Source organism: Rhodococcus sp. IEGM 1305, from assembly GCF_030058635.1.
GTDB lineage: Bacteria > Actinomycetota > Actinomycetes > Mycobacteriales > Mycobacteriaceae > Rhodococcus_F > Rhodococcus_F opacus_D.
Window position 1 is genome coordinate 1 of the sequence record NZ_JASHKX010000049.1, and the last position, 50,460, is coordinate 50,460.

Below are 50,460 nucleotides of genomic sequence, written 5' to 3' on the forward strand. Positions count from 1 at the left end.
CGTTGTGGTCTCTCAGTGCTCAAGACACTACACCTAGTGGCCGACAGAAACACTTAACCCGAGATGTTGTGAGTCACATTGATGAAATTCCCAGGTCGTCATCCCGCGGACCATAAATTTCGTGCTCGCTCCGGCGTGTCGCACATCACATCTTCGGTGTGACGCGGAACACCCCTCGCATCGCGCTCGTGCACTGGAGGCTCCGGGAGCTTACGTCACCTCCGCAGACACGCCCGCATCCGCGGTGCGGGCCCCGGGAGAGCACCGTACGGACCGGCCGGAGACGACTCCGCCGGACCATGGCAGCCCCCTCCGAGCGCAGCCCTCGCCCCACCCGGAGACGCCGCTCCCCGACCGCCCGCGGCCGGGCACACCGGGGCGTCGCACACGACGTGCTCTCCATGCTTGCCGACCGGTAACTGCCTGCCGGCCCCGGTACCGTGAGCGCATGTCCGACGACTCCCTGGACCACCTCCCCTGGTCGGCATCCGTGGCGCGCACGACGCGGGTGACGCCGAACATGCAGAGGATCACCCTCGCGGGCGGAGATCTCGGTCGATTCGAGTCCAGCGGGCGGCCGGACGAGCGCCTGCTCCTGGCCTTCCCACCCGACGGCGCGGAGAAGCGCAGCTACACCGTCCGCCGCTGGGATCCGGACGCCCTGGAGATGGACATCGATTTCGCCGTCCACGCGGGCGGAACCGCGGCGCACTGGGCCGCTCGCGCGCGCCCCGGTGAGACGCTCGGGTTCTCCACCGCCTCGGGGTGGTACGCGCCGCCCGCCGATTCCGAGTGGCAACTCCTCCTCGCCGACATGACGGCACTGCCCGCCGTCGGCCGGATACTCGAGGAATTGCCCGGCTCGCCGCGGGTGCACGTCATCGCGGAGGTCACGACCCCCGAGGACCGGCAGCAGTTCGCCACCGATGCCGCGCTGACCATGACGTGGCTGGACGGGAGCGGAAACGGCGCCGGCGACAGTCTGCTCGCCGAGGCGGCCCGCGACTGGCCGCGCCCGGATGCACCGGGATACGTGTGGTTCGCGGGCGAGGCGAAGGTGTCGCGGGTGGTGCGGCGCTGGTTACGACATGACCTGGGCTGGCATGCGGACCGCCACGACGTCATCGGTTACTGGCGCGACAACAAGGAGGAGTGGGTCACCCGGTACGAGACGGTGCGCGAACAGATAGAAGCCGCCAGGGACTCTGCCCTGGCGGCCGGTGAAGACTTCGACTCGGTGCGCGACGCCGTCGACGCAGCCCTGGATCGGACCGGGCTGTAGCGACGACGGCGCCGCGCGCGAGCGGATCGTCAGGCGTCGACGAGCTGCTTCGTGGCGTCGACGAGGCTGGCGACGACGTCGGCAACCTGCTGCGCGACCTCGGCGTTCTCGCGCGGGTGCCGGTCACCGAACTTGTCGATGGTGCCGCCGATGGCGAGGGTGACGTCCTCGAGGACCTTGCCGCCTGCGATGCGGACGGCCTTGCGGGTGTCCTCGTGCGCCCACTGTGCACCGTTGCCGCTGGGTGAGGCGCTGATGACGGCGACGGGCTTGTCCTTGACGGCGCCGGTGCCGTACGGCCGGGAGATCCAGTCGATGGCGTTCTTGAGGACGGCGGGGATGGTGCCGTTGTACTCGGGCGTGAGGAGCAGGAGCGCGTCGGCGCGGCCGGCGGCCTCACGCAGCGCCTCGACGGCGGGGATGGAACCGGCGACGTCGATGTCCTCGTTGTAGAAGGGGACGTCTCCGAGGCCGTCGAACACGGTCACCTCGGCACCGTCGGGCGCCACGGCGATCGCGGTCTCGGCGAGCTGACGGTTGACCGAGGCGGCGCGGAGGCTGCCGACGAGAACGAGAACGTTGGTCTGTGACATGTCAATAATCCTTCGATGGTGCGTAGGGCGACTCGTGAACATGTATAGCAACTAAACGGACCGCGGTCCACTTATGTTCCCGTCACGGTAGGATGCGAGGCGTGACCAGTCCCCTGCTGCCCCAGATCGGGGTCGATCCCCCGGAACGCGGAGACGCCGCACGTAATCGGCGTCGTCTGCTCGACGCGGCTGCGCTGCTGGTCGCGGAGCGCGGCGTCGACGCCGTCACGATGGACGCGGTCGCCTGCAAGGCCGGTGTGGGCAAGGGCACAGTGTTCCGCCGGTTCGGCAGCCGGTCGGGCCTCATGCACGCACTCCTCGACCACACCGAACGGGAACTCCAGCAGTCCTTCATGTTCGGTCCACCGCCGCTCGGACCGGGCGCCGACCCGATCGACCGACTGATCGCCTTCGGGCACGCCCGCATCGCGATCGTCGAGGTACAGGGTGAGGTCCAGCGCGCGGCCGAGAATTCCCTCGAGTTCCGTTTCGCCGCACCCGCCCGGGCGGTCTCCGTGCGCCACGTCGTGTCCCTGCTCCGCGCGGCCGGGGTGCAGGGCGACCACGAACTGCTCGCCTGCTCATTGCTCGCACCCCTCGAAGCCACGCTGGTACTGCACGAATTGCGCGACCTCGGGATGTCCGTGGAGCGGCTCGGCGCCGCCTGGGAGGACCTGATCCGGCGCGTCACCCGATGTTGATCCCGGATCCGGACAATTTGTCTAACCTCGGGGAATGCGCACCACCGCGACCGTTCTCGGCCTCCTGACGTTCGCCTCGCTCACCGCCTGCGCCGGGGACGCGCAGCCCGGCCCGCCGGATCCGGCGGGCCGCACCTACGTCTCCACCTCCGTCGAGGGCGACCCCATTCCCGGCGGTGGGCCCCTCGTGCTCGGCTTCACCGACCCCGGACGCCTCTCCGTCGAGGCCGGATGCAATCAGGGCAGCGCCGACGTGGACCTGTCCGGCGGGAAGGTCGTGGCAGGACCGCTCGCGATGACGCTGATGGCGTGTCCGGGCGAGTCCGCCGGCGCGGACGCCTGGGTGGCGGCGCTGCTGGACGCGCAACCGAACTGGACCCTCGGCGGCGACACACTCACCCTTACCACGTCCACCGGTTCGGTGACGCTGACGGACGAGAAGGTCGTCCGGCCGGATCGGCCCGTCGTCGGGACCACCTGGACGGTCACCGCGCTGATCAGTCCGGACGCGGTCACGACGACGGAGGCATTGGAAAGGACGGCACCCCAGTTGCTCATCGCCGGCGACGGTTCGGCGTCCGGCTTCACCGGCTGCAACCGCATGACCGGGACCGCGGACGTGCAGCGGAGTTCGATCTCGTTCGGGCCCTGGGCCACCACCCGGATGGCGTGCCCCCCGGATGTGTCCGAGGTCGAACGTGCCGTTCTCGCCGCGTTGGCCGGGGAGACGGGCTACAGCGTCCATTCGGACTCGCTGCGACTGGTCAACAGCGACGGGATCGGGCTGACACTGCGGGCGAGCTAGAGAGCCGCCAGCCAGCGACCGAGTTCCCGGGCGCTCGCATCGATCCGGGCGGGCCAGTCCAGTGCCGAGTCGTCGGCCGTGTCGCTGACGTGCTTGACCAGTCGGCACCGGGCGCCGCCGCGAGCGCTGGCATAGGCGACGGCGAAACCCTCCATGTCGACGAGGTCGGCCCTGCGGGCGAGCACGTCGCGCACGCCGGCGTCGGACACGAACAGATCGCCGGTCGCGAGCACCGAACCGTCGCCGTCCGGCAGGGCGAGGAGATCGGCCACCCCGTGGCCGAGTGCTCGGATGGCGTCGCCACTGATGTCGTGGTTGAGGACGGTCGACGGCGTGAACAGGCCACTGTGATGCTCGTGCAACGCACCGGCGGTGCCGATGTTGACGACGAGCGGCTTGTCCGTTCGCGGATAGTCGGCGAGTGCGGACGCCACGGCCACGGCGGCGCTCACCTTGCCGATCCCGGTGATCAGGACCTCGAACTCGGACGGGACGTGCACCGCCTCCGCCTTGGTCGCGCTGACCACCAGAACGTCCGATCTACTCATGCGCGGAACCGTACCCTGCGCTCGTCAGGGGCACTCGCTAGAGTTCTGTCATGGCGAATCTACGTGCGCAGATCCTCGAGGAACTCGGTGCCCGGCCCACCATCGATGCGGCCGACGAGATCCGCAAACGTGTTCAGTTCCTGAAGGACTACCTGCTGTCGACCCCGGCCAAAGGATTCGTCCTGGGTATCAGCGGCGGTCAGGACAGCACCCTCACCGGACGCCTCGCGCAACTCGCGGCGAGCGAACTGCGCGACGAGGGCCACGACGCCGAGTTCGTCGCCGTGCGGCTGCCCTACGGCACCCAGGCGGACGAGTCCGACGCGCAGATCTCCCTCGACTTCATCAAGCCCGACCGGTCGGTGGTCGTCAACGTGAAGCCCGGCGCGGACGCCACCGCGAAGGAGTCGTCCGAGGCGCTCCGCGACATCATCGGCGACGGCGGCGAACTCCGCGACTTCGTCCGCGGAAACATCAAGGCCCGCGAACGCATGGTGATCCAGTACTCGATCGCCGGCCAGCTCGGGTATCTCGTCGTCGGCACCGACCATGCCGCGGAGGCGATCACCGGCTTCTTCACCAAGTTCGGCGACGGCGGCGTGGACGTCACCCCGTTGACCGGGTTGTCCAAGCGTCAGGGCGCCGCACTCCTGCGCGAACTCGGCGCACCCGAGAGCACGTGGAAGAAGGTCCCCACCGCCGACCTCGAGGACGATCGCCCCGCCCTCCCGGACGAGGAAGCGCTGGGAGTCACGTACGCCCAGATCGACGACTACCTCGAAGGCAAGGACGTGCCGGACGCCGTCGCGCAGAAGCTGGAGACGATGTTCCTGAACACCCGCCACAAGCGCACGGTCCCGGTGACCCCGCTCGACACGTGGTGGCGGTGACCCGATGGTCCAGGCGCTCGTCGCGGGCGGTACCGGCACTGCGGGCCGGCAGGTGGTCAAGGAGTTTCTCGCGCGCGGTCACTCCGTCCGGGTCCTGACCCGGCACGGCGGTGCGCCGGGCAGCGAGATCGCCCATTTCCACGGTGACCTCGTCACCGGTGAGGGCCTCGCCGAAGCACTCGACGGGGTCGACGTCGTGGTGGACACCACCGACGGCAAGACCCGCGGCACCCGGGCCGTGCTGGAGAAAGGCGCCGAGAACCTCCTCGCCACCGCGGACGGCGCGGGAGTCGGGCGCGCCGTGCTGCTCTCCATCGTCAACGTCGACCGCAGCGAATTCCCCTATTACCAGGCGAAGCGGAAGCAGGAACGGGTCTACGAGAGCGCCGCGATGGAGACGTCGATCGTGCGGGCGACCCAGTTCCACGACTTCATTCCCATGATCGCGAAGCCGGCGAGCCGGGCCGGGTTGATCCCCGCGTTCTCCAAGACGAACTTCCAGACCATCGACACCAGGGATGTCGCGACCGCGCTGGTCGACGCCGCCCTGGCCGCCGAACCGGCGCCGGAGGGGACTATCACGATCGGTGGACCGGAGGTTCGCACCGCCCGCGATCTGACGGCGGCGTGGAAGAAGGCCACCGGGACGCACGGGTTCGTCGTGACCGTGCCTCTTCCGGGCGCGATGGGCCAGTTCTTCCGAGAGGGATCGAACCTGGTGCCCGACAATCGGTTCGGAACGATCACGTTCGACCGGTGGCTGGCCGACTCCGTGAACGCGGCCCGCTAGCCGCCGGCGAACGGCGGCAGCACGTCCACCTGCGTACCGGCGGTGCGGGTCAGGTCGCGCGTCAGCTCGGAGTCCACCAGGAACGCGGAGACCGACAGAACCCGCTGCATCTCGGGTCCGTACTTGGCGAGGAGATGGTCTTTCACCTGGCCGAGGTCGGCGCCGACCGGGAGGTCGAGAGTTTCCTTGGTGCAGCCCGCCGCGTCGGCGGCGGCCGCGAAGTACCGAACGGAAATGCCTGTCACGTCAACCACCGATTGCTCCCATGCTCCGTTGCGGCGGGGCGAAGCCGTCCGCGTTGATTCCGTGGCCTGCCCACTTGTTCCACATCGCGCCGCGCCACAACTGCGCCAGTTCCTCGTCGCCCGCACCCGACCGCAGGGCCGCCCGCAGGTCGATCTCCTGGTCGCTGAACAGGCACGACCGTACCGTTCCCTCGGCCGTGAGACGGGTGCGGTCGCAGTCCGAGCAGAACGAGCGCGTGACGGACGCGATGATCCCGACCGTGGCCGGTCCGCCGTCGACGAGCCACTCCTCGGCGGGCGCCGACGGATCTTCCCTCCCGTGTTCGGTGAGGGTGAACCGCTCGCCGAGGACGGCCAGCAACCGGTCGGCGGCGACCATGTTCTCGCGTGCCCACTCGTGATCGGCGTCGAGCGGCATCTCCTCGATGAACCGCAGCGCGACGCCCTCACTCAGGCACCACTCCAGGAGATCGGCCGCTCCACTGAGCGTTTCGGGCATGAGCACCGCATTGATCTTCAGCGGCGCCAGTCCGGCCCGGGCGGCGGCGCGGATACCGGCGATCACCGACGGCAGCCGGTCGCGCCGCGTCAGTCTCGCGAAGTGCTCACGATCGACCGAATCGAGGGAGACGTTGACCCGCGTCAGTCCGGCGCGGGCGAGCCCGGCCGCGCGGTGCTCGAGACCGACCGCGTTGGTGGTCATCGCCAGCGGGATCCCCGGTGCCCGCTCGGCGCACCCGGCGATCATCTGCTCGAGATCCACCCGCATCAGCGGCTCGCCCCCGGTGAACCGCACCTCGCGCACACCGAGCCGGTGGACGGCGATATCGACGAGCCGGACGATCTCGTTCGCGGTGAGGAGGTTCTCCGCCGGAATGGCGGGCAGGCCTTCCTCGGGCATGCAGTACGTGCAGCGCAGCGAACACTTCTCGGTGATGGACACCCGCAGGTCACGCGCGACCCGGCCGAACCGGTCGACCAGCTGGTCGACGTCGGGTCTCCCGTCGAGCGAGACCGACGACCGGACAGTCGGGATACCCATCGCCACGGCCGTCATCGAGTTGCCTTTCGCTGCATCTGTCCAGTATGCCGCGAGGGGGTGACCGTTGTCCGGCGCGGTGCCCTCGTCGCTCCGTTGGCGGGGTGCCTAGGATTGGTGACCATGGCCGGAGGAACATCGTGACCGCACGCTCTGTGGAGCAGCACGCCCAGCACGTCGCCGAACTCCTCGCGACGCTCCAGGAGCGCCCGGCCGAGGAGATTCCGCTCGGCGAGGCGCTCGGGCGCGCCCTCGCCGCCGACGTCCACTCCCCCGTCGACCTGCCGTTGTTCCGGAATTCGCAGATGGACGGATACGCGGTCGACGCCGCATCCGTCGCGTCGGTCCCGGCTGTGCTGCCGGTGCTGGGCGTGATCGCCGCGGGACCGGCCGGCGCCACCACCCACACACCCGGGACCGCCTACCGGATCATGACCGGTGCGCCGATCCCCGACGGCGCCGACGCCGTCGTCCCGGTGGAGGACACGGAGACCACGGACGGACAGGTCCGCATCGAACGCTCGCGCACCGCGGGCGAATTCGTGCGCGAGCGCGGCAGCGACGTCCAGGAGGGCACGCTCCTGCTGCCCGTCGGCAGTGTTCTCGCCGCCCGGCACATCGCCGTCCTCGCCGCCGTCGGCCTGCAGCGCGTCCCGGTGCGTCCGCGTCCCCGCGTCGCCGTGATCACCACAGGCGCCGAACTGGTGGACGCCGGGACCACACTGCACCCCGGAGAGATCTACGACTCCAACGGAATCGCCCTCGCGTCGAGCGCCAGGGCCAACGGCGCCGAGGTCGTCTCGATCACCCGCAGCGGCGACGACCCGGCCGAGTTCCGGACCCTGCTCGCGGAGGCGACCACCACCGCCGATCTCGTCCTCACCTCCGGCGGGGTGTCGATGGGCGACTTCGAGGTGGTCAAGGAGACGCTCTCGCCGCTCGGCGCACAGTTCGGTCACGTCGCGATGCAACCGGGCGGCCCGCAGGGCACCGCCGTCGTGGACGGTACGCCCGTCCTCAACTTTCCCGGTAACCCGGTGAGCACCCTCGTCTCGTTCGAGGTGTTCGCGCGTCCCGAGATCCGGCGCGCGGCCGGGCTCCCTCCGACCGAACCCGAGGAGCTGCCGCTTGCCGCGGCCGTCACCTCCATTCCCGGCAAGCGGCAATTCCTCCGCGCACGCCGCACCGACGCCGGGGTCGAACTCGTGTCCGGCCCCGGTTCCCATCTCGTCGCCGCGATGGCATGGGCGGACGTCCTCCTCGACGTTCCCGCCGACGTCACCGCGCTCGACGCCGGACAACTCGTGAAGGTGATCCCCCTATGAGCGACCTGACGCACCTCGACAGCGAGGGCCGCGCCCGCATGGTCGATGTGAGCGCGAAAGCGGACACGACCCGAATTGCAGTCGCTGCCGGGCAGTTGGTCACCACACCCGCGGTGATCGAACTGGTGCGGGCCGACGATCTGCCCAAGGCGGACGTTCTCGCGACGGCCAGGATCGCCGGGATCTCGGGGGCGAAGAAAACGTCCGAGCTGATTCCGCTGTGCCATCAGCTCGCGCTGTCGTCGGTGAAGCTGGAGTTCGGGTTCACGGGCGATGCCATCACGATCGAGGCCACCGCGAAGACGAAGGGCCCGACGGGCGTCGAGATGGAGGCCCTCACCGCCGTGGCGGTGGCGGGATTGACGTTGCACGACATGGTGAAAGCCGTCGACCCTGCCGCGACACTGGACGGTGTCCGGTTGCTCACCAAGGACGGCGGCAAACGCGGACACTGGACGCGTGAGCAGCAGAGCACCGGAATCCCCACGGTGACATCGCGATCCGCGGCCGTTCTGGTCGCCTCGACCGGCGGCGCGAAGGGCACTCGGGAAGACACGACCGGCCCGGTGATCGCCGCGTGGCTCGAGGACCGTGGCTTCACCACGCGGGGTCCGCTGGTCTACGCGGACGCCGACATCGCCGCCGGCCTCGCCGACGCACTGTCCGGCAATCCGGCGCTGATCATCAGTACCGGCGGTACCGGCGTCTCCCCCACGGATGCCACCCCGGAGGCCACCCGTGCGGTGCTCGACCGAGAACTCCCCGGTGTGGCCGACGCCATCCGGAACCGCGGGACGGCGGTGACCCCGCACGCCTCGCTGAGCCGCGGACTCGCCGGTGTGGCGAACGGCACAGTGGTGGTGAATCTGCCCGGCTCGCCGGGTGGCGTCAAGGACGGATTGTCCGTCCTCGATCCCATCGTCGACCACCTCCTCGCTCAGGTCGCAGGCGGAGGTGCGCACGATGAGTGACATCCTCGCCCAGATCTCGGATCAGCCCCTCGATCCCGCCGTCGTCGACGCCGCCGTGGCCGGGCCCGAGCACGGCGCCGTCGTGGTGTTCACCGGCGTCGTCCGTAATCACGATGGCGGACAATCCGTTTCGGCTCTCGAGTACCAGTCGCACCCGGACGCCGAGCGCTTCCTCCGTACCGTCTGCGAGGAGGTCGCGGCGTCCACCGGACTACCCGTGGCGGCCGTCCACCGGGTCGGGTCCCTCACCGTCGGCGACCTCGCGGTGGTCGCCGCAGTCGCCGCACCACACCGCGCCGAGGCGTTCGCCGCGTGCGCCGAACTGGTCGAACGGATCAAGCACGAAGTACCCATCTGGAAGCGGCAGAATTTCGCCGACGGGGCCTCGGAATGGGTCGGTTTGTGAGTCCTCGGTCGGACCGTTCGGCTGCCACCGGGTAGAGTGGCGATCACTAGGTGACCACGACGGTCATCGAGCGTCGTAGAACGCATTCAGTTCGGTCACCCGAATCCTGTTGGATGTGCACCACCGCATCCGCTCTTCTTACGGCGAAGAAGCTTGCCGACCGGCAACGCCGCCAACCTGTGCTCGAGCTCCGACGGAGACCTTCCGTATCGGCCCTCCGGGCACTACCCTGTGCCCGAAAGGCCTGACCACTTGTCTGACACACATACTCCCGACACGACGTTCGCTGCGCTCGGCGTCCGCGAACCACTGGTGAAAGCACTCGCCGACAAGGGGATCACCTCCCCGTTCCCCATCCAGGTCGACACCCTCCCCGACACGCTGTCGGGCCGCGACGTGCTCGGCCGGGGCAAGACGGGCAGCGGTAAGACGCTCGCCTTCTCCATCCCGATGGTGTCCCGCCTCGCGGGTGAACTGTCGGGCGGAAAGCGTCGCCCGGGTCGCCCGGTGGGCCTGATCCTGGCCCCCACCCGCGAGCTCGCCACGCAGATCACCGCAGCCCTCGAGCCCCTCGCCGCCGCCTACGACCTGCGGGTCACCACCATCTTCGGTGGTGTCTCCCAGAACCGTCAGGTGAGCGCGCTCAAGGCCGGCGTCGACATCGTCGTCGCGTGCCCCGGACGGCTCGAAGACCTGATGAAGCAGAAGTTCGTGAGCCTCGACGCCGTCGAGATCACCGTGCTCGACGAGGCCGACCACATGGCCGACCTCGGCTTCCTGCCCGTCGTCACCCGCATCCTCACCGCGACCCCCCAGCACGGGCAGCGGCTGCTGTTCTCCGCCACGCTGGACAACGGCGTCGACAAGCTGGTGAAGCGGTTCCTGAAGAACGAGGTCCTGCACTCGGTCGACGAGGCGAACTCGCCCGTCGCCGCCATGACGCACCACGTGTTCGACGTGGACGGCGTCGAATCCAAGCGCAAGCTGGTCGAGCGGCTGGCGTCCGGGACCGGACGCCGGATCCTGTTCATGCGCACCAAGCACCAGGCCCGCAAGCTGGCCCGTCAGCTCACCGAGGCGGGAATCCCCTCGGTCGACCTGCACGGCAACCTGTCGCAGGCGGCCCGTGACCGCAACCTCGCGTCGTTCTCCGCCGGTGAGGCACGCGTGCTGGTGGCCACCGACGTCGCAGCGCGCGGCGTCCACGTCGACGACGTGCAATTGGTCGTCCACGTCGATCCGCCCGCCGAACACAAGGCATACCTGCACCGTTCCGGTCGCACCGCACGCGCGGGCAGCGCCGGCGACGTCGTGACGGTCGTGCTGCCCGAGCAGCGCAAGGACCTCGCCGTCCTGATGCGCAAGGCCGCGATCAAGGTGACCCCCCTCCGCAGCACCGCGGATTCCGCACACGTGCTCGACCTGGTCGGCGACATCGCACCGCACGTCACCCCCGCCCCCAAGGCGGCTGCGCCCGCGTCGAACGGCGGCGGACGCAACCAGCGACCGGGCGGCGCCCAGGGTGGACGCGGCGGCCAGGGCGGTCGCGCACACGGCCAGGGCGGCGGGGCACGTCGCTCCCGCTCCGGCGGTGCCGGACGCCCGCGCGCCGCGTCGTCCACCGGCGGCGGAACCCGCACGGCGTCCGCCGCCGGCTCACGCCGCCGTCAGGGCTAGAACTTCTCGAGGTGGACGGCGTCGGCCAGTGGCCGGCGCCCCCGCCACCCGAAGCGCTCGAGGTCCGGCACCTGCTGGAACTCGGCAACCGTCCCCACGCACAGCCAGGCGATGGGGCGCACCGGCTCGGGGATGCCCAGCAGTTCGGTGAGATACGGCTCGTCGTAGAACGACACCCAGCCGACGCCGACGTTCTCGGCGGCCGCGGCGAGCCACAGATTCTGGATCGCGAGCACCGCGGAGAACAGACCGGTGTCGTCGACCGTGTGCCTGCCGAGGATGTGTTCGCCGCCTCGGCTGCGGTCGTAGGTGACGACGACTCCCATACCGCTCTCGCAGATCCCTTCGATCTTGATGGGATCGAACGTCTTCTTCCGGTCCTCGGGCAGCGAGTCCGCGAAACGCCGCCGGGCGCCGGCCACATGATCGGCGAACGTGGTCAGCGTCTCGGTGTCGCGCACGACAACGAAATCCCACGGCTGCGTGTTGCCCACGCTGGGGGCGCAGTGCGCCGCACCCAGGATGCGGTCGAGCACGTCGGCCGCGATCGGCTCCCCGGTGAACTCGGCCCGCACGTCGCGGCGACGACGGATCGCGTCGTACACGGACAGCGCGGGCTCGGGATTCGTTTCAGGACTACACGCAGACTCGGTCACGCGGTCACGGTATAGCGGTGCACGCCCAGCATCGCGCCGGGGTCCGCCTCGTCCCCCTCCGCCACGACACAGTCCGCGAGCCGGGTCCGCACGTGCTCGGCCTCGATGTCGGCGCCGATGAGCACCAGCTGGGTCGCCCGCTCCTCGCCGGGTTCCCAGCGCGTCGACGTGAATCTGATGTGCGGGCCGACCGTCTGCACCTCGAACTTCCGCGACTGTCCGGGCACCGCGAAGTGCACGAATCCCTTGATCCGGTAGATCCCGACCGGTCGTTTCTCGAGGAACTCCACGAGCCGACGCGGATCGATCGGCTCGTCCGAGGCGAAATCGACTGCCTCGTAGGACGAGTGCAGGTGATCGTGGTCATCGCAGTGGTCGTGCTGGTCCAGCAGGAGTTGGTCGAGGGTCAGCTGCTCCCCCGCCGCCGGTTCACGCCCGGGTTCACGGTCGAACAGCAGGGTGGGCTCGATCCTGCCGTGCGCGGTGGTCAGGACGGGCGCGCGGTCGTTGTAGTCGCGGACCATCGCCTGCACGGCGGCGCGTCGGCCGTCGTCGATGCGGTCCGTCTTGTTCAGGATCACGAGGTCGGCGAGCGTGACGTGCTTGCCGAGGTCCGGGTGCTGCGCCGCCTTGTCCTCGAACTGCTCACCGTCGACCATCACGACGAGGCCGCCGTACACGACGTGCGGGTTGGTGCTGCCGAGAACGAGCCGAATCATGTTGCGCGGCTCGGCAAGTCCGCTCGCCTCGACGATGATCACGTCGATCTGCGACGTGGGATGGGCGAGGCGGTCCAGCATCTCGTCCATGTCGCTGACGTCCACGGCGCAGCACATACAGCCGTTGCTCAGCGACACCATGGAATCGACCTGACCGGCCACCATCATCGAATCGATGTTCACGGCGCCGAAGTCGTTGACGATGACGCCGACCCGGACCCCGCGGTTGTTGCGCAGCACGTGGTTGAGCAGTGTCGTCTTTCCCGAACCGAGGAATCCGGCGACGATGACGACGGGAATCCGCTTCTTCGCCAACGCTGCGACCTCCGTGGGACCTCGACGATCTACCGGGCGCCCATCCTAGCGTCCCGCCCCCGCGGCGAGGATCGCCGCGTCGACGTCGGCTGCGGGCGTCATCGGCAGCGCATGATGTGTGGCGCCGGGAATCGTCGTGACCGTGGCCGACGGGAGCAACCGGCGGACGTTCGCCGCCACCCTCCCCGGATCGTGTGCCCGACTGCCTCCCGCAAGCACCACGGCAGTATGGGCGGTCAGCCTCCCCAGCGCCTCGGCCTTCGGGCGCGGCGGCACCACAAGCGCAGTGCGGCCGAAAGCGGCCGTCCCGAGCGCGCTCACGCCCAGCCACCGCGGGTCGACTCCGGCGCCCGCGGTCTCCCAGCCGATCAGACTCCGCTGCCGCTTCTCCGTCGGCCTGATCAGCACCGGCACCGCGCGGAGCAGGTACCTCGGGCTCATGCCCGCAAAGCAGGACGTCGGGTCGAGCAGCACCAGGCTGTCGACGCGACGGGAACCGTGCAGCGCGTAGGCGAGGGCGATCATGGCGCCGTACGAATGACCGACCACCGCGGACGCGTTCACCCCGAGGTGGTCGAGCACCGCGTCCAGCCACTCGAACAGGTTCAGGGGCGTGCGCAGCGGTGCGCCGTCGTTCACACTGCGCCCCACGTCGCCCATGACGTCCACCGCGAACACCCGGTGACTGCGGGCGAGCGCCGCGACGTTCGCGATCCACACGGTCGACGTCGCCCCGCCCCCGGGGAGCAGGAGAAGCGGCGCCCCCGACCCGGGTCCGCACACGTTGACCCGGGTGCTCCCGAACCGTGTCGGGACGTCGACGGGTGTGACGTCCACCGGCCACTCGTCCAGCAGCGCGTCGTACGCGGCGAAGAAGTCGTCGACTGACGTCATCAACCCTCCTCGGTTATCTCGCCAATCGAGATACTAGACAAACGAAGGAAAAGTCGCAGTAGATTGCAGAGCGTGGACCCGGACGAAGGCGCACAGACCGTGCACCGGCTGCGTGCACTCGCAGTCGAACTGAACCTGCTCGGCGCCGAATTCGCGCAACTGCACGGACTGCACACCACCGATCTCCGTGCCCTGATCTGCATCCTCGACGCCGACCGCACGGGACTCGCCGCCACACCCGGATGGCTCGGAAGTCAGCTCGGCATCAACTCCGCCTCGGTCACCGCCCTGCTCGATCGCATGGAGAAGGCAGGCCTGATCCGGCGCGACCGGGACGCCGACGACCGCCGCAGGTCGTTGCTCGCGGTCACACCCCGCGCCGTCGACCTCGGTCAGACGTTCTTCGGGCCGCTCATCGACCGGACGGCCTCCGTCCTCGACGACTTCGACACCGCCGAAAGGGCCACCATTTCACGGTTTCTCGACGGCGTGAACCGTGCGGTCACCGTCGAACGCCAGGCCGGCGCTCAGCGCACGGACGGCGCGGAGTCGAGGTCGCGGACACGACGCGCGGGCGACCCCGCGTAGAGCCCGTTCGGCTCGCAGTCGCGGGTGACCACCGTGCCCGCCCCGATGACACATCCGTCCCCCACCGTCACTCCGGGAAGAATGATCGCGCCCGCGCCGATCCAGCACCCGTCGCCGACCACGATCGGACGGTCGACCACCCGCCCGCCCCGGCCGTCGCTCGGACCGATCTCGTGAGTACTCGTGATGAACTGCGCGCGGTGCCCGACAGCGACCTGCCTGCCGAGCGTGATGGGCGCAGTGCCGTCGAACAGCACTCCGCGGTTGACGAACGTCCCCAGCCCCATCGTGACGTCTTTGCTGCCGAAATAGCAGCCGGAACAGATGCCGGCTCCCCACACTTTCGCGCCCGCCGCCATCAGCAGGAGAACGCGAAGCCACACGGGGACGAACGCGGAGGCCTGGACGATGGTGACGAACCGCATCCCGTCACCCTATCGCCACGGAGCAGGTTCGATACCGGAAGTTGCTCGCCGTTAACTGCGATACCGCCCGAAGATCCGAGGCGCGGCGTACTATGTGGGCGCCATCGAAGATTCCCGAGGGGGGACAGTGAGACAACTGGATAGCGACGGATTCGCTGCACTGATGGAGTCCATCCCCCACGCGATCAGCGTTCACGACCGGGATCGAAACCTCGTGTTCAGCAACCCCGCCTGCGCGGCCCTGATCGGCTACGACACCGACGAATTCGCAGACCTCGAACACGAGCAACTGTTCCACCCCGACGACGCCGAACTGTGGGGCACCATGCTCGCCCGGGTCCTGGGTACGGAAAGCACCAGCGCGACAGCACATCTGCGCATCCGCCACCGGGAAGGCCACTGGATCTGGGTGCGCGTCGCGGCGTCCACGTTCACCGCAGGCGCCGAGAGGTTGGTCGCCCTCGTGCTCCAGGACGAATCCGACACGATCTGGGGCAACCCCACGGCCGCGAGGCAACCGATCCGATAACCGCCCGCTCACCGCCCGTCGCCGGACGCCGTGCCACTACACGGCGGAGTCCGGACGGTCGCGCCGCAGCGCCGGCAGAAATGGGTGCGGTGCCCACCGTTGTTCGACGTCGCGCACCCACACACCTCCCACCCCACCAGGCACGTGTTGGCGGCCAGCGTGTGCCCGTTCGGACAGCGCCCCGGCGCGGTTTCGGTTCCGGCGGCCACACGCCCAACCTACCTCGCGGTCGAACATATGTGCGAGTTCGACCGGGAACCGCCGTCGCTGCGGTGGGCGGTCACATGTAGTTGCCGGGCGAACCGTCCTCCTGCCCGTCCTCCCGCTCCACCAGGAACCAGCTCCCGGGGGCGTAGATCAGCTCCCGGGCGGCACGGACGATGACGAGCGCCCCGGACTCGTGGATGCTGTAGCTGTCGTCGTCGCCGAAGTCGGTGACGGCGAACTCCGCCAATTGGTCGAATGATCGATGCGTCACAGTGAATGTCATGACGCCAGTGTCCCACCGGGACAAGGGGGATGAATGAGGAAAGCCTCCCACCCGCATTGTCTGCGGATGAGAGGCTTCTCTCGAAAGTGGAGCTAAGGGGACTCGAACCCCTGACCCCCACACTGCCAGTGTGGTGCGCTACCAGCTGCGCCATAGCCCCGTATTCGGTTGTTCTCCACACTCGGAATGACTTCCTCCGTGCTCGAAGAAAGTTACACCATTGCCGACCGGGCCAACAAATCGCCTGGTCAGAGGCGCTTCGCGCCCGTGCGCCTTTCTGGTTGTTCCAGCTACCAAAAAGGCGCACGGGCGGCGGAGCCGCCTACAGCTGCGACACCCAGTTCTCGTTGGAGAGTGCATCGATCACGGTGCCGTCCTTGACCACGGCAGGGGTGCCGGTAGCGCCGCTCGCGGCGAGGGCCTGACGGCCCGCCTCGGCGTGCGCACGGGCCTGCTCGACCTTCGCACCGCTGGTGATGCACTGGACGGCCTCGTCGGACGCTCCGGCGTCGCCGGCGATCTGCGCGAGCTCCTCGTTGGTGTGATCGGAGCTGCCGTTCTCCTTCGGCTGGTTCGACGGGGAGAACAGCGCCGCGTGGAACGCCGAATACGCCACGGCGTCACCGGTTTCTGCGACGCACTCGGACGCCGCGACGGCGCGGGTGGAGTAGTCACCGCTGGCCGAGAGCTGGTCGAGGAAGTTCAGGACGTGGTAGCGGACCGCCACCTTGCCGTCGTCGATGGCCTGCGCGAGTTCCTGGCCGTTCTTGTTCTCGAGCTCGGCGCAGTACGGGCACATGGGATCTTCGAAGAGGTCGACCGTGGTGGCCGCGTCGGGGCGACCGAGAAGTACGACACCGTCGTCCTGCAGCGCCACCTGGACCTCGGAGTTCTGGACCCCGCCGTAACCGTCGTTGCGCGGCTTGCTGCGGTTGCTCTGCCAGATCACACCACCGATGACCAGTACGGCGATGACCAGTACGGCGAGCCCACCGAGAATGTAGGTGGACCGGCTGGATTCCGGCTGCGGGTTGTACTTGTTCTTCGAGCTCACGTGGATGCAGTCCTTCGACGTCGGATCGATTTACCGAATGCTTACTCTGCCACCGTCTGCTGAGGGGTCACTGAGAAAGTGGTGCGGGAGCCGAGCCCCAGTGTGAACGGGGAACGGGGGAACACGATCAGCCACATGGCCAGTGCGAGGAAGCCCACATCCCGGAGTATTTCCTTGGTGTAATCCCAGCCGTTCACGTCGGCCGCACCGCCGCCGCCGAAGCATCCGCAGTCGATGGACAGTCCGCGGGCCCACACGGAGACGATCACGCCGATGAGCCCGAGCAGAAGCACGGCGGACACCGCGGCCGTGGCGCGGACGGCGAGCCCGATCAGCAGAAGCAGTCCGAGGGCGATCTCGAAGAACGGCAGCGTGTTCGCGACCGGCCGGACGAGGTCCTCGGGAAGCAGTTGGTAGGCGCGGACCGCGATGATCGTCTGGGCGGGGTCGGCGACTTTGAGTGCGCCGGAGACCAGCCAGACGGCGGCGAGAGACAGCCGGGCGAGAAGGGAGACGACCTTGATCCACACCCGAACGAGGGTACCGAAGACGCCGGTCAGACCGCCTCGACCGACACCTTGGGCGCCGGCTTGTTCGGCACGAGCAGCCAGCCCACTGCGGCGAGGAGCATGACCCCGCCGGTCACGCCGAATGCGACCGCGTACGACAGGTGCTGGGCGAGCAGACCCGCCCCGACCGGTCCGAGGACTCCGCCGACGTCGGCGACCATCTGGAAGGTGGCCAGCACGGGACCGCCGCGGGACTTCGCACCCACGACGTCGGCGACCGCGGCTTGCTGCGCGGGGCTCATGACTCCGGAACCGATGCCTGCGATGCCGGACAGCACCAGGAACACGAGCAGGTTCTCGCTGAGGCCCATCCCGACGGTGCTGGCGCCGCACACCAGCAGTCCGAGCAGGACGAACAGCTTCCGGCCGTACACGTCGGACAATCGCCCGGACACGATGAGGACGAGCGCATTGCCGACGGCGAAGACGGTGAGGGCGATGCCGGCGAGGGCGGCGTCGCGGTGCAGCGCCTCGACGACGAACAGCGGGACCATCGCCACCCGCACTCCGAAGATCACCCCGCCGAACGCGAAATTCGAGCCGAGGGCGGCGCGGTAGACGGGCTGCCCGAGGGCCTCCCGCAGCGTCATGGTGGCACCGGCGGCGGTGGCGTCGGGCGCCGTCAGGTGCGAACCGCGCAGGCTCACGAAGACGACCGCGGCCGCGATGACGAGGGCGATCGCGTAGATGACGAACGGAACCCGGAGTCCGAATCCGACGAGCAGCCCGCCGACGAGGGGTCCGGAGATCGATCCCATCAGGAAGCTCGTCGCGTACAGCCCGGACACGCGACCGCGGCTGTCCACCGGTGCGATGCGGATCACCAGGCCCATCGCCGACACCGTGAACATCGTCGAGCCGATGCCGCCGAGTGCGCGGAAGACGAGCAACTGCCAGTAGTCCCCCGCGACCGCGCAGGCGGCGGTCGAGGCGGCGACGATCAGGAGTCCGGTGATGTAGACCGGCCGCTCCCCCAGTTTCTGCACGAGCCGGCCGCTGACCGGGGCGAAGACCAGACGCATGAACGCGAAGGACGAGATCACGACGGTGGCCGCCGTCACGCTCACGTCGAAGCTGCGGGCGAACTGCGGGAGGGCGGGTGCGACGATCCCGAATCCGAGTGCGATGACGAAGCTGGCCGAGACCAGCACCCAGATTTCCGAGGGGAGCCGCGGGCTGCGCCCAGCGGGCAGCCCGGGTGCGCGAGTGTTCATAGTTGAATCCGATCGTAGGTGCCCCCGCTTCGGCGGCAGCACCTACCCCGGCTGAACTTCTACTTCAGGACGTCGGCCACCAGTTCCTTGGCCGCCGCCTGCACCTGCGCGAGATGGTCCGGGCCTTTGAACGATTCGGCGTAGATCTTGTAGACGTCCTCGGTGCCCGACGGCCGCGCCGCGAACCACGCCGACTCGGTGGTGACCTTCAGCCCACCGAGGGCCGCCCCGTTACCCGGGGCACTCGTCAGCGTCGCGGTGATCGGCTCCCCGGCCAGTTCGGTGGCCGACACCTGTTCGGGCGACAGTTTCGCCAGCACCGCCTTCTGCTCCCGGGTGGCGGGGGCATCGATGCGCGCGTAGGCGGGGCTGCCGAACTGCTCTGCGAGTTCCCGGTACCGCACCGACGGTGTCTTGCCGGTCACCGCCGTCATCTCCGAGGCGAGCAGGGCCAGGATGATCCCGTCCTTGTCGGTGGTCCACACCCCGCCGTCGTGACGCAGGAACGACGCTCCCGCACTCTCCTCGCCACCGAAGCCGAGCGAGCCCTCGAGAAGACCGGGGACGAACCACTTGAATCCCACCGGCACTTCCAGCAGTTCGCGGCCGAGGCTTCCGACCACCCGGTCGATCATCGACGAACTGACGAGCGTCTTGCCCACCTTCACCGTCGAACCCCACCCCGTGCGGTGCGAGAACAGGTAGTCGATGGCCACCGCGAGGTAATGGTTGGGATTCATCAGTCCCCCATCGGGAGTGACGATCCCGTGCCGGTCCGCGTCGGCGTCGTTTCCGGTGGAGATGTCGAACCGGTCCTTGGCTCCGATCAGCGAGGCCATGGCGTCGGGCGACGAGCAGTCCATGCGGATCTTGCCGTCGGTGTCGAGGGTCATGAACCGCCACGTGGCGTCGACGAGCGGATTGACGACCTCGAGATCGAGCCGATGGGTGTCGGCGATCGCACCCCAGTAGTCGACGCTCGCTCCGCCCAGCGGGTCGGCGCCGATCCGCACTCCGGTGCTCCGGATGGCGTCGAGATCGAGGACGCTCGGCAGGTCGTCGATGTAGAAGCGGAGGAAGTCGTACCGCTCGGCCCGCTGGATCGCCCGGTCCGCGGACACTCTCCGCACACCCGAGAGGTCCCGGCGGAGTAACTCGTTGGCACGGTCGGCGATGATCGTCGTCGCCTCCGAGCCGGCGGGACCACCGTGCGGAGGGTTGTACTTGAAGCCGCCGTCGCGCGGCGGGTTGTGCGACGGCGTCACGACGATGCCGTCGGCCTGCGACTCCGGGCCGCTGCGGTTGTAGCGGAGAATCGCGTGACTGACCGCGGGGGTCGGGGTGTACCGGTTCCGCGAATCGATCAGCACCGTCACGTCGTTCGCGGCCAGCACCTCGAGAGCCGACGTCCACGCCGGCTCCGACAGGGCGTGGGTGTCGCGCCCGACGAACAGAGGACCGTCGATGCCCTGGGACGCCCGGTACTCGACGATGGCCTGGGTGGTGGCCAGGATGTGTGCCTCGTTGAAGGCATTGTCGAGGCTCGACCCCCGGTGGCCCGATGTCCCGAACACCACCTGCTGCAAGGGATTCTCGGGGTCGGGCACGCCGCTGTAGTACGCGGTCACCAGGTGCGCGATGTCTACGAGATCCTCCGGCAGTGCCACCTGACCCGCTCTGTCGTGCGCCACGAGACCTCCTGGAAATTCATCGGGATCGAACTCGACTACCCATCCATCCTGCACCCTCGCACCGGAGTCTGCCCTCAAGACGTCAATCGGAATCCCAGCCAGGCGGCGGCCAGCCCGGCTGCCACACTCGCGACCACGTAGACGACGGACGGGAGCGCCCGCCGGATCCGCAGCAGCCCCACCGATTCCACCGCGAACGTCGAGTACGTGGTCAGTCCGCCGCAGAAGCCCGTGCCCAGCAGGGCGAACGTCTGCTCGGACATCGATGCCCCCGACAGCAGTCCGAGGATCAGGCACCCGGCGACGTTCACCAGGAAGGTGGCCACCGGAAAGCTGCGGTACGAGTCGACGTACCGGCCGGTGAGGTACCGCGTCGCCGCACCGAGCGCGCCGCCGAGGGCCACGAGGAGGACGGTCATGCCGCCGCCTTCCGTGCCAGCCGATGCCGGTGACCGGCGAGCATCCCCAGCCGCGCCGCGAGCAGGGCCGGTATCAGGGTGGCCACCACGTAGAGCGTCGCGGTGACGGCGTCCTCCCGCACCGCGTCGACGGCGAACGTCGAAAACGTGGTGAAACCGCCGAGGACGCCGACGCCCAGGAACAGTCGCCACAACCGGTCCGGTCCGACCGTCTCGGCGAGGTAGCCGAGCAGCAGTGACCCGACCACGTTGATCAGCAGGACGGTCCAGATGCCCGGCCACAGCTCGGCCAACAGGAATCTCGCGGACGCACCGAGCGCACCGCCCAGAGCGACCACGGCCACCGGTTTCGTCAGGGACACGGCACACATCGTGTCACGGCGGCGGGTGGGGGCGTTCGAACTCCGCCGGGCACAAAAAATCCGGGCCGGACACCTGGTGGTGTCCGGCCCGGATCTGGTGGAGCTGCCGGGAATTGAACCCGGGTCCTCCGCAGCAAAGCTAGGGCTTCTCCGTGTGCAGTTTGCTATGTCTCTACTTGGATCTCCCAGTCTCGCAAACAAGCCAGGATGACGATCCCAGTCGCTGTTGGTTGTCCCATTCGACTCCGCGACCGAGTCGAACGGTAAAGCCCTCTAGCTGATGCCAGTACCCGGACCGAGGGCGAACCCGGACTGACAGACACGCAGTCGCTACTTAGGCAGCGAGTGCGTAGTCGCGCTGATTGGAATCGGCGCTTATATGTTTGCAGCGACGCTTACGGTGGTCTCTTGCCTGCACCGACACGCTTCCCCTACCTCAACGTACGCAGTCGAAACCGTTCAGCCCCGTACGTGCCCCACGAGTCTCGCGGGGCCACCTAGTGTAACGCGAACCCGGTCCGGTTTCATCCCGGTTTTCGTCCCGCGTGTCGGTGGCCGTATTTCAGCTGGCCACGGCGATCATTCCGACGGCCGCGAGGGCGAGGAGCATGCCCGCCTGCTGCATTCTGCTCACCCGCTCACCGAGCATCACCATCGCCAGCAGCACGGTGGCGGCGGGGTACAGCGACCCGATCACGCTGACCAGCGACAGCAGCCCACCCTGGAACGCGTACATCATGGCCGCGTTGGCCAGGACGTCGAGGAAACTCACGTACACGGCGAGCTTGAGGGGTTCGCCGTGCGGCAGCACGAAGTGGCCGGCCGACAACGCGACGAGCCACACCACCGCGGTCGCCGCGGCACGGGACACGGCGAGTGCCCACATTCCGCCGTCGTCACCGATCTGGTGCAACGAGACGAAGGAGAGCGCGAACGCGATGCCGGATCCGACAGTCAGCAGCGCGACGGTCCGGGTGAATCGCAGCACCCTGCCCCCGGCCACCTCCCCCGCGGTCTCGTCGGGAGATTCCCGGCTGACGAGGACCACGGCGACGAGGGCCACGGCGATCCCGACGTACGCGACGGGCCCGGGCCGCTCACCGAACGCGAGCCCGATCAGCACCGGAATCCCCGCGACCAGCACGGCCGTCAGCGGCGACACCACCGACATCGGTCCCGACGCCAGCGCGAGGTAGAACCACCAGACCGCCACGCCACCGGCCACTCCCGCCAGGGCTCCCCAGACGAGGGAGGCGGAGGTGAGGGTGCCCCCGGCGAACGGGGCGATCACGAGCACGATCAGCAACGACAGCGGGTACGACACGATGACGACGCGAAGCGCCGCCACCCGGCGGGACGCCACTCCCCCGATGAAATCGCTCACGCCGTAACCGATCGCGGCCACGAGCGCGAGCAGGATCGATGTCAGCGCATGCCCTTGACTCGGCGGCCGAGTTCGCGGGTCACCTCACGCTCGGCGGTCCGCCTGGCCAGATCCTGGCGCTTGTCGTAGTCCTGCTTACCCTTCGCGAGCGCGAGCTCCACCTTGACCTTGCCGTCGGAGAAGTACATCGACAGGGGAACCAGGGTCTGATTTCCCTCCCGCGTCTTGCCGACGAGATGCTCGATCTCCCGCTTGTGCAGCAGCAACTTCCGGGTACGGCGCGGCGCGTGGTTGGTCCACGTGCCCTGCGTGTATTCGGGAATGTGCAGGGAGCGCAGCCAGACCTCGCCGTCGTCGACGGTGGCGAACGCGTCGACCAGGGACGCCTTGCCCTCGCGCAGACTCTTCACCTCGGTACCGACGAGGGCGATCCCGGCCTCGTAGACGTCGAGGATGGTGTAGTTGTGACGCGCCTTGCGATTGGTCGCAATGACCTTGCGGCCCTTTTCCTTCACGTTCCGGGCCTTTCAGTCCGCGATGTCCGAGGTGAACAGTTCGTACCCTCCAGCATAGGAGAAGAGGCAAACCGAATTATTCGCGGACGTACAAGCGCAGGGTCACGTACGCGGTGACCGCCGCCATTCCGACGCCCACGAGCACCAGCACCGGTGAGACGAACAGCACGTCGCTGTTGGAGATCCTGGCCACGATGTTGGCCTCGTACACGTCGGCGAGCACGTCGTCGATGAACATGTTCTTCGCGGTGAACAGGCCGACGATGGCGAGGACGGCACCCACCAGCGCGGCGACCACCGCCTCGAGCAGGAACGGCAACTGCGTGTACCAGCGGGTGGCACCGACCAGCCTCATGATGCCGACCTCGGTGCGCCGGGTGAACGCGGCGATCTGAACCATGTTCGCGATCAGCAGGATTGCCGCGACGGCCTGCACGATCGCGATCGCGAACGCGGCGTTGCGGACACCGTTGAGGACGCTGAAGAGCCGCTCCACCAGCTCGCGCTGGTTGAGGACGCTCTCGACTCCCGGGCGGGTGCCGAACTTCTCGTTGATCACGCCGAACCGCTCGGGGTCGCTGAGCTTGACCTTGAACGAGGCCGGGAAGCTGTCGGGGCTGACGAGTGCGGCGAGCTCGGGCTGATCCTTGAACACCCGCTCCGTCGCGTCCTTCACGGCGTCGTCCCGGTTGAGGTACTCCACCGACACCACTGACGGGGTCTCGTCCAGTTCCGTGCGCAGCGTCTTGCAGATCTCCCCCTCGCAGCCCGGGTCCGACGTGGAGATGTCGTCGGTGAGGAAGATCTGCACCTCGACGCGGTCCAGGAAGATCTGCTGAGTCTTGCCGGCCATCTGCACCACGAGCAACCCGCTGCCGAACAGGCCGAGCGAGATCGCGGTGGTGAGGATCATCGCGATGGTCATGGTGACGTTGCGACGGAGTCCGGTCAGGACCTCACTGAAAATGAAACTGGCACGCATCGGGGAATCAGAGTCCTTCGTAGGAGGCTTGGGGACAGTACTGAGGCTGGAGTGCAGGGAGGGCGGCTAACGCCCCACGCCGTACACACCCCGAGCCTCGTCGCGCACCACTCTGCCGAGGTCCAGCTCCACCACCCGACGGCGCATCGAGTCGACGATGTGGTGGTCGTGGGTGGCCATCACCACCGTCGTTCCGGTGCGGTTGATCCGTTCGAGCAGCAGCATGATGTCCTGGCTCGTCTCCGGGTCGAGGTTTCCGGTGGGCTCGTCGCACAGCAGCACCAGCGGCCGGTTCACGAACGCCCGCGCGATCGCGACGCGCTGCTGCTCACCGCCCGACAGTTCGGTGGGGAGACGGTCCGCCTTCCCGGACAGCCCGACCATCTCGAGCACCTCGGGGACGGTCCGGGAGATCATTGCGCGCGGCTTCCCGATCACCTCGAGCGCAAACGCGACGTTCTCGGACACGGTCTTCTTCTGCAGGAGCCGGAAGTCCTGGAAGACGACGCCCATGCTCTGCCGCAGCTTCGGCACGCGCCGGGCGGAAAGCTTGTTGACGTGGAAGTCCGCGATGTGAATGTCACCCGACGTCGGCGACTCCTCCTTGAGGAGCAGGCGCATGAAAGTCGACTTTCCCGAGCCCGACGGGCCGATGAGGAAGACGAACTCGCCCTTGTCCACCTCGACGCTCACCTTGTCCAGGGCGGGCCTCGTGGAGGTCTTGTACGACTTCGACACATTCTCGACGCTGATCACGAGGAGCCAGTCTAGACGTTATCGAACAGTGACCAAATGAAGCGACGCGCGGACGTCATCGTCCGCTCTGCGGCGTCGCAGACGTCGTCGGGACGGACGACGTGGTCGGCGGTGTGCCCGTCGGCGGAGGCGGGAACGGGTTGGGAATCCCGAACGGCAACGTCGGGGTGGACGTCACCTGGCTGGTCCCGGTGGGCGCCGTCTCCTGCGGGGTCGCCTCGGGTGTCGTCTCGGTGGTCGTGACCGTCTCCGACGTCGACTCGGTCGTCGTCTCGATCTCGGACGTCGGCAGCGTGGTCTCCTGGAGGGGCGCCTGCCGGGTGGGCACGACAGCCGGCGCGACGGGGCCCTGGACCACCTCTTCGGCCGGGTTCAGATACGTGTACAGCGTGTACAGCACGACCCAGAGGATGCACAGCACCAGCGTCGACGTCCGTACCCGTCCGCCGAAGATCTTGGCGGGAAGGAACGACGAGTGCAGAATCCGGTCCAGTCCGCGCCGGGGTTCGTCGGTCATCCCTCGCCCTCCGCTGCCCGGACCGTCTGGAGGTCCGGTTCGACGGTGATCCCCTGCCGTCTCATCGCGGTGGCGATGCGCACGCGCAGCGCGCGACCCACCTGGAACTGCTTACCCGGCAGGGTTCGCGCCACGACGCGAACGCTGACCTCGTCGACCGTCAGACTCTCCACTCCCATCACCGTCGGTTCGTCGAGCAATAGTTTCTTCAGTCCGCGATCCGCGAAGGCCTCGACACCGACCTGGTGCAGCACCTCGTTGACCCGGTTGATGTCCGACGTGGCCGGGACCGGCACGTCGATCACGGCGCGCGCCCAGTCCTTGGACAGGTTGATCGCCTTGACGATCTGGCCGTTGGGAACGGTGATGACCTCACCGTCCGAGTTCCGCATCCGGGTGACCCGGAGCGTGACGTCCTCGATCACGCCCTCGGCGTCTTCCGACGACCCCGTCACCGCGAGTTGCACCGTGTCACCGAAGCCGTACTGGCGTTCGGTGATGATGAAGAAGCCGGCGAGGATGTCCTGCACCACGCGCTGCGCGCCGAAACCGAGTGCCGCACCGAGCACGGTGGCCGGGGCCACCAGGCTGCCGATCGGCAGGCTCAACTGATCCAGCACCTTCATCGTCGCGATGACGTAGATGATGGTGATGATCACCCAGGTGATCACCTGCGCCACCGAGTGCCGGTGTTTGGTCGCCTCGGACCGGACGAGGGCGTCGCCCTGCATGTAGTTGCTGTCGATCCGGTCGGTGACCTTGCTGCCACCCCAATTGACGAATCGCGCCATCAGGATCGCTCCGAGGACGGTGAGCGACACAGCAAGCCCCGTCGACGAGAGCCAGTCGAGCAGGTTCTGGGTGGGAGCGAACATCGCCGCCGTCGCTTCCATAGGTATTAGGACGCCTGATTCTCGCGCATCCGCCACCGGATGCCGGATTCGAGGAAACCGTCGATGTCACCGTCGAGCACCGCCGACGGGTTGTTGACTTCGTACTCGGTGCGCAGATCCTTGACCATCTGGTACGGGTGCAGCACGTAGGACCGCATCTGATTGCCCCAGGAACTGCCGCCGTCGCCCTTGAGCGCGTCCATCTCGGCGCGCTCCTCCTTGCGCTTGACCTCGAGCAGCTTCGCCTGCAGGACGCGCATCGCCGACACCTTGTTCTGCAGCTGCGACTTCTCGTTCTGACAGGTCACGACGATGCCGGTCGGGATGTGTGTCAACCGGACCGCGGAGTCGGTGGTGTTGACGGACTGCCCACCGGGACCCGAGGAGCGGTACACGTCGACGCGGACGTCGTTCTCGTTGACGTCGATGTGGTCGGTGGTCTCGACCACGGGCAGAACCTCGACCTCGGCGAACGACGTCTGCCGGCGACCCTGGTTGTCGAACGGGCTGATCCGGACCAGCCGGTGCGTGCCCATCTCGACGGACAGCGTTCCGTAGCTGTAGGGCGCCTTGACCGCGAACGTCGCGCTCTTGATTCCGGCTTCTTCGGCGTAGGACGTGTCGTAGACCTCGACCCCGTAACCGTGCTTCTCCGCCCAGCGGACGTACATGCGCATCAACATCTCGGCCCAGTCGGCGGCGTCGACGCCACCGGCGCCGGAGCGGATGTTGACCAGCGCGTCACGCTCGTCGTATTCGCCGGAGAGCATCGTCTTGACTTCCATCGCGGCGATGTCCTCGCGCAGGCTGTGCCGCTCGGCGTCCGCGTCCGCGATGGCCTCGGCGCCCTCGTCCTCGGCGAGTTCGTAGAGCACCGGCATGTCGTCGAGCCGCGTCCGCAGTTCCTCGACGCGGCGCAGTTCGGCCTGGGAATGCGAGAGCTGGCTGGTGACCTGCTGGGCGTGCTCCTGGTCGTTCCACAGCTCCGGATCGGCGGCCTGGTGTTCGAGCTCGTCGATGCGGCGGCGCAACTCCTCCACGTCCAGCACCGATTCGACGGTACGGAGGGTGGTGTCGAGCTCGCTGAGGTCTGCGGATACGTCGGGATGCACGGTTCCCAAGGTTACCGGGTGCGCGCCCGGGCCCTCTCACCCCTGCTTCCCAGCCGAAGTCACCCCTTCGGATCACGTCGAATCGAACCCTTGCGCACCCCGGATGCTCCTTGTTGCATGCACGGGTAGGCATATCTTCTTGCCGCCATTCCGGACGGAGTCGAAATGACCGTGACCGACCAGTACCTGAAGAACAACGAGGAGTACGCCGCCGGATTCACCGGGCCACTCCCCCTCCCCCCGAGCAAGCACGTTGCGGTCCTCGCCTGCATGGACGCACGTCTGGACGTCTACCGGATCCTCGGCATCCAGGAGGGGGAATCGCACGTCATCCGCAATGCCGGCGGTGTGGTGACGGACGACGAGATCCGGTCGCTCGCGATCAGCCAGCGACTGCTCGGCACCACCGAGATCATCCTCATCCACCACACGGACTGCGGGATGCTCACGTTCACGGACGACGACTTCAAGAAGTCCATCCAGGACGAGGTCGGTATCAAGCCGGCCTGGTCGGCCGAGGCGTTCTCCGACCTCGACGAGGACGTCCGGCAGTCGCTGCGCCGCATCCAGTCCAGCCCGTTCATCACGGCGACCACGTCCCTCCGCGGGTTCGTCTTCGACGTCGCCACCGGAAAGCTCGCGGAAGTGAAGATCGACTGAGTTCGCGCGGGCGCGGTACGAGTAAGCGGTACGAGTAATCTGGGCGACCGTGACCGACCTCCACGCCGACCTGCAACTCGCCCTCCGAATCGCCGACGAGGCGGACGCGATCACCAGGGCCCGATTCGGGGCGCTCGACCTGTCGGTCGACGACAAACCCGACCTCACGCCGGTCACCGACGCCGACCTGGCCGTGGAACGGGCAGTGCGCGCGACGCTGGACGCCGAGCGACCCGCCGATGCGGTGCTGGGTGAGGAGTTCGGCGGCGACGCGCAGTTCGCGGGACGCCAGTGGGTGGTCGACCCGATCGACGGGACCAAGAACTTCGTCCGCGGCGTCCCGATCTGGGCCACGCTGATCGCGTTGCTCGAGGACGGCGTTCCCACCGTCGGCGTGGTCAGCGCCCCGGCACTCGCGCGCCGGTGGTGGGCCGCGTCGGGCGCGGGCGCCTGGTCGACGTTCGACGGGTCCGAGCCCGCCCGTCTCGCCGTCTCCGCCGTCGACCGACTGGGATCGGCCAGCCTGACGTTCTCGAGCCTGTCGGGATGGAAGGAACTGGGTATCCGCGAACAGTTCCTCTCCCTCACCGACGACGTGTGGCGGGTCCGCGGGTTCGGTGACTTCTTCTCCTACTGCCTGCTCGCCGAGGGCGCCGTCGACATTGCCGCGGAACCCGAGGTGTCGCTGTGGGACCTCGCACCCCTCGACGTTCTGGTGCGCGAGGCCGGCGGCCGCTTCACCAACCTGGCCGGCGCCGACGGCCCGCACGGAGGCAGCGCACTGGCCACCAACACGCTGCTCCACGACGAGGCGCTGTCCCGCCTGCGCTCGAACTGACGCCGGCGATAGCACAGCAAGCAGTTCCTGACAAGACTCCGACGGAGGAGTCCGGCTCCGCCATCCTCGGCCCCGAGGAGGACGGCGCGCCGGTGTCCGTCACGAAGAATTTCTCCTGAGCCAAATTCCCGCCGCGATCCTTGCGGCGACAGGACCCAGGAGAATCGTGACTGCCCTCGCCCGACGTACCTTTCTGATGGGACTGGCGTACGCGCCGTTCGTCCTGTCTGCTGCCTGCGCCTCCGGAGGATCGGACTCCGCTGCCCCCGTCGACGGGAGATTCGCCCGGCGACTCCCGATTCCGCCGTTGGCCGCGTCCACGGTGGACGATGCGGGCGTCCGGCACTTCACGCTCACCGCACGAGCGGGCACGTCCGAGATCCTGCCCGGTCGCGGGACCCCCACCTGGGGTTACGGCGAATCGATGCTCGGCCCGACCCTCCGCGCCCGACGGGGTGAAGCGGTCGCCTTCGCGATCGACAACGAACTACCCGAGTCGACGTCGGTGCACTGGCACGGCATGCACGTCCCGGCCAGGTGTGACGGCGGACCGCACCAGTCGATCGAACCCGGCGCACGGTGGGAGCCGTCGTGGACGGTGAACCAGCCGGCCGCCACTCTCTGGTACCACCCCCACCCGCACGGCTCCACCGAGAAGCACGTCTACCGCGGCCTCGCCGGACTCTTCCTCATCGACGACGACGCGACCGACGCCCTCGATCTACCGAAAACGTATGGTCTGGACGATATTCCGCTGATCATTCAGGACAGGCGGTTCACCGCGGACGGTGCGCTGGACGAATCGGACCCGACGGACGTCGGCCTGCTCGGCGACACGATCGTCACCAACGGAATCGCCGGTGCGCACCTTCCCGTCGCTACCGGGCTGATTCGATTGCGTGTCCTCAACGGCTCGTCGGGCCGCCTCTACAACCTCGGCTTCTCCGACGACCGCGAGTTCCGCCTGGTCGCGACGGACGGGGGTCTCCTCGGCGAACCGGTGCCCCTTCGCCGGATCCAGGTCAGTCCGGGCGAACGGATCGAACTCGTCGTCGCAGCGGGTGACGGGCGCACCGTGATGCTGCGTTCGCATCCGATAGACGGCCGGGGCGGCGTCGACCGCGGCGACGCCGCCGGGTACGGCCTCGAGGACACGTTCGACATCCTCGAACTGCGGCCGGACCGCCGCCCGCTCCCCTCCCGGCCGATTCCGCCCAGGCTGGTGGCCGTCCCGCGACTCGACCCGGCCACCGCTGCCGCGGAACGGAGTTTCGAACTGCGGTGGTTCATGATCAACGGAGCACGAATGGACATGAACCGCATCGACTTCTCCCCCGCCGTCGGCACCACGGAGGTGTGGACGGTGCGCAACGTCGACAACTGGCCACACAACTTCCATGTTCACGACGTGCAATTCCAGATCGTCGACATCGACGGCTCCCCGCCACCACCGGCGCTGGCCGGCTGGAAGGACACCGTCTACACGCCTCCCGGAACCGAGATCCGGCTGGCGATGCGTTTCATCGACTACACCGACGCGACGTATCCGTACATGTTCCACTGTCACCTTCTGCTCCACGAGGACCGCGGAATGATGGGACAGTTCCTCGTCCTGGAGCCCGGTCAGCGGCCGGATCCGATGACGATGGCGATGCCGTCGAACGACCACCACGGTGGCTAGTACCGGGTGTGGGCGAACACGGCCAGCCGAACCCGGTTGTCGCAGCCCGTCTTCTCCATCAGGTTCGCCACGTGCGTCTTCACCGTCGTGACACCGATGTAGAGGCGGGCCGCGATCTCCTGATTGCCCAGCCCTTCTCCGACCAGGGTCAGCACTTCCCGTTCCCGCCCGGTCAGTGCGATCGACGTCGAGGACTGCCCGTCCGGAGGTGCGATGTCCAGCGCCCGGTCGACGAGGCGGCGGAGCAGCGCGGGTGTGAAGATCGTGTCGCCCGCTGCCGTCCGGCGAATCGCGTTCAGGAGTTCGCCGGGATCGGTGTCCTTGACGAGGAATCCGGCTGCCCCCGCGGCCAGTGCCGGATAGAAGTGGTCGTCGTCGTCGAACGTGGTGAGGACCAGAACCTTCACTGCGGGATGTGAGCTCGCGATCTGCCGGGTCGCCGCGATCCCGTCGAGTCCCGGCATGCGCAGGTCCATCAGGATCACATCGGGTGAGCGCTCCGCCACGAGTCGCACCGCCTCCAGCCCGTTCGACGCCTCACCGACCACGTCGATGTCGTCCGTCGCGTCACACAACATCCGCAGTCCCGCGCGGACGAGCCGCTGGTCGTCGACTATCAGTACCCGTATCACTGGCCCACAACCTCATTCGTGCCGGTGTCGTCGCCGACACGACCGGGTAGCCAGGCGTCGACCACCCACCCGTTCACGGTATCCGTCACTCCGAGGGTGCCGCCCGCGAGTTCCACCCGTTCACCCATACCGATGATGCCGTGACCCTCCGAGCGATCCGCGGGGGTGGTGCGGTGCCCGGTGCTGGTCACCCGCAGGGCAGTTCCGCCGGCGTTCGGTTCGAGTGTCACGGACACGGCGCCACCGGGAGCGGAGTGCCTCATCGCATTCGTCAGCGATTCCTGCACCACCCGCAGGAGAGTCAGCCGGCCGATCGCGTCGAGCCGGGCTATGCCCGGGTCGATCCGCGCCGACACCGGGAAGCCCGCAGCCCTCGTGCGGTCGACCGCAGCGGCGATCTCGATCGACAACGCTTCGGGTTCCACGAGCGCCACGTCGCCCATCGCGGGATCGCGCAAAGCGACGAGCAGCCGCCGGATGTCGGCGAGGGCATCGGATGCGGTGCGGTGCACGTCCTCGAGCACCGAACTCGTGCGGCCGTCCACGTCCGTCAGCACGTGCTGCGCCACCCCGATTCGGAGCACGATCGACGCCATGTGGTGTGCAACGAGATCGTGCAGTTCCCGTGCCAGGGCATTGCGCTCGGCGACCACGGCGCGGGACCGGTCCTCCAGCCGGCGTGATTCGGCTTCGGCGGCGCGCAGGCGGTACGTCGCGGCGAGATCGCGCTGCGCGCGCAGATAGAGACCGAGCAGCAACGGCAGTCCGACGTACGCCACGAGGGACACGACGCTGGCCACCTGCCAGAACGTGCGGTAGGAGTCCGCCCAGAGACCCGCCACCACCGCCGCCGTCCAGCACAGCGTGGCGGCGAGGATCGCCGGCGTTCGCCGGGCGCGCATCGCGACGTCGACCAATGCGACGGCGCCGAGGTAGGGAACCAGTTCGGAGAGCCCCCAGGCGTGCGCCGCGAACATCGGAACCGCGAGCACGGACATGACGATCGAGACCGGCAGCGGCCACCGCCCCCCGGCGGCGAACACGACGGCGGCCGTCATCGCGAGCAGCCAGTAACTCGGGGGTACGCGGTACTCGCCGGGGAACGTGCTCGCCAGCAGCAGCAACGGCACGAGCAGCAGGGGCGCGAGACGTATGAGGGGACGGAGCCGACGAATCGCGGGGATCTCGATCACCGCTTCACCGTAGGTGAAGGGTTTCGCCGCCACCTCCTCCCCGAGCAGGATCCGGACGCTTCCGCGGACGGTCGCAGGCACCCGAACTTACTCGATAGTAGACACCCACCTTACTGCTAAGTAAGATAGATCGTGTCCACGCCCGAACACCGAGAAACAGCTGGTGATCATGAGCAAGCAAGACACTGTTGCCCCCAACGACAGCGCGAAGCGGAAGCCCCGCGACACGTCCGCCGTCGGCCTGAATCCGGTCAAGCGCGACGCCATGGGTGCCGCGATGCGAGTGCTGACCAAGATCACCGGTTCCGATCTGGCCGAGAAGTACAACCTGCGCCAGACGATCGACCGGGTGACCTACGAAGGCACGAAGACCGGCTTCAAGACGCTCGGCGCCGCGACCCGCGGGTTCCAGAAGGTGTCCGGAGGCGGTGCGCCGAAGCGCCTCCCCGACAACCCGACCGCCAAGGCCGGCTATTTCGACCTCACCCCGAGCGACGAGCAGCAGATGATCGTCGAGACCGTGCGTGAGTTCGCGGCCGAGATCCTGCGACCCGCGGGCCACGACGCCGACGCCGCCGCCGCGGCCCCGGCGGATCTCGTCAAGCGCGCCGCCGAACTCGGCATCACCCTCATCAACGTTCCCGAGGAACTCGACGGGGCCGCCAGCGAGCGCGGGGCAGTCACCAACTCCCTCGTCGCCGAGGCTCTCGCCCACGGCGACATGGGACTCGCCCTGCCGATCCTCGCGCCGAGCGGCGTTGCCGTCGCCCTCACCCAGTGGGGCACCGACTCCCAGCAGAAGACCTACCTGCCCTCGTTCACCGGCGAGCAGGTTCCGAACGCCGCCGTGGTCGTCAACGAGCCACGCGCACTGTTCGATCCGTTCGCGTTGCAGACCAAGGCGGTTCGCTCCCCCAGCGGCTACAAGCTCAACGGCGTCAAGAGCCTCGTTCCCGCCGCCGCTTCGTCGGAGCTGTTCATCGTGGCAGCCGAACTCGACGGCAAGCCCTCCTTCTTCATCGTCGAGGCCGACACGAAGGGACTCGTCGTCGAGGCGGACCCGAGCATGGGGCTGCGCGCCGCGGGCCTCGGCCGGCTCAACCTCACCGACGTCGCCGTGCCCGAGTCGGGTCTGCTCGGCGACGCCGACGCCGACGTGCGAAAGGCCGAGTACGCCGACGCCATCCGGCTCGCCCGCCTGGGCTGGGCGTCGCTCGCCGTCGGAACCGGACAGGCCGTTCTCGACTACGTGATCCCCTACGTCAACGAGCGGGTCGCGTTCGGCGAACCGATCAGCAACCGTCAGGCGGTCGCGTTCATGGTCGCGAACATCGGCATCGAACTCGACGGCCTGCGTCTGGTGACGTTGCGCGGCGCCTCGCGCGCCGAGCAGGGGCTCTCCTTCGCCCGCGAATCGGCCCTCGCCCGAAAGCTGGCCTCCGAGAAGGGCATGCAGATCGGCCTCGACGGCGTCCAGCTGCTCGGTGGCCACGGTTACACCAAGGAACATCCCGTGGAGCGCTGGTACCGCGATCTGCGCGCCATCGGCGTCGCCGAGGGCATCGTCCTGATCTGAGCGGCCGGATTCGAACTAAGGAAACTGTCATGATCAACCTCGAACTTCCCAAGAAGCTCAAAGCCTCCGCGAATCAGGCGCACCAGGTCGCCGCGGAAATCTTCCGGCCGATCTCCCGCAAGTACGATCTCGCGGAGCACGCCTACCCCAAGGAACTCGACACCATGGCCGCCATGGTCGAGGGACTCAACGACTCCGGTAAGGGTGCGGCAGGCGCCGCCCTCGGACGGGGAGACGAGCCGAAGGTCATCGGGAACGTCAACGGCGGCAACATGTCGTCGCTGATGAATGTCATCGAAACCTGCTGGGGCGATGTCGGTCTCACACTGGCTATCCCGTACCAGGGCCTCGGCAACTCGGCCATCGCCGCCGTCGCCACCGACGAACAGCTCGAGCGTTTCGGCAAGGTGTGGGCCTCGATGGCCATCACCGAACCCGGCTTCGGTTCCGACTCCGCCGCCGTCACCACCACCGCGGTGCTCGACGGCGACGAGTACGTGCTCAACGGCGAGAAGATCTTCGTCACGGCCGGCGAGCGCTCCACGCACATCGTCGTGTGGGCCACCGTCGACAAGACGAAGGGCCGCGCCGCGATCAAGTCGTTCGTCGTCCCCCGCGACGCCCCCGGCCTGAGCGTCGCCCGCCTCGAGCACAAGCTGGGCATCAAGGCGTCCGACACCGCGGTCCTGCTGCTGCAGGACTGCCGGATCCCCAGGGACAACCTGCTCGGCACGCCGGAGGTCAACGTCGAGAAGGGCTTCGCCGGCGTCATGCAGACGTTCGACAACACCCGTCCGATCGTCGCCGGCATGGCGGTCGGCCTCGGCCGCGCCGCGCTCGAGGAACTGCGCAGCATCCTCTCCGACGCCGGCGTGGAGATCTCCTACGACACCCCCGCGTACAACCAGCACGCGGCGGCCGCCGAGTTCCTGCAGCTCGAGGCCGACTGGGAGGCCGCCTACCTGCTCGCTCTGCGCGCAACGTGGATGGCGGACAACAAGAAGCCGAACTCACTCGAAGCATCCATGTCGAAGGCGAAGGCCGGTCGCACCGGAACCGCCATTTCCCTCAAGGCCGTCGAACTCGCCGGGACCTTGGGCTACTCGGAGCGCCCGCTGCTCGAGAAGTGGGCGCGCGATTCCAAGATCCTCGACATCTTCGAGGGAACGCAGCAGGTCCAGCAGCTGATCGTCGCTCGCCGTCTGCTCGGAAAGTCGTCCGCCGAGCTGAAGTAGCAGCTCGAGGGGGACTTTCATCGAGGGGTGTAGCCCCCGCCGCGCTCCCCTGCGGCGGGGGCTTCTTCGTGCGGGACGTCCGGCTTCGCCGGACCGCGTGGCCGGACCGGCCTCTTCATCTACGCTGAACGGGAAATCCGTCACTGCAGCCGGAGGGGTTCTTGATGCCAGCTCAGCACTTCCTCACCAAGATCACGGACACCGTGGGAGCTGTGCGGGTGATGAACCGCGCAGGCCTCGTTCCCTTTCCCCGCGTCGATCAGGGCGTCCGATCGATCCTGGCCGTGCGGAAGTACGGACCGTTCGCCGGGCCCGTCCACGCGAATGCCGAGGCCGGGCTGGATGCGGTGGCCCTGATCGACGAGCGCGGCCCGCTCACCTACACCGACATCGAGGAGCAGTCCAACGCCCTGGTGCGGGCGTGGCAGGCCGACGGCATCACTCCCGGTTCGGTCATGGGATGCATGTGCCGCAATCATCGGGGCCTGGTCCTGACGATGCTCGCCGCCGCCAAGAACGGCACCAAGCTGGTGCTGATGAACACCGGGTTCGCCCGGCCGCAGCTCGTCGACGTCGCCGCCCGCGAGCAGGTTCAGGCGTTCGTGTACGACGACGAGTTCCACGCGGTCGCCGAGGCCCTCCCCGACGAGGTCATCGCCTATCGCTCCTGGGCGGAGGACGATTCGACGTCCCAGGTCCGCACACTCGACGACGTGATGGAGGGCAGAGACCGCAGTTCGCTGCCCGCGCCGTCCACGCAGGGCGGATTCGTCCTCCTCACCAGCGGCACCACGGGCACACCGAAGGGCGCTCCCCGCGGACACACGTCGCCGCTTGCGTCGGCCCAGTTCCTCGACCGGGTTCCGCTGCGACGCGGGCAGACGATGATGATGGCGGCCCCCGCCTTCCACGGAACGGGAGTCTCCCAGTTCGCGCTCGCGCTGGCGCTCGGCCAGACCGTGGTGATGCATCGCAAGTTCGATCCGGAGAACACGATCCGCCTGGTCGAGAAGCACCGCTGCGACACACTGGTCGTCGTTCCCACCATGCTGCAGCGCATCATCGATCTCGGGCCCGAGACGCTGGCGAAGTACGACACGTCGAGCCTGAAGATCATCTTCGCGGCCGGGTCCGCACTCTCCCCCGACCTATGCAAGCGCACCACCGCCGCCTTCGGCGAGGTGCTCCACAACCTGTACGGCTCGACCGAGGTCGCCGTCGCCACCGTCGCGACTCCGGCCGACCTTGCGCTGGCGCCGGGCACCGCGGGACGGGCACCCGTCACCTGCCACGTGGAACTCTATGACGAGTCGGGTCAACGGATCACCGAACCCGAGACCGTCGGACGGATCTTCGTCGCCAGCGGTCTCAGCTTCTCCGGCTACACCGACGGTCGTGACAAGGAGCGCATCAACGGTCTGCTGTCCACCGGCGACGTCGGCCACTTCGACCGCAACGGCCTCCTCTTCGTGGACGGCCGGGACGACGACATGATCGTCTCCGGCGGCGAGAACGTCTACCCCCTCGAGGTCGAGAACCTGCTCGCCGACCGCGAGGACGTGCTCGAGGCTGCTGTGATCGGTGTCGAGGACTCCGAATTCGGCCATCGCCTCAGGGCTTTCGTGGTACCCGGTCCGGGGTCCGCGAAGGACGCCGACGAGTTGAAGGCCCACGTCAAGTCGAACCTGGCGCGGTACAAGGTGCCCCGCGAGATCGTCTTCATCGAGGAACTCCCCCGCAACGCGACTGGCAAGTTGCTGCGTCGCGTCCTGATCGAGATGGACGTCACGGAGAGCTGATCCCGATCGCGGATCGGGGAACCGGTTCGTGTAGATCTGTTCCGCGGTCAGCGAATCCGGGATCGCGGCACCCCCGACGATCGGTGTCAGTTCGTCGACCGTCCCCTGCACTCGCGGCTGCTCTGCCGAATAGTGTTCTCATGCAGTCACTCCTGGACTGGAAGCACCTCCCTCGATGCCCGCGGCTCGCCGTCACTGCCCGACCGTCGACATCAGTCCCTATCTCGCCGAGAGAGCGCGCGCCCACAACAGCGCCGAATCCGCGGGTGTGGCAGCGGAACTCGACACCGCGTGCCGTGAGGTCGGGTTTGTCCAGATCGTCGCACTCGCAGCCCGTGTCCGAGTCCCTCAGCATGAGCCTCCGGGTGGAGTCCGCGAACATGATGAGCGACTCGGTCCGCAAGGGTACTCGACGGACTGGCCCATTTCACGCGACAGCCGCTGAGCGAAGCCCTCGTGCTGGTGGACGGGCAGTCGCACCGGCGAGGTGGTCCGCCCTCGACGGGGGCGAGCGGAGACAAAAAGAACCGGTGCCCTGGATTCCAGGACACCGGTTCTTCAGTGGTAGCGGGGACAGGATTTGAACCTGCGACCTCTGGGTTATGAGCCCAGCGAGCTACCGAGCTGCTCCACCCCGCGTTGCATGAACAAAGTTACACGAGCGAACGAACGGATTGCAAATCGCCCGGAAAGAGTCCGAGTAGCAACCTTTCGGCACCACTCGAGTCACATCCGTTACCTGAATGTTATGACGCTCGTCACATTTTAGTCGAAATCTGTAACGCTGCCGAAACCTGAAACTTCGGGGACGACCTGGGAAAACACCGTCCGTTCATCCCAGTATTTGGACGCCCGTCACAGAAAATCGACCCGTGACCATTCCGTGATCACCGCGTACGTTCGTTGCCAGCCCGAAACTACCGGGCAACGCCGACCCGCCGCAGCTCGACCTGCCCCCGCGGGATTCGGAATCCCGACACCTCGAGGGGCAGGGACGAGGACAGATCGACCACCGGGTCGGCACACCAGCCGTTACCGCACACCACAACCTCGTCAGCAGGCGCGGAGAGGAAACAACCACATGACCAATTCCAGCATCGTCAAGCGGACCATGGGCGCAATCGCACTCACCGGAGCAGTCATCGGAGTGCCGCTCGGCCTGAGCACCGGCACCGCATCGGCCGCTTCCGGAGACTGGGACGCCGTCGCAGCGTGTGAGAGCAGCGGCAACTGGGGCGCCGACACCGGAAACGGCTTCTCAGGCGGTCTGCAGTTCACCGACAGCACCTGGGCAGCGAACGGTGGCAGCGGCTCGCCGGCCAACGCCTCGCGCGAGGAGCAGATCCGCGTCGCCGAGAACGTCCTGGCGACCCAGGGCCCCGGCGCCTGGCCGGTCTGCGGACAGTACCTCTGATCCGCACCACACACTTGCGAGAGTGCCCCGCGCGCAGCACGACTGCGCGCGGGGCACTCCTGCATCGCACGGCCTCGACATACACCACCAGGACCCATGTTCCTGCCATTTCGACGTGAGCCGCTGCACAAAATCGTGGTGATCCCCGACACATAACAGCGGGGTAACGAATAGACTCCGAAACGATATCGAGGCAGGTTGACCTGCGCAGACAGGGGAAACTCGCCTGCGCCGCCGGACAGCTGTCCACCATTTTCGCCAGGTGAACTGCGGCCGAAGCTCCCGTACGGTCGCTCTCGGCCCGAAACAACCGGGCGAAAGCCGGCCCGCCGCTGCTAGCTCTGCCCCGCGGGTTCGGAATCCCCGAAACCTTCGAGGGGCAGGGACGCGGCACAGAATCGCAGCCCGGCGTGACGACGCAGACGTTGTCACCCGCAGGCCGGCCACGCCAGCAAGCGCGGAGAGGATTGACCCCGCATGACCAATCACAGCATCAGCAAGCGTGCCCTCGGCTGGATCGCCGTCACCGGAGCCGTCGTCGCCGTCCCGCTCGGACTGAGCACCGGCACCGCCTCCGCCGCTTCCCACAACTGGGACGGCGTCGCCCAGTGCGAGAGTGGCGGCAACTGGGGAATCAACACCGGAAACGGCTACTACGGCGGTCTGCAGTTCTCGCAGAGCACCTGGGAGGCCAACGGCGGCACCGGCTCGGCATCGAACGCCAGCAAGGCCGAGCAGGTCCGCGTCGCCGAGAACGTTCTCGCGACCCAGGGCCAGGGTGCATGGCCGGTGTGCGGTCAGTACCTGTCCACCGGTGGCGGCGACGTCGCCGAGGCTCCCGCGCCCGCTCCGGAGCCCACCCCGGCTCCCGCCCCCGCGGCTCCGGCTCAGGTCCAGGCACCCGCCCCGGTCGAGCCCGCCGCACAGCAGACGCTCGACGCCGCGCGTCAGGTCGCCGAGCAGAACGGCTACGGACAGCAGTTCCAGCAGCTGGTGGACTCCAACCCGCAGTTGGTCGACGCACTGCGCTGATCTTCCGATCAGATACGACGAGGCCCTGTCATCCGGTTCGGATGACAGGGCCTCGTTCTCTGCGGTTGAAGCGCCTCTACTTCGGGATCGCCTCGTACGCGGCGACCGCCTTCTGGACGCGAGCAAGGGCTGCGCCGTAGGCCGCGAAGTCACCGCTGCGCTGCGCCGACGTCAAGGCGTCGAGCGACGCGTCCAACTCCGCCACGGCCGCCGAGACATCCGTGCCGGACGGCGGTGTCGCCGGGGCGGTCGGCGCCGGTGCCGCACCCTGATCGACCGGCGGCGTGGTGCCGGACTCCGGAGGCGTCCCCTCTTCCGCACTGGGTGCCGTCGCCACCGAGCCTGTGCCGGCACCGAACACCTGGTCGAGCGCCTGCGCCAACGTCGGGGCGTACCCGACGCGCACACTGTTACTCGGCGGCGGCTCGCGGTAGCTCACCAGCACTCGCGACAGCTGCGGGAACGTCGACGTGTTCGGGCCTGTCGAACTTCGCTCCGTATACATCGGTTCGACGTAGAGGATGCCGCCGTCCGCGATCGGCAAGGTCAGCAGGTTGCCGTACTGAATCTTGTTCGATCTCTCGAGCAGGGTTCTCTCCGACGCCACCCGTGGATCCGAGATCATCGAGTTCTGCGTCTGCTGCGGACCCTGGGTCTGCGTGTCCGTCGGCAACTGGAGCACCGTGAACTTGCCGTAATTCTCCGGATCCGATTTCACCGACAGATATGCAGACAAGAACTCGCGACTGTAACCCACCATCGCACTGGTCAGATTGAACGACGGTTTCCCGGTCTCGGGATCACCGACCAGCACGTAGTACGGCGGCTGGTTCGCGCTCGTGTCGATCGTGGGATCGCTCGGCACCGACCAGAACGCGTTGTTGGTGAAGAACTCCTTCGGATCGTCCACGTGGTACTTGGCGAGCATCTCGCGCTGCACCTTGAACAGGTCCTCGGGATAGCGGAAGTGCGCACGCAGTTCATCCGGAATCGAATCCGCCGGCTGGACCGCATCCGGGAACACACCCATCCACGCATCGAGCACCGGATCGTTCTGATCCACCTGGTAGAGCTTCACGGTGCCGTCGTACGCGTCGACGGTGGCCTTCACCGAGTTGCGGATGTAGGACACCTCCTTACGGGGCAGCAGGCGGCCGGTGTTCTGGTCGATGCTGTCCTCGACGAGTCCGTCGAGCGAACTGCGCTGGGCGTACGGGTAGTCCTGCAACGTGGTGTAGGCGTCCACGATCCAGACGACCTTGCCGTCGACGACGGCCGGGTACGAGTCGCCGTCCGCGGTCAGCCACGGGGCGACGTGCGTGACCCGGTCCCGCGGGTCCCGGTTGTAGATGATCTTGGAATCCGACCCGATGGCACCGGAGAACAGGATGTTGCGCTCGGTGTACTTGGCCGCGAACGCCAGCCGGTTGAACCAGTTGCCGATCGGCACACCACCGGAACCGGTGTACGTGTAGCGCGAGGTGTCGGTGTCGTACTCGCGCGGGTCCGAACCCTCGGATCCGCCGACGATCGCGTAGTCGGCGTCCGTGTCGGCGATGACCTCGCCGTAGTAGATGCGCGGCTGCTCGACCGGAATGACCTGATTACCCGCCTCCTGCGAGGCGATATCGCTGACCATGTAGACGGGGTAACCGCTGTTGCTGTTGGCGGCTTCCTCCGCGGACTCGCCGGCAGCGGCGTTCACCCGATTCGCGGGGGCTGCGACCAGTCCGTTGCCGTGCGTGTAGACGGTGTGCTTGTTGATCCAGTCCGTCTGGTTACCCGTCAGGCTCTTGGACGACAACTCGCGGGCCGCGACGATGTAGTCACGCAACTGCCCGTCGATGTCGTACCGGTCGATGTCGAGCGTCGGCGGGAAGCCGTAGAAGTTCTTCAACTGCTGCTGCTGGGTGAACGTCCGCGACAGGATGTTCGGATCGAGCAGTCGCGTGTTCTCGATGGTCATGACGTCGGCGGGCACGTCCCGCGGCGGCTTCGTGCCGTACCCCTGATAGTCCTGGTACTCGACCTTGTCGTCGGTGATGCCGTACGCCTGCCGCGTGGCGGCAATGTTCCGCTCGATGTACGCGCTCTCCTTGTCGGCGGCGTTGGGACGCACCGAGAACTGCTCGACCACGAGCGGCCACACCGCGCCGACCAGGATCGAGGAGAGCACGAGAAGCGCTGTCGCCATTGCGGGAATCCGCAGATCGCGCAGGAAGATCGCGGCGAAGAACGCGCCCGCGCAGATGACCGCGATGGCCAGCAGGATCAGCTTCGCCTGCAGCACCGCATTCATGTCCGTGTAGCTACCACCGGTGAACGTGGGTTCCTTGCGGCTGCTCGACAGCAGCGAGTAACGGTCGAACCAGTACGCGACGGCCTTGAGGAGAATGAACGTTCCCGCGAGGACCGCCAACTGGACTCGCGCCGCATTGGTCAGTGCCCCGCCCCGGCCCGCCAGCTTCAGCCCGCCGAAGATGTAGTGCGTCACCAGGCTCGCGAAGAACGCCAGCAGAACCGCGACGAACAGCCAGTTGAGGACGAAACGGTAGAACGGCAGATCGAAGGTGTAGAAGCCGACGTCGAGGCCGAACTCGGGATCGGCGACGCCGAACGCGCCGCCGTTGACGAACAGCTGCACCGTCACCCAGCTGGACTGGGCGATCAGCCCGGCGAGCAGTCCCACCGCGATCGGAATGGCCAGGCCGAACAGGCGCAGCCGAGTCATCACCGTGGTGCGGTACCGCGCCACGGGATCGTTGGGACCCGACACCGGGACGAACACCGGCCGCGAACGGTAGGCGAGCAGCAGTGCCAGCCAGACGATTCCGCCGACCACGACACCGACTACGAGGAAGAGGAGCAGGCGGGTGATCAGGACCGTGGTGAAGACACCACGGAATCCGACTTCACCGAACCACAACCAGTCCGTGTAGGTACTGATGAGCCGAGGGCCCACCAGCAACAGGGCCGCGACGACAAGCGCCAGCACCAGCAGCACTCGGCTGCGTTTGGACAACGACGGTAAACCTGCGGGGGGCCGCATGCCCACGTGCCACACTCCAAGAATACGGCGACGCTGTCGCGCCGCGATCAACTGCACCGTTCGTTCGTCCACACCCGAACCGCACGGGCGTGACCGTTTCGTCCCACTCTACGTAACAACCGAGAGATGCGGCCGTCGGTCCTGTTCCGGGGGTGCGAAGATGGGTCTCGTGAGTGAAGAGAATGTGAACAGAGAGACGGACGCCCTCGCCCGCTGTGTGCGCGAGGTGGTCGAATTCGTCGATGCCGGAGGGTGGGATCAGCCGCCCCAGATGTTCGCACTCGTCCCGACCGAACTGCTCGCGGCCGCCGAACCGAGCCTGCTCGACCAACTCGCCGACGGCGCGGAATTGACCCCGGTGGAACAGGATCCGTTCCCCGACGACATCGACGGCGGGTCGCGCGCACTCGACGAGTTCCTCGCCACCACCAGCTGGCCGGAGTCCGTGGTGGGGTGCGCCCTCGTTCAGGAGATCGTCGTTCTACCGCCCGAGGCGGAGTCCGACCTCGACGACGCGCTCGTCCCCCTGCTGTCCGATCGAGACGCCGCCGACGACGCGGCGCGGGCCGCGGCCGAGTCGCATCCCGACCGCCGGTCCGCCCGGTTGATCGCCGCCGTGCTGCGCGACGGACCGTCGTTGTGTCTGATGCAGTTGCGCCCCGACGAGGACGCCGACCCGTACGCCGGCATCGAACTGCTCACCTACGAGGATCTGGCACCGAATCTCATCAGCGCGTTGTACGCCACCCTCGACGCGACCGAGGAGGACTGACCGCTCAGCAGTGCGGCGCGTCGGCTCCGGCATCGATCGCCTCGAGCGCGTCGACGGCTCCGCCGAGGTTCTCGACCTTCACCAGCCGGAGCCCGTCGGGCGCACCCTGGCGTGCCTCGTCGCAGTTCTTCGCCGGCACGAGGAACGTCTCGGCGCCCGCCTCCTCCGCGGCGATCAGCTTGTACTTGATGCCGCCGATGGGACCGACGTCGCCGTCGGAGTCGATCGTGCCGGTGCCGGCGACGAACTTGCCGCCGTTGAGTTCGCCCGGGCTGAGTTTGTCGATCACGGCGAGGGTGAACATGAGCCCCGCCGAGGGGCCGCCCACGTCGGCGAGGTTGAAGTCGATCGTGAACGGGACGTCCGGGATCTCCTCGGGAGTGATCCCCAGGTAGCCCTTGGACTCGTCGTCCGGGCGTGCGCCGAGCACTACCCGCACCGTCGTCTCGGCGCCGTCGCGCCGGATCACGATCGGCACCTCCGTCTTCGGGGGCACATCGGCCACCGCCTCCTGCACACCACCGACAGTGGACACCGGCTTTCCGTCGACACTCACCAGCACGTCGCCCTCGCGCAGCAGTCCCTGGGAGGGGCCGTCCTCACCGACCTTGGCGATCCGCAGGTCCACCGGCTTGCCCAGGAAGTGGAGTGCCGCGAGTTCGGCGCTGTCCTCCGACTGCTGGAAGTCGGCGTCGTTCTCCTGTTTGACCTCGTCCTTCGACTTGTCCGGCGGGTACACCTCTTCGCGGGGGACGATGCCCTGACGCCCACTGGCCCACAATCCGAACGCTTCGAACACGTTGAGCCCGTCGCGCACGGCGACCGTCGTCATGTTGAGGTGGCCGGTGGTGTCGTCGACCTCCGTCCCCTCGATGGCGACGACTTCCTCACCACCCACTTCGCCGAGTGTGTTGAACGTGGGTCCCGGCCCGAGGGCCACGTACGGCACCGTGATCACCGTGCCGAGAATTCCGAGTACCACGATCGGGGCCAGCGCAGCCAGAAGCGTCACGATCCGTCGATTCACCTGGACCAGCGTAGAGCGCGAACCCTCGGACACGGCTGTCGGCCGTCCCGCGTGTTCGCCGTCAGCGTGACGAGGTGGACAGCCACGGAACCACGCGCCTTGTACCGTTGAGTCATGAGCAATCCGCCCTTCGGCTTCTCCAAACCCGACGACGATCCCGATCGTGACAAGAACACGGGGGATCAGAACGGGCCCGACCGCGACAAGAACGCGGGCGGTTCCGACGACTTCGGTTTCGGGGCGGGTGGTTTTCCCGCCGGGGGCTTCGACCCGGCCTCCCTCGGCCAGATGCTGACCCAGTTCGGCCAGATGCTGAGCGGGATGGGCACGTCGATGGGCTCCGGTGAGCAGACCGGCCCGGTCAACTACGAGATCGCGAAGAAACTCGCGCGCCAGCAGATGGGGTCCGTCGCTCCCATCACCCAGGGCAACTCCGAGGCGATCGCCGATGCCTCACGGCTCGCGGAACTGTGGCTCGATGCCGCGACGACGCTGCCCGCCGGCGCAACGAAGACCGTCGCGTGGACGCCCAACGACTGGCTCGACAACACCCTCGACACCTGGAAGCGGCTGTGCGACCCCGTCGCGGAGAAGGTGTCCGGCATGTGGGTGCAGGGGCTGCCCGAGGAAGCGCAGCAGATGGCCGGCCCGATGATCGGCATGATGAGCCAGATGGGTGGCCTCGCGTTCGGCTCCCAGCTCGGCCAGGCTCTGGGCCAGTTGTCGAAGGAGGTGCTCACCTCCACCGACATCGGCCTCCCCCTCGGCCCGGCGGGCACGGGCGCACTGCTTCCCGCCGCGGTGGAGCGGTTCAGCAAGGGGCTCGAACAGCCCGACCGCGAGATCCTCGTCTTCCTCGCCGCGCGGGAGGCCGCCTACCAGCGCCTGTACAGCCACGTTCCGTGGCTGCGTCAGCGTCTCCTCGCCACCGTCGAGGAATACGCCCGCGGCATCACGATGGACTTCTCGGCCATCGAGGACATGGCGAAGGGACTCGACCCGTCCGCGCTGACCGATCCGTCGCAGCTCGAGAACATCCTGCAGCAGGGCGCGTTCGAACCGCAGACCACACCCGAGCAGAAGCAGGCCCTCGAGCGACTCGAGACGCTGCTCGCCCTCATCGAGGGCTGGGTCGAGGTCGTCGTCGCGTCGGCGCTGAACGACCGACTCCCCGGCGTCGCGGCCCTCAGCGAGACGCTGCGCCGCAGGCGTGCGACCGGCGGACCCGCCGAGCAGACGTTCGCGACGCTCGTCGGACTCGAACTGCGTCCCCGCAAGGTCCGGGAGGCCGCGCAGTTGTGGACTCGCCTGACGTCCGAGTCGACCGTCGATGCCCGTGACGGTGTGTGGGCCCACCCCGACCTGTTGCCCGACTCGTCCGATCTCGACAGCCCGGATGCGTTCGTCGAACGTGTGCTCGGCGGCGGCGACGGCGGCGACTTCGACAATCCGATGGCGCAGCTGGAGGCAACCGAGGCGCGCGAGCGGGCCGAGGAAGCCGAACGCGACAAGTCCGGCAAGGACGACGAGTCCGAGTCCTGACCTCCTGATCCCACCAATCTTGCGATAGCGGGAAGTCCACAGGTCGAGGCATGTTTCGGCCTGTGGACAACCCGCGTTTTCGGCGCTGACGCCCGGTCGTGGCCTGCGATCCTCAGCGGGTGACCATCCAGCCCACACCCCACGTCGGTGTCACCCTCGATCCCCGGATCGCCGTACTCGTCCGCCCCGACGGGCGGGTGCAGTTCGGCTGGGATCCCGAGCGCGCGCTCGTACTCGCCCCGCCGCCCGGGGTCCGGACCGAGCAACTCCTGGCCGTCGTCCGACTGCTCGACGGCAAGAACTCGCGGCCGCACATCCTGTGGACCGCCGTCGGATACGGCCTGGCGCCCACGGACGTGTCGAAACTGCTCGGCGACCTCGACCGGGCCGGTCTGATCGATGTCGCAGGCACGTCCCCCGCCGCGGACACGATCCCGATTCGCGTGCACGGGCGCGGCCCGCTGTCGGATGCGGTGTCGGCCGGGCTCACGGACGGCGGCATCCGGGTCTCCCGCTCCTTCCGCTATTCCGCCGACAGCGACGTCCGGCGATGGAACGCCCTGTGCGTCGTACTCGCGGACGATCTGGTGGCGGAACCGCGGCTCGTCGCGGATCTGGTCCAGAACGGGATACCGCACCTGCAGGTCCGGCTGCGTGACGGCCGCGGTGTGGTCGGCCCACTGGTGCTCCCGGGCCACACCAGTTGCCTGCGGTGCGCCGACCTCCTCCGCGCCGCGTACGACGAGGACTGGCCGCACCTGTCCGCTCAGCTCCTCGGGACGGTCGGGCACGCGAGCCCCGCCGTGATCATGGCCACGGCAGCAGTCGCCCTCGGCCAGCTCGAGGCCGTCTTGGCTGCTCCGCGAGGCGCGCCGCCCAGCAGCCTCGACGCGACGCTCGAGATCGATCTCGGCGCGCACCGGCTGGTGACCCGGCGCTGGCCACGGCAGGCGAGCTGCAGCTGCACGTATCTGGCACCCGCCGTGGGCGAATCGAACCGGCTTCGGTCATGATGCATGATGGTGGGGTGTCCGACATCCCCCGCAGGAGTTCCGCCCGCACCGCCAAGCTCGCGAGCATCCCGTTGGGGATCGCGGGGCGTGCCGCGATGGGCTTCGGCCGGAAGCTGACCGGCGGTGACAAGGACGAGATCGACGCCCAGCTGAGCGCGAAGGCCGCCGAGCAATTGTTCGCGGTCCTCGGCGAACTCAAGGGCGGTGCCATGAAACTGGGGCAGGCGCTCAGCGTCATGGAGGCGGCGATCCCCGAAGAGTTCGCGGAACCCTACCGTGAATCGCTGAACAAGCTGCAGGCGCAGGCGCCTCCCCTGCCCGCGCGGGCCGTCCACAGAATGCTCGACCAACAGCTCGGCACCAAGTGGCGTGACCGGTTCCAGTCGTTCGACGACACCCCGACCGCATCGGCCAGCATCGGCCAGGTACACCGCGCGGTGTGGGCCGACGGTCGCGACGTGGCCGTCAAGGTTCAGTACCCCGGCGCCGACGAGGCGCTGCGCGCCGACCTGAAGACGCTCGGCCGATTCGCGGGACTGTTCGCCTCGGTCATGCCCGGCGTCGACGTGCGCCCGGTCATCGACGAGTTCACGGCCCGCACCGAGGAAGAACTCGACTACCGGATCGAGGCGAACAATCAGCGCCGCTTCGCCAAGGTATACGACGGGGATCCGCAGTTCGCGATTCCGCACGTGGTCGCCAGTGCCCCCAAGGTCGTGGTCACCGAGTGGATGTCGGCGAAGCCGCTGTCGGCCATCATCGCCGACGGCACCCCCGAGGAACGCAACACCGCGGGTGCACTGCTCGCGGAGTTCCACTTCGCCTCCCCCACCCGCGTCGGCCTGCTCCACTGCGACCCGCATCCGGGTAACTTCATGCTGCACAGCGACGGCCGCCTCGGTGTCATCGATTTCGGTGCCGCGGCACCGTTTCCGCACGGTCTTCCCCCGGTGCTCGGGTCCATGGTCCGGCTGGCGCTCCACGAGCAGTTCGACGAACTGACGGAGTTGCTGCACGCCAACGGATTCGTTCTGCCCGGCCGGACGGTCACCGACAAGGAGATCGCGGACTACCTGCGTCCCGTCACCGACCCGATCCGCACCGAATCATTCCACTTCACCCGCGCCTGGCTGCAGAAGGCCGCGGGTTCCGCGACCGACTTCAACAGTGCACAGTTCCGGACGGCCCGGGCACTGAATCTGCCGGCGGAGTACCTGATGATCTTCCGGGTTCTCGTCGGCTCGGTGGGAATCTGCGCTCAGCTGGACGCGTACGCGCCGTACATGGAGATCCTCACGCGGTGGCTCCCCGGCTTCGCCGAGCCTGCCCCCGAGGACGAAGACACCGTCTGACCCCGAAAACACAGAACGGGCGTTCGCCCGGACCACTCGTGTGAGTGGCCGGGCGAACGCCCGAATTCTCCCGCCCCGTACCGGTTTCTACGCACAGACCAGAGTCTGAGTCTTGCGCGGACGTCCCCGGGGACGCTTGCGGGCGATCACGACACCCTGGTCGAAGATCTCCCCACCCCACACGCCCCACGGCTCACCCCGATCGAGGGCCGCGTCGAGGCAGCGGGAGCGGATCGGGCAGGACGCGCACAGCGCCTTCGCCTGTTCCAGCTCGGTGGGAGAATCCGCAAACCACAGGTCGGGATCATCGACCCGGCAGGGCAGGTCACCACGTGCGGACACTATCTGAACAAATCCGCTTGTGGCGGTTGAGGTTTCGGATACCCCTCGGCATGTCACGGTAGACACGTCCTTCTCCTCTGCTCTCATTGCGACGGTCAATCTCTTCGGTTCGATGAAGTGGGTGCGAACCAGAGCCGAGGCTGCGAGCGGGAAAGGTGCTCGAACTACAAAGGCCACGGTCCGCGATGCGGGTCCGTGGCCTTGGAAAGACGGTGGGAGTTGATCTACCGAGGAATTCCTCGACAACTCCGATACACGGACTCGACTGCTGCTGCGGGACGACGACGGGCTGCCGACCAGACAATCGCCGGTGCCGTTTCCGCCGCGTTCATGCCGAACAGTGCGGAGGCAGCAGCGACTGCCGTCTCATGTGCTTGGAACTTCGTCATTTCACTGCCACCTCCTTTTCTTCTCGATCCGATGTGAACCACACGGGTCTCCCCGCGCACTGAAACCACAGTAGGCAATTCTCCAGAACCGCACAACCTATTTTTGACCTGCAGTGATGCGCGCTACTCCCGCACCGCGTGGGAGTCGTTCAGGGACTACCGCTTCCCTTGATCACACCGAGGACGTCCTCACCGAACTGCTCGAGCTTCTTCGCACCGATCCCGGGGATCGCGACGAGCCCGCGATCGTCCTGCGGCCGCTGCTCGGCGAGAGCCGTCAACGTGTTGTCGCTGAACACCACGTACGCCGGAACCTTCAGCTCCCGCGACTTCTCGAGCCGCCACGACCGCAGCGATTCGAGCAGTTCCACGTCGACATTGGACGGGCACCCCTCGCAGCGACCGAGCATGGTCGCGGTCGTCCCGATCAGCTGTTTTCCGCACAGCCGGCACCGTGGACGCTTCTTGGTGCTCTTGGCGGGCGCCGCGATCCGCGAGGCAGGTGAATCCTCGGGGATGAGGCCGTGCAGGAACCGCGAACGGCGCCGCGACTTGCGGCCGCCCTCGTTCCGGGACAGTGCCCACGACATCTGCAGGTGCTCCCGGGCGCGGGTCACCCCGACGTACAGCAACCGCCGCTCCTCCTCGACGGCCGCCTCGTCCGGTGCCGAGTTGGAGTCGCCGAGCACGTGCTGGATGGGCAGCGTTCCGTCGGTCAGCCCGACGAGGAACACGGCGTCCCATTCGAGCCCCTTGGCGGCGTGCAGGGACGCGAGTGTCACACCCTGCACGACGGGTGGGTGCCGTGCCTCGGCGCGCAGGCTCAGTTCGCGCAACAGCGCCTCCAGGCTCAACTCCGGGTCCTGGGTCAGCTGCTCCTCGGTGAGCGCGACCAGCGCCGACAGCGACGACCACCGTTCGCGAGCCTGCGCACCCGCCGGTTCCGCGTCGGTCAGCCCCAGCGGAGCGAGGACCGCGCGGACGAGCGTGACCAGGTCGGCGCCGACCGCATCCGGCAGGTCGTCGCGGCCCGCGGCCTGCCGTAGTGCCGCCACGGCCTGACGGACCTCGGTGCGCGTGAAGAAGCCCTCACCGCCCCGGACCTGGTACGGGATGTCGAGTTTCGTCAGCGCCTGCTCGTGCACCTCGGACTGGGCGTTGATCCGGTACAGGACCGCGATCTCCGCGGCCGGAGTGCCGGACGCGATGAGCCGCTTGATCGTGCGCGCCACCCCGGCGGCCTCGGCCGGCTCGTCGTCGAACTCGACGAAACTCGGCTCCGGTCCGGAGTCGCGTTGGCCGATCAGCTGCAGACGGGTGCCCGCGATCCTGCCGCGCGCCGCTCCGATCACCCGGTTCGCCATCGACACGACCTCGGGGGTCGAACGGTAGTCGCGCTCGAGGCGCACGACGGTGGCCTCGGGGAACCGGCGCGAGAAGTCGAGCAGGTAATTGGGTGTGGCGCCGGTGAACGAGTAGATGGTCTGGTTGGCGTCACCGACGACGGTGAGGTCGTCCCGCTCCCCGAGCCAGGCGTCGAGGACACGCTGCTGTAGCG

General features: G+C 67.8%; 50 protein-coding genes, 2 tRNA genes, 1 other RNA gene and 1 pseudogene. 23 read left to right on the forward strand and 31 right to left on the reverse strand.

The features are described from left to right. Positions 1 to 448 precede the first annotated feature (448 nt). Complete coding sequence (locus QM693_RS34110; protein WP_283354533.1) at positions 449 to 1,282, forward strand: siderophore-interacting protein; 834 nt, start codon at positions 449 to 451, stop codon at positions 1,280 to 1,282. 29 nt (positions 1,283 to 1,311) lie between these two features. Here QM693_RS34110 and QM693_RS34115 read toward each other — a convergent pair whose 3' ends face one another. Next, a complete protein-coding gene (locus QM693_RS34115; protein ID WP_280781694.1) occupies positions 1,312 to 1,875 on the reverse strand; it encodes an NAD(P)H-dependent oxidoreductase in 564 nt (187 codons plus the stop codon). 101 nt (positions 1,876 to 1,976) lie between these two features. On the opposite strand from QM693_RS34115, the gene QM693_RS34120 reads away from it, so the two are divergent. Together QM693_RS34120 and QM693_RS34125 are read left to right on the forward strand one after the other, a co-directional pair. After that, the gene (locus QM693_RS34120) at positions 1,977 to 2,576 is read left to right on the forward strand and encodes a TetR/AcrR family transcriptional regulator (protein WP_280781693.1); all 600 of its coding nucleotides are present in this window, start codon (positions 1,977 to 1,979) and stop codon (positions 2,574 to 2,576) included. A gap of 34 nt (positions 2,577 to 2,610) precedes the next feature. Further along, positions 2,611 to 3,381 carry an META domain-containing protein gene (locus QM693_RS34125; protein WP_283354534.1) on the forward strand — a complete coding sequence of 257 codons (771 nt, stop codon included), beginning with the start codon at positions 2,611 to 2,613 and terminating at the stop codon, positions 3,379 to 3,381. Here the strand turns inward: QM693_RS34125 and QM693_RS34130 are convergent. After that, positions 3,378 to 3,929, reverse strand: coding sequence for a nucleosidase (locus QM693_RS34130; RefSeq protein WP_283354535.1), 552 nt, complete (start codon positions 3,927 to 3,929; stop codon positions 3,378 to 3,380). The two genes, QM693_RS34125 and QM693_RS34130, sit on opposite strands and share 4 nt — an antisense overlap. 50 nt (positions 3,930 to 3,979) lie before the next feature. Between QM693_RS34130 and nadE the strand changes: the two genes are divergently transcribed. Beyond that, positions 3,980 to 4,819, forward strand: coding sequence for an NAD(+) synthase (gene nadE / locus QM693_RS34135; protein ID WP_005240272.1), 840 nt, complete (start codon positions 3,980 to 3,982; stop codon positions 4,817 to 4,819). A gap of 4 nt (positions 4,820 to 4,823) precedes the next feature. Next, complete coding sequence (locus QM693_RS34140; protein WP_280781691.1) at positions 4,824 to 5,609, forward strand: SDR family oxidoreductase; 786 nt, start codon at positions 4,824 to 4,826, stop codon at positions 5,607 to 5,609. Here QM693_RS34140 and QM693_RS34145 read toward each other — a convergent pair. After that, positions 5,606 to 5,863 carry a MoaD/ThiS family protein gene (locus tag QM693_RS34145; protein WP_280781690.1) on the reverse strand — a complete coding sequence of 86 codons (258 nt, stop codon included), beginning with the start codon at positions 5,861 to 5,863 and terminating at the stop codon, positions 5,606 to 5,608. The two genes, QM693_RS34140 and QM693_RS34145, sit on opposite strands and share 4 nt — an antisense overlap. Next, positions 5,856 to 6,911 carry a GTP 3',8-cyclase MoaA gene (gene moaA, locus QM693_RS34150; RefSeq protein WP_043782234.1) on the reverse strand — a complete coding sequence of 352 codons (1,056 nt, stop codon included), beginning with the start codon at positions 6,909 to 6,911 and terminating at the stop codon, positions 5,856 to 5,858. The genes QM693_RS34145 and moaA overlap by 8 nt, the downstream gene beginning before the upstream one ends. Positions 6,912 to 7,033: 122 nt before the next feature. Between moaA and QM693_RS34155 the strand changes: the two genes are divergently transcribed. From QM693_RS34155 to QM693_RS34170, 4 genes are all read left to right on the forward strand, one after another. Beyond that, positions 7,034 to 8,218, forward strand: a complete 1,185-nt coding sequence (locus QM693_RS34155; RefSeq protein ID WP_280781689.1) for a molybdopterin molybdotransferase MoeA — start codon at positions 7,034 to 7,036, stop codon at positions 8,216 to 8,218. Continuing rightward, positions 8,215 to 9,189 carry a bifunctional molybdenum cofactor biosynthesis protein MoaC/MoaB gene (moaCB, locus tag QM693_RS34160; RefSeq protein ID WP_280781688.1) on the forward strand — a complete coding sequence of 325 codons (975 nt, stop codon included), beginning with the start codon at positions 8,215 to 8,217 and terminating at the stop codon, positions 9,187 to 9,189. The genes QM693_RS34155 and moaCB overlap by 4 nt, the downstream gene beginning before the upstream one ends. Further along, complete coding sequence (locus QM693_RS34165) at positions 9,182 to 9,595, forward strand: molybdenum cofactor biosynthesis protein MoaE (protein WP_280781687.1); 414 nt, start codon at positions 9,182 to 9,184, stop codon at positions 9,593 to 9,595. The genes moaCB and QM693_RS34165 overlap by 8 nt, the downstream gene beginning before the upstream one ends. Positions 9,596 to 9,847: 252 nt before the next feature. Further along, positions 9,848 to 11,272 (forward strand): DEAD/DEAH box helicase, encoded by a 1,425-nt coding sequence (locus QM693_RS34170; protein WP_198601971.1) that lies wholly within the window; start codon positions 9,848 to 9,850, stop codon positions 11,270 to 11,272. On the opposite strand, the gene bluB is transcribed toward QM693_RS34170, so the two are convergent. From bluB to QM693_RS34185, 3 genes are read right to left on the reverse strand one after another with little or no spacing between them, the layout of a single operon-like run. After that, the gene (gene bluB, locus QM693_RS34175; protein WP_283335253.1) at positions 11,269 to 11,928 is read right to left on the reverse strand and encodes a 5,6-dimethylbenzimidazole synthase; all 660 of its coding nucleotides are present in this window, start codon (positions 11,926 to 11,928) and stop codon (positions 11,269 to 11,271) included. The two genes, QM693_RS34170 and bluB, sit on opposite strands and share 4 nt — an antisense overlap. Next, positions 11,925 to 12,962, reverse strand: a complete 1,038-nt coding sequence (locus tag QM693_RS34180) for a CobW family GTP-binding protein (RefSeq protein WP_280781685.1) — start codon at positions 12,960 to 12,962, stop codon at positions 11,925 to 11,927. The genes bluB and QM693_RS34180 overlap by 4 nt, the downstream gene beginning before the upstream one ends. Before the next feature lie 45 nt (positions 12,963 to 13,007). Then, the gene (locus tag QM693_RS34185) at positions 13,008 to 13,856 is read right to left on the reverse strand and encodes an alpha/beta fold hydrolase (protein WP_283354536.1); all 849 of its coding nucleotides are present in this window, start codon (positions 13,854 to 13,856) and stop codon (positions 13,008 to 13,010) included. Positions 13,857 to 13,919: 63 nt separating this feature from the next. On the opposite strand from QM693_RS34185, the gene QM693_RS34190 reads away from it, so the two are divergent. Beyond that, positions 13,920 to 14,444 carry a MarR family winged helix-turn-helix transcriptional regulator gene (locus QM693_RS34190; protein ID WP_280781683.1) on the forward strand — a complete coding sequence of 175 codons (525 nt, stop codon included), beginning with the start codon at positions 13,920 to 13,922 and terminating at the stop codon, positions 14,442 to 14,444. On the opposite strand, the gene QM693_RS34195 is transcribed toward QM693_RS34190, so the two are convergent. Next, the gene (locus QM693_RS34195) at positions 14,384 to 14,869 is read right to left on the reverse strand and encodes an acyltransferase (RefSeq protein WP_283335250.1); all 486 of its coding nucleotides are present in this window, start codon (positions 14,867 to 14,869) and stop codon (positions 14,384 to 14,386) included. The two genes, QM693_RS34190 and QM693_RS34195, sit on opposite strands and share 61 nt — an antisense overlap. Positions 14,870 to 14,996: 127 nt before the next feature. Between QM693_RS34195 and QM693_RS34200 the strand changes: the two genes are divergently transcribed. Continuing rightward, positions 14,997 to 15,398: a PAS domain S-box protein gene (locus QM693_RS34200; protein ID WP_241961798.1), complete on the forward strand. Its 402-nt coding sequence runs from the start codon at positions 14,997 to 14,999 to the stop codon at positions 15,396 to 15,398. Positions 15,399 to 15,678: 280 nt separating this feature from the next. Here the strand turns inward: QM693_RS34200 and QM693_RS34205 are convergent, their stop codons facing one another. From QM693_RS34205 to prfB, 16 genes are all read right to left on the reverse strand, one after another. Next, positions 15,679 to 15,888, reverse strand: a complete 210-nt coding sequence (locus QM693_RS34205; RefSeq protein ID WP_011598322.1) for a hypothetical protein — start codon at positions 15,886 to 15,888, stop codon at positions 15,679 to 15,681. Between the two features lie 87 nt (positions 15,889 to 15,975). Further along, a tRNA-Ala gene (locus tag QM693_RS34210) sits at positions 15,976 to 16,048 on the reverse strand. Between the two features lie 162 nt (positions 16,049 to 16,210). Next, positions 16,211 to 16,942 carry a DsbA family protein gene (locus tag QM693_RS34215; RefSeq protein ID WP_283354537.1) on the reverse strand — a complete coding sequence of 244 codons (732 nt, stop codon included), beginning with the start codon at positions 16,940 to 16,942 and terminating at the stop codon, positions 16,211 to 16,213. A 41-nt stretch (positions 16,943 to 16,983) separates the two neighbouring features. After that, positions 16,984 to 17,472 carry a MauE/DoxX family redox-associated membrane protein gene (locus tag QM693_RS34220; protein ID WP_283354538.1) on the reverse strand — a complete coding sequence of 163 codons (489 nt, stop codon included), beginning with the start codon at positions 17,470 to 17,472 and terminating at the stop codon, positions 16,984 to 16,986. 26 nt (positions 17,473 to 17,498) lie between these two features. Beyond that, a complete protein-coding gene (locus QM693_RS34225; RefSeq protein ID WP_283354539.1) occupies positions 17,499 to 18,725 on the reverse strand; it encodes an MFS transporter in 1,227 nt (408 codons plus the stop codon). Positions 18,726 to 18,784: 59 nt separating this feature from the next. Beyond that, entirely contained in the window at positions 18,785 to 20,416 is a 1,632-nt protein-coding gene (gene pgm / locus QM693_RS34230) for a phosphoglucomutase (alpha-D-glucose-1,6-bisphosphate-dependent) (protein ID WP_283335246.1), read from the reverse strand. Positions 20,417 to 20,490: 74 nt separating this feature from the next. Next, positions 20,491 to 20,835, reverse strand: coding sequence for a fluoride efflux transporter CrcB (crcB, locus tag QM693_RS34235; protein ID WP_283354540.1), 345 nt, complete (start codon positions 20,833 to 20,835; stop codon positions 20,491 to 20,493). Continuing rightward, positions 20,832 to 21,206: a fluoride efflux transporter FluC gene (locus QM693_RS34240; RefSeq protein WP_037245290.1), complete on the reverse strand. Its 375-nt coding sequence runs from the start codon at positions 21,204 to 21,206 to the stop codon at positions 20,832 to 20,834. The genes crcB and QM693_RS34240 overlap by 4 nt, the downstream gene beginning before the upstream one ends. A gap of 86 nt (positions 21,207 to 21,292) precedes the next feature. Then, positions 21,293 to 21,664: a transfer-messenger RNA gene (gene ssrA, locus QM693_RS34245) on the reverse strand. Between the two features lie 95 nt (positions 21,665 to 21,759). Next, a complete protein-coding gene (locus QM693_RS34250) occupies positions 21,760 to 22,626 on the reverse strand; it encodes an EamA family transporter (protein WP_489686853.1) in 867 nt (288 codons plus the stop codon). Beyond that, positions 22,623 to 23,096, reverse strand: a complete 474-nt coding sequence (gene smpB / locus QM693_RS34255) for an SsrA-binding protein SmpB (protein WP_005240226.1) — start codon at positions 23,094 to 23,096, stop codon at positions 22,623 to 22,625. Before smpB ends, QM693_RS34250 begins: the two co-directional genes overlap by 4 nt. A gap of 76 nt (positions 23,097 to 23,172) precedes the next feature. Continuing rightward, entirely contained in the window at positions 23,173 to 24,078 is a 906-nt protein-coding gene (ftsX, locus tag QM693_RS34260; RefSeq protein WP_009479608.1) for a permease-like cell division protein FtsX, read from the reverse strand. 66 nt (positions 24,079 to 24,144) lie between these two features. Beyond that, positions 24,145 to 24,834: a cell division ATP-binding protein FtsE gene (gene ftsE / locus QM693_RS34265; RefSeq protein WP_005240222.1), complete on the reverse strand. Its 690-nt coding sequence runs from the start codon at positions 24,832 to 24,834 to the stop codon at positions 24,145 to 24,147. A gap of 55 nt (positions 24,835 to 24,889) precedes the next feature. Then, positions 24,890 to 25,351, reverse strand: a complete 462-nt coding sequence (locus QM693_RS34270) for an Rv3103c transmembrane domain-containing protein (protein ID WP_105413116.1) — start codon at positions 25,349 to 25,351, stop codon at positions 24,890 to 24,892. Beyond that, positions 25,348 to 26,244 carry a mechanosensitive ion channel family protein gene (locus QM693_RS34275; RefSeq protein WP_005240218.1) on the reverse strand — a complete coding sequence of 299 codons (897 nt, stop codon included), beginning with the start codon at positions 26,242 to 26,244 and terminating at the stop codon, positions 25,348 to 25,350. The genes QM693_RS34270 and QM693_RS34275 overlap by 4 nt, the downstream gene beginning before the upstream one ends. 5 nt (positions 26,245 to 26,249) lie before the next feature. Beyond that, a complete protein-coding gene (prfB, locus tag QM693_RS34280) occupies positions 26,250 to 27,356 on the reverse strand; it encodes a peptide chain release factor 2 (protein ID WP_280781675.1) in 1,107 nt (368 codons plus the stop codon). Between the two features lie 165 nt (positions 27,357 to 27,521). Here prfB and QM693_RS34285 point away from each other — a divergent pair, with 165 nt between their 5' ends. The 3 genes from QM693_RS34285 to QM693_RS34295 all read left to right on the forward strand — a co-directional run bounded on the left by QM693_RS34285 (position 27,522) and on the right by QM693_RS34295 (position 30,535). Beyond that, entirely contained in the window at positions 27,522 to 28,016 is a 495-nt protein-coding gene (locus tag QM693_RS34285) for a beta-class carbonic anhydrase (RefSeq protein ID WP_037245277.1), read from the forward strand. 49 nt (positions 28,017 to 28,065) lie between these two features. Then, a complete protein-coding gene (gene hisN / locus QM693_RS34290; RefSeq protein ID WP_283335245.1) occupies positions 28,066 to 28,854 on the forward strand; it encodes a histidinol-phosphatase in 789 nt (262 codons plus the stop codon). 166 nt (positions 28,855 to 29,020) lie between these two features. Continuing rightward, the gene (locus QM693_RS34295; RefSeq protein WP_283354541.1) at positions 29,021 to 30,535 is read left to right on the forward strand and encodes a multicopper oxidase family protein; all 1,515 of its coding nucleotides are present in this window, start codon (positions 29,021 to 29,023) and stop codon (positions 30,533 to 30,535) included. On the opposite strand, the gene QM693_RS34300 is transcribed toward QM693_RS34295, so the two are convergent. Together QM693_RS34300 and QM693_RS34305 are read right to left on the reverse strand one after the other, a co-directional pair. Next, positions 30,532 to 31,167 carry a response regulator transcription factor gene (locus QM693_RS34300; RefSeq protein ID WP_283335243.1) on the reverse strand — a complete coding sequence of 212 codons (636 nt, stop codon included), beginning with the start codon at positions 31,165 to 31,167 and terminating at the stop codon, positions 30,532 to 30,534. The two genes, QM693_RS34295 and QM693_RS34300, sit on opposite strands and share 4 nt — an antisense overlap. Next, positions 31,164 to 32,393, reverse strand: coding sequence for a sensor histidine kinase (locus QM693_RS34305; RefSeq protein WP_280781774.1), 1,230 nt, complete (start codon positions 32,391 to 32,393; stop codon positions 31,164 to 31,166). The genes QM693_RS34300 and QM693_RS34305 overlap by 4 nt, the downstream gene beginning before the upstream one ends. A gap of 130 nt (positions 32,394 to 32,523) precedes the next feature. On the opposite strand from QM693_RS34305, the gene QM693_RS34310 reads away from it, so the two are divergent. The 3 genes from QM693_RS34310 (at position 32,524) to QM693_RS34320 (ending at position 36,970) form a co-directional block, all read left to right on the forward strand. Continuing rightward, positions 32,524 to 33,936, forward strand: a complete 1,413-nt coding sequence (locus QM693_RS34310) for an acyl-CoA dehydrogenase family protein (protein ID WP_037245266.1) — start codon at positions 32,524 to 32,526, stop codon at positions 33,934 to 33,936. Positions 33,937 to 33,965: 29 nt separating this feature from the next. Then, positions 33,966 to 35,171 (forward strand): acyl-CoA dehydrogenase family protein, encoded by a 1,206-nt coding sequence (locus QM693_RS34315; protein WP_283335242.1) that lies wholly within the window; start codon positions 33,966 to 33,968, stop codon positions 35,169 to 35,171. Between the two features lie 164 nt (positions 35,172 to 35,335). Then, the gene (locus QM693_RS34320) at positions 35,336 to 36,970 is read left to right on the forward strand and encodes an acyl-CoA synthetase (protein WP_283335241.1); all 1,635 of its coding nucleotides are present in this window, start codon (positions 35,336 to 35,338) and stop codon (positions 36,968 to 36,970) included. 562 nt (positions 36,971 to 37,532) lie between these two features. On the opposite strand, the gene QM693_RS34330 is transcribed toward QM693_RS34320, so the two are convergent. Next, positions 37,533 to 37,609 (reverse strand) — tRNA-Met (locus QM693_RS34330). Positions 37,610 to 38,051: 442 nt separating this feature from the next. On the opposite strand from QM693_RS34330, the pseudogene QM693_RS34335 reads away from it, so the two are divergent. Together QM693_RS34335 and QM693_RS34340 are read left to right on the forward strand one after the other, a co-directional pair. Continuing rightward, positions 38,052 to 38,381, forward strand: a pseudogene (locus QM693_RS34335) (transglycosylase family protein); the annotation flags it as partial. 480 nt (positions 38,382 to 38,861) lie between these two features. Further along, complete coding sequence (locus QM693_RS34340; protein WP_280781668.1) at positions 38,862 to 39,416, forward strand: transglycosylase family protein; 555 nt, start codon at positions 38,862 to 38,864, stop codon at positions 39,414 to 39,416. 76 nt (positions 39,417 to 39,492) lie between these two features. On the opposite strand, the gene QM693_RS34345 is transcribed toward QM693_RS34340, so the two are convergent. Next, entirely contained in the window at positions 39,493 to 42,471 is a 2,979-nt protein-coding gene (locus QM693_RS34345; protein WP_283335240.1) for a UPF0182 family protein, read from the reverse strand. 154 nt (positions 42,472 to 42,625) lie between these two features. Here QM693_RS34345 and QM693_RS34350 point away from each other — a divergent pair, with 154 nt between their 5' ends. Then, positions 42,626 to 43,237 carry a PPA1309 family protein gene (locus QM693_RS34350; protein WP_005240184.1) on the forward strand — a complete coding sequence of 204 codons (612 nt, stop codon included), beginning with the start codon at positions 42,626 to 42,628 and terminating at the stop codon, positions 43,235 to 43,237. Positions 43,238 to 43,241: 4 nt separating this feature from the next. Here the strand turns inward: QM693_RS34350 and QM693_RS34355 are convergent, their stop codons facing one another. Then, positions 43,242 to 44,264 carry a YlbL family protein gene (locus QM693_RS34355; protein ID WP_280781667.1) on the reverse strand — a complete coding sequence of 341 codons (1,023 nt, stop codon included), beginning with the start codon at positions 44,262 to 44,264 and terminating at the stop codon, positions 43,242 to 43,244. A 114-nt stretch (positions 44,265 to 44,378) separates the two neighbouring features. Here QM693_RS34355 and QM693_RS34360 point away from each other — a divergent pair, with 114 nt between their 5' ends. The 3 genes from QM693_RS34360 (at position 44,379) to QM693_RS34370 (ending at position 48,171) form a co-directional block, all read left to right on the forward strand. Further along, on the forward strand, positions 44,379 to 45,806 hold the full coding sequence (locus QM693_RS34360; protein ID WP_283354542.1) for a zinc-dependent metalloprotease: 1,428 nt from the start codon (positions 44,379 to 44,381) through the stop codon (positions 45,804 to 45,806). A gap of 119 nt (positions 45,807 to 45,925) precedes the next feature. After that, positions 45,926 to 46,819 (forward strand): hypothetical protein, encoded by an 894-nt coding sequence (locus QM693_RS34365; RefSeq protein WP_280781665.1) that lies wholly within the window; start codon positions 45,926 to 45,928, stop codon positions 46,817 to 46,819. Beyond that, entirely contained in the window at positions 46,816 to 48,171 is a 1,356-nt protein-coding gene (locus QM693_RS34370; protein ID WP_280781664.1) for an ABC1 kinase family protein, read from the forward strand. The genes QM693_RS34365 and QM693_RS34370 overlap by 4 nt, the downstream gene beginning before the upstream one ends. A gap of 87 nt (positions 48,172 to 48,258) precedes the next feature. Here QM693_RS34370 and QM693_RS34375 read toward each other — a convergent pair whose 3' ends face one another. Next, a complete protein-coding gene (locus QM693_RS34375; RefSeq protein WP_016883149.1) occupies positions 48,259 to 48,600 on the reverse strand; it encodes a WhiB family transcriptional regulator in 342 nt (113 codons plus the stop codon). Positions 48,601 to 49,051: 451 nt separating this feature from the next. Next, positions 49,052 to 50,460 (reverse strand): ATP-dependent DNA helicase UvrD2 (locus tag QM693_RS34380; RefSeq protein ID WP_283354543.1); only part of this gene is annotated, 1,409 nt, incomplete at its 5' end.

What these genes read in the sequence shown, in the direction of transcription:
- QM693_RS34270 (WP_105413116.1), bottom strand. Translation starts at nt 25,351, where the DNA reads ATGACCGACGAACCCCGGCGCGGACTGGACCGGATTCTGCACTCGTCG.
- ftsX (WP_009479608.1), bottom strand. Translation starts at nt 24,078, where the DNA reads ATGCGTGCCAGTTTCATTTTCAGTGAGGTCCTGACCGGACTCCGTCGC.
- QM693_RS34360 (WP_283354542.1), top strand. Translation starts at nt 44,379, where the DNA reads ATGAGCAATCCGCCCTTCGGCTTCTCCAAACCCGACGACGATCCCGAT.
- QM693_RS34375 (WP_016883149.1), bottom strand. Translation starts at nt 48,600, where the DNA reads ATGAGAGCAGAGGAGAAGGACGTGTCTACCGTGACATGCCGAGGGGTA.
- QM693_RS34315 (WP_283335242.1), top strand. Translation starts at nt 33,966, where the DNA reads ATGATCAACCTCGAACTTCCCAAGAAGCTCAAAGCCTCCGCGAATCAG.
- QM693_RS34370 (WP_280781664.1), top strand. Translation starts at nt 46,816, where the DNA reads ATGATGCATGATGGTGGGGTGTCCGACATCCCCCGCAGGAGTTCCGCC.
- QM693_RS34240 (WP_037245290.1), bottom strand. Translation starts at nt 21,206, where the DNA reads ATGTGTGCCGTGTCCCTGACGAAACCGGTGGCCGTGGTCGCTCTGGGC.
- moaA (WP_043782234.1), bottom strand. Translation starts at nt 6,911, where the DNA reads ATGACGGCCGTGGCGATGGGTATCCCGACTGTCCGGTCGTCGGTCTCG.
- QM693_RS34195 (WP_283335250.1), bottom strand. Translation starts at nt 14,869, where the DNA reads ATGCGGTTCGTCACCATCGTCCAGGCCTCCGCGTTCGTCCCCGTGTGG.
- QM693_RS34205 (WP_011598322.1), bottom strand. Translation starts at nt 15,888, where the DNA reads ATGACATTCACTGTGACGCATCGATCATTCGACCAATTGGCGGAGTTC.
- QM693_RS34185 (WP_283354536.1), bottom strand. Translation starts at nt 13,856, where the DNA reads ATGACGTCAGTCGACGACTTCTTCGCCGCGTACGACGCGCTGCTGGAC.
- QM693_RS34340 (WP_280781668.1), top strand. Translation starts at nt 38,862, where the DNA reads ATGACCAATCACAGCATCAGCAAGCGTGCCCTCGGCTGGATCGCCGTC.
- QM693_RS34110 (WP_283354533.1), top strand. Translation starts at nt 449, where the DNA reads ATGTCCGACGACTCCCTGGACCACCTCCCCTGGTCGGCATCCGTGGCG.
- QM693_RS34320 (WP_283335241.1), top strand. Translation starts at nt 35,336, where the DNA reads ATGCCAGCTCAGCACTTCCTCACCAAGATCACGGACACCGTGGGAGCT.
- QM693_RS34130 (WP_283354535.1), bottom strand. Translation starts at nt 3,929, where the DNA reads ATGAGTAGATCGGACGTTCTGGTGGTCAGCGCGACCAAGGCGGAGGCG.
- QM693_RS34165 (WP_280781687.1), top strand. Translation starts at nt 9,182, where the DNA reads ATGAGTGACATCCTCGCCCAGATCTCGGATCAGCCCCTCGATCCCGCC.
- QM693_RS34125 (WP_283354534.1), top strand. Translation starts at nt 2,611, where the DNA reads ATGCGCACCACCGCGACCGTTCTCGGCCTCCTGACGTTCGCCTCGCTC.
- crcB (WP_283354540.1), bottom strand. Translation starts at nt 20,835, where the DNA reads ATGACCGTCCTCCTCGTGGCCCTCGGCGGCGCGCTCGGTGCGGCGACG.
- QM693_RS34350 (WP_005240184.1), top strand. Translation starts at nt 42,626, where the DNA reads ATGGGTCTCGTGAGTGAAGAGAATGTGAACAGAGAGACGGACGCCCTC.
- QM693_RS34115 (WP_280781694.1), bottom strand. Translation starts at nt 1,875, where the DNA reads ATGTCACAGACCAACGTTCTCGTTCTCGTCGGCAGCCTCCGCGCCGCC.
- QM693_RS34140 (WP_280781691.1), top strand. Translation starts at nt 4,824, where the DNA reads ATGGTCCAGGCGCTCGTCGCGGGCGGTACCGGCACTGCGGGCCGGCAG.
- QM693_RS34275 (WP_005240218.1), bottom strand. Translation starts at nt 26,244, where the DNA reads ATGGAAGCGACGGCGGCGATGTTCGCTCCCACCCAGAACCTGCTCGAC.
- QM693_RS34225 (WP_283354539.1), bottom strand. Translation starts at nt 18,725, where the DNA reads ATGAACACTCGCGCACCCGGGCTGCCCGCTGGGCGCAGCCCGCGGCTC.
- QM693_RS34285 (WP_037245277.1), top strand. Translation starts at nt 27,522, where the DNA reads ATGACCGTGACCGACCAGTACCTGAAGAACAACGAGGAGTACGCCGCC.
- moaCB (WP_280781688.1), top strand. Translation starts at nt 8,215, where the DNA reads ATGAGCGACCTGACGCACCTCGACAGCGAGGGCCGCGCCCGCATGGTC.
- nadE (WP_005240272.1), top strand. Translation starts at nt 3,980, where the DNA reads ATGGCGAATCTACGTGCGCAGATCCTCGAGGAACTCGGTGCCCGGCCC.